Raw genomic sequence first — 57,671 nt, 5'->3', positions numbered from 1 at the left:
GGGCTGGACACCCTGGTGCGCCTGCTGAACGCCACCGGACTCGAAGCACACCTGCTGCGGAGGCTGGTCGGCACGCTCTCCCACTTCGTGCGCGGCTGCGCCGGGACGGTCGCGGAGGCACGGCAGGCAGCGGCGGTGACGGGCGAGTCGGACGAGGAGTGGTGGTTCGCCCGCTCGGCGCTGCTGGGCGAGGTGGCGCCCGACTTCGCGGAGCGCTATCCGAACCTGGTCGCGATGGAGACCGGCTCCGCGCCGCAGCCACCGGCCCCGGCGCCGGACGGCGAGGCGGTGCCCTACCTGGAGCGGGAGGCGAGGGAGACGTTCACCGCCGGGCTCGGGGTACTGCTCGACGGGATCGAGGCGGCGGTCCGGCGCACGGCGAAGCCGTGAACCGCGGGCCGTGGACACGCCGATCGCCGCCGCGGCACCCGGTGGCGGGCAGCGCGGCGGCGACCTGACTCACCGGGTCACGATCACGGCTTGGGCAGGTCACACCCCGCACGGTCGAGGTCGAACTTGTTGCCGGTGCCGATGCACGGCACGATGCCGTACGTCTCCTGGGCGTAGTTGATGCCCTCGCGCACCGTCACATCGCCGTTCTCGTCGACCTCGCACGGATTGTTGTCCGTGCACTCCTGGCCGTCCTCGTTACCGGTGTTGTTGACGGCGACGACCTTGCCGGTCGCGTTGTCGATCACCGGGGAGCCGGACGTACCGCCGATGGTCTGGCAGGCGGAGGTGTAGCGGACCGAGTCCTTCCAGGTCCACTCGCCTTCCTTGAGGCGGTAGACGAAGCCGTCGACGTTGCAGGAGTAGGTGCGCTTCCAGTAGCCGGACACGACGGTGATCGCGGTGCCCTGGACGGGGTGCGCGGTGTTGAGCTCCAGCGCCTTGATGCCGTAGGTGCTCTCGATCTGGGCGTAGGTGCTGGTGAGTTCGTACACCGATATGTCGGTGTCGGTCATCGTCCCGTACGCGATCTTGCTCGCCCGGAGGGTTCCGACGCCGCTGCCCGAGGCGTTCAGCAGGGTGAAGCTGCGGGTGGACGGCTGGTCGAGGACGACCTCGCCGGGGCCCGGGAATCCCGACTCCATGCAGTGCCCGTTGGAGAGCACCAGCGCGGGGTCGTCGGGCTGGGAGTCCGGAGTGCGGACGACGGAGCCGGAACAGTTGCTGAGCGCCACGGTTCCGGCGAAGTTGACCGCCTTGGGCCGGGCCTTCTCCTTGACCGCGGCGGGCGACGCCGCTTCGTGGCCGGTTGCTGCGGTTGCGGGCGCGACGCCTGCCCCGAGGAGCAGAACAGCGAACAGCGCACCGACGAGAGGCTTCTTCATGTGGGGGTCCCCTCAAGTGACCTGGGCAGGGGCCCGATGGCTCCCGCCCACCGAAGTTGCCTTCGGATTTGACATGCGCATGTTGGCGCACTGAAGGGGCTCCCACAAGGGGCGGTTTCAAGCCACTGCTCTCGAACGGTGACCGGCTCCACCGGGATCCGGGGCTCCGCCCCGTCCCGCGCACCGGCCGCGGGAAAACGTACTCCGGCAAGCGGCACACGGGCCGGCGCCCCGTCAGGCTGATGCTCCGCCGGACCGACGGTCCGTCAGGACGACGGCCGCCCGGCGTCCGTGAGGATGTGCTCCCTGCCCCAGGCTCCGAGCGGCCGCAGCGCATCGTTGAGCCCGGCACCCAGCGGGGTCAGCGAGTACTCGACGCGCGGCGGCACCTCCTCGTGCGCCTCGCGGTGCACGATGCCGTCCTCCTCCAGCTCCCGCAGATGGGACGCGAGCACCTTCTCGGTGATCCCGGGCACCATCCTGCGCAGCTCACCGAACCGGCACGTCCGCTCGTTGAGCGCCCAGAGGATCAGCACCTTCCACTTGCCGCCGATGACATCCATCGCCGCGTCGATCCCGCAGACGTACGACCCCGGCCTCCGAACCGCACCCACACTCCACCCCTCCCACCTGGTCACTCACCCGGCGGTAACCACCCACACCGAAGTGCGTACTTGATCACTCCCGGCTCCCCGGCCAGCCTAATCACCATGAATGCCGCCGCACTTGAGAAGACTCCGCTCACCCTCCTCGGCCTGGGCGCCATGGGCACCGCGCTCGCCCGCACCTGGCTCGACGCCGGGCACCCGCTCACCGTCTGGAACCGCAGCCCCCACCGGGCCGAGCCGCTCGCCGCCCTCGGGGCGCGCGTCGCCGGAAGCGTCGCGGAGGCGGTGGCGGCGAGCGGCCTCGTCGTCCTCTGCCTGCTCGACGACGCCTCGGTCGACGAGACCCTGGACGGTGTCGACCTGACCGGCAAGGACCTGGTCAACCTCACCACCTCCACCCCGGCCCTGGCCCGCTCCCGCGCCGCGTGGGCGCACGGGCGGGGGGCCCGTTTCGTGGACGGCGGGATCATGGCGGTGCCGCCGATGATCGGCGTCCCCGCCTCCGGCGGCTACATCTTCTACAGCGGCTCGCGGGCCCTCTTCGACGCCCACCGCGACACGCTGGCCGTGCCCACCGGGACCTCCTACACCGGTACGGACGCCGGCTCCGCCGCGCTGCACGACGTGGCGCTGCTGAGCGCCATGAACGGGATGTTCGGCGGGGTCGCGCACGCGTTCGCCCTGGTCCGCAAGGAGGACATCGAGCCGACGGCGTTCGCCCGGCTGCTCGCCGACTGGCTGGTCGCCATGGTGCCCTCGGTGCACCTGATGGCCTCCCAGCTGGCCGACGGCGACTACACGCGGGGGGTGGTGTCCAACCTCGCCATGCAGGTCGCGGGCAGCCCGACGCTGCTGCGCACCGCCGAGGAGCAGGGCGTCAGCACCGAGTTGCTGACTCCGTACCTGTCCCTGATGGAGCGCCGTCTGGCCCAGGGCCACGGTCACGAGGGCACGACGGGCGTGGTCGACCTGCTCGCCCGCTGAACCGTACGGCTACGCCGCCTCCGTCGCGGCCTCCACCGCCGCCGCCTCCCTCGACAGCTGGGCCGCCTGGCGCAGGCTCAGGCCCGGCTCGGCCTCGCGGAGCGCCTTGACCGCCGCGACCGCGTCGAGCGGGCCCTGGTGGCCGCCCGCCCTGATCCGGCTCCCCGCCCAGCGGCCCCGCAGCTCCGCGTCCGGTGCGCCGGCCGCATCGGCGACCACGGCCAGGGCCCGCTCCAGGCCGGGGCGTTCCTCCGCGCCCGCGGTCTCCAACGCCTGCCGGAGCGCCGCACCGATGGCGTCCGCGTCGCGCACCACGACCACGGCCAGATCCTGCTTCCTGTTTCCGATCATGTCCTCATGGTCACCCGGGAGGGCCCCCTTCACACCCGATTTGAGCCGCATCTGAGGTAGGGGGAGGCGACCGGGACCCCCGGGACCAGGCATTCTCCGTCCCGGGCCGGAGGCGGCCGGCCCCACTGCGTACCGTCGGGGGCATGACTTCCGACCGCGACCGCCTGCCCGACCTGGACGCCTACCTCGCCCGCATCGGCTGGACCGGGGAGCGCCGGCCGACCGCCGGCGTACTGCGCTCCGTGCACCGGGCCCACGCGCTGGGCATCCCCTTCGAGAACCTGGAGCCGGTGCTGGGCCACGCGCCCTCGCTGGCGATCCCGGACCTGGAGGCGAAGCTCGTACGCGGTGGGCGCGGCGGGTACTGCTACGAGCACAACACGCTGCTCGCCGCCGCGCTGACCGCGCTCGGCTTCCGGATCACCCTGCTCTGCGCCCGGGTCGTGGTGGGGGCCGGGCCCGGGGACATCCGGCCACGCACGCACATGCTGATGCTGGCCGGGGTGCCGGGCGAGGCCACGCCGTACCTGGCGGATGTCGGCTTCGGCTCCGCCGGCGCGCTGCTGGAGCCGATCCCGCTGGTCGCCGGCGCCGAGCTGCACGACGCCCCGCGACACCACCGGCTGGTGAACACCCCGCACGACGGGCCGCTCGCACAGTGGGAGCTCCAGGCGCACACCGCCGACGGGGCGTGGGAGTCCCAGTACGCGTTCACGCTGGAACCCTTCGAGGCACCGGACTACGAGGTGATCAACTGGCACATCGCGACCAACCCGCGCTCCCCGTTCTCGCGCCGGGTGTACGCCCAGCGCACGACCCCGGACACCCATCTCTCACTGACCGGCCGCACCCTCACCGTGACCGGGCCGGACGGCGCCCGCGAGGAACGCGAACTCGCGAACGGTGACGAGGTGCTGCGCGTACTGGCGGCCGACTTCGGCGTCCGTCTTCCCCCGGGCACCCGGCTGCCGGAGTAGAGGGTGAGCGGGAGTGGAGGGGGCCGGGGGCACTGCGGGCGCTGCGGGCACTGCGGGCACTGCGGGCACTGCGGGCACTGCGGGCACTGCGGGGGACGCTCGTGGCGCATCTCACCCGTCCGCGTCCGTCACGCCCGGATTCCACCGCATTCGAAGCCCCGCCCCCGTCCCCGCCCGGCGTTCCCACGGTCGCGGACTGTGGGCGCATGGCTATGGAAGACGGGCCGATGCGGCGGGAATACCCGGGTGGGGCAACCGGGAGGGAAAGCCCGGGCAACACGGGCAACGCGGTCGTAAGCTCCCTGACATGCAGGTCATCCAGTCCACGAAGCTCGCCAATGTCTGTTACGAAATCCGGGGCCCCGTTCTGGAGGAGGCGATGCGGCTGGAAGCGGCCGGTCACCGCATCCTCAAGCTGAACACCGGCAATCCTGCCGCGTTCGGGTTCGAGTGCCCGCCCGAGATCCTTGAGGACATACTGCGCAACCTCTCCGGAGCGCACGGCTACGGCGACGCGAAGGGACTGCTGTCCGCGCGGCGGGCGGTGATGCAGCACTACCAGACCAAGGGGATCGACCTCGACGTCGAGGACATCTACCTGGGCAACGGCGTCTCCGAGCTGATCCAGATGTCGATGCAGGCGCTGCTCGACGACGGGGACGAGGTCCTCGTACCGGCTCCGGACTATCCGCTGTGGACCGCCTCGGTGTCGCTGGCCGGCGGCACGGCCGTGCACTACCGGTGCGACGAGCAGTCCGACTGGATGCCGGACCTCGCCGACATCGAGCGGAGGATCACCGACCGCACCAAGGCCCTCGTGATCATCAACCCGAACAATCCGACGGGCGCGGTGTATGACGACGAGATGCTGCGCGGGCTGACGGAGATCGCCCGGCGCCACAACCTGGTCGTCTGCTCCGACGAGATCTACGACCGGATCCTGTACGACGGGGCGACCCACACGCCGACCGCGACGATCGCGCCCGATCTGATGGTGCTCACCTTCAACGGGCTCTCCAAGAACTACCGGGTGGCCGGCTACCGGTCGGGCTGGCTGGCGGTCTGCGGTCCGAAGGCGCACGCCTCCTCGTATATCGAAGGGCTGACGATCCTCGCCAACATGCGGCTCTGCGCCAACATGCCCTCGCAGCACGCCGTGGCCACCGCGCTCGGCGGACGGCAGTCGATCGACGACCTGGTGCTGCCGGGCGGGCGGATCCTGGAGCAGCGGGACACCGCGTACGACCTGCTGACGCAGATCCCCGGCGTGACCTGCGTGAAGCCGAAGGGGGCGCTGTACCTCTTCCCGCGCCTGGACCCCAAGGTCTACAAGATCAAGGACGACCGGCAGATGGTGCTCGACCTGTTGCGGGCCGAGAAGATCATGGTCGTGCACGGTACCGGGTTCAACTGGCCGGAGCCCGATCACTTCCGGGTGGTGACGCTGCCGTCGACCGAGGACCTGACGGACGCGGTGGGCCGGATCGCGCACTTCCTGGACGGCTACGGCCAGCCGTAGCGGCCGGCCGGCGGCCTGTCGCCGGGGATTCCGCGGACACCAGAATCGATAGCAAACAACTTTAGACTGAATCCAAGGTAGGATGGTCCCACTGCAACACCAGGAGGCCATCCATGTACGAACCGATCCGCACCAAATCGGTCCACACACCGGCCGACCACGCCGACGACTTCCCGCACCGCTCCCGCGAGGAAGAGCTGGACATCCAGCTCGCCGGGCACCTGGCCGCGCTCCTCGCGGTCACCGACGAGCTGGGCATCGGCGAGGCGGGCGACCGCATCGCCGAACAGGTCGCCAGGCTGCGCGGCGCGCCGCCCGCCCGGCACGCCGGCCGGACCGACGCACCCGCGTCCGCACTGCACCGCCGCGCCCACGCCCTCGCGGGCCGGGCTCTGGTGGTGGCCGCGTCCCGCGCCGACACGGCCGTCGCGATCCTCGCGGCCGAGCGCATGGACGCCCACACCGCGGCGCTCGCCGCCGTACCCGCCGCCGCCACCTCGCCCCGGCTGGTCGGCGCCCGCTGACGGCCCCGGTCCACGTGCCGTCGAGGCGCGTGGGCCGGGCGCCACGCGCCCCCGCCCGGCGGGCAGTTGCACCCGGGTCCGTTCCGTCGCCGTTGCGTACTGGGATCATCGCTTAACCTCTCGTCCACCCAACTCCGCCTGGAATGTGGGTTTCCGCGAGCAGGCTGCGTGTGTGAGACGCATCGTGGGAATCGTCCTGGCGGTGCTGCTGATCGGCGGAGTGGCAGTGGCCGTCGCAGCAGGCCGCGAAGGCAAGGACAAGAGCACGGCAACGAAGACCGTGCGCGGAGTGATCGGTTCGGAGAAGGCGGAGTTCTTCGCCGACCCCGACGTGGTGAAGGCCCTCGCCGCCAAGGGGCTCACCGTCAAGGCGGAGACGTCCGGGTCCTGGGCCATGGACCGACTCCCCCTCAAGGGCTACGACTTCGCCTTTCCCGGCTCCAAGGCCCCGGCCGACGAGCTGCAGCGCCGGTCCGCCGTCAAGGGCGGGCCGCTCAGGCCCTTCTACTCGCCGCTGGTCGTCGTCGCGCACCGCGCCGCCGCCCGGGTCCTGGCGGACAACGGGCTCGCCGCACTGAGCGGGAAGTCCAGCGGCAGGCTGCTGATGGGGCCCTACCTCCGGGCCGCCCGGTCGGACCGGACCTGGCAGCAGCTCAAGGGGGCGGGACAGCACGCCGAGCTGACCGGGACGGTGTTCATCACCAGCACCGACCCCGTCTCGTCCAACTCCGGTGCCCTCTACCTCGCCGCCGCCTCGTACGTCGCCGACGGCGGCCGGGTCGCCGCGGACGAAGCCGCCGTCGACCGCACCGCACCGCTGCTGAAGAAGCTGATCCAGGTGCAGGGGGCGCAGCAGACCAGCAGCGACGCCCCGTTCCGGGACTTCATCAGCGGGGTCGGCAATCCGCTGGTCCTGGTGTACGAGTCGCAGGTCGCCTCGCTGCTGACACAGCGGCAGGACGCCGGTGACCTGGTCCTCCTCTACCCCGACACCACCGTCTCCAGCGACCACACCCTCGTACCCCTGACCGGGACCGGCCGGCGGCTGGGTGAGCTGCTCTCCACCGACCCGCGGCTGCGCGAACTCGCCGTACGGCACGGCTTCCGGCCCCAGGGCGCCGCGGCCGAGTTCACCGCCGCCACCGCGGACCACACCGACTACATCGACCAGAAGCTGACCGGGGTCCGCCAGGCGCCCGTGCCCACCGCCGAGGTGCTGCGCACGATGGCCCGGCGGACCCGCGGCTGACCGCACCCGCCTTCCTGGAGACCTCAGCCATGACCGAAGAGCCGCAGTCGCTCAGTCTCACCCCGCCGGGCGACTCCGCCCCGCCGCTGGTCCTCACCCCGCCGGAACCGGTCGCCCCGGTCCGGACCGAGCAGGCGGCCGGCCTCGTGCCGGTCGACGAATCGGTGCGCACGGAGATGACGCGCCGCGCCACCGAGTACATCGGCGCCCTCTCCGGGCTCGACGCCCGGTCCCCCGAATTCACCACCCGGATCGGGGAGATCGCCGCGCTCGGGCAGGGCGACATCCGCAGCGCCGCCCAGCAGTCCAACCGGATGCTGGACCGCACCGTCCGCTCGCTGGCCGGCTCCGGGGGCGTGGACGCGCAGTCCAAGGTCGGCTCGTCCCTGGTCGAGCTGCGCCGCACCGTCGAGGACCTCGACCCGCGCGACACACCGGGCCGAGGTGCCCGCCGGCTGCTGTCCAGGCTGCCGGGCGGCAACAGGATCCGCGACCACGTCGCCAAGTACGCCTCCTCACAGGCCACTTTGAACCGGATCGTGGGCTCGCTGCGCGGCGGGCAGGACGAACTGCGCCGCGACAACGCCGCCCTGCACACCGAGCGCACCCGGCTCTGGGAGACCATGGGCAAGCTCCAGGAGTACGTGGTGCTCACCGAGGCGCTGGACGGCGCCGTCGAGCAGCGCATCGCCGAGGCCACCGACCCGGCGCAGGCGGACGCGCTGCGGGCCGATGTGCTCTTCCCCGTACGGCAGAAGCACCAGGACCTGCTGACCCAGCTCGCGGTCTGCGCCCAGGGCTACCTCGCGATGGACGTCGTGCGGCGCAACAACGACGAGCTGATCAGGGGCGTCGACCGGGCCGCGACCACCACCGTCTCCGCGCTGCGGATCGCCGTGATGCTCGCCTCGGCGCTGGAGAACCAGCGCAGGGTGACCGAGCAGGTGCAGGTGCTGCGCTCCACGACCGAGGACCTGATCCGCGGCAACGCGGAGATGCTCGCCGGACAGAGCGGCGAGATCCAGCGCATCGCGGCCGATCCGGCGGTGAGCGCGGAGACGCTGCGCACCGCGTTCCAGCAGATCTACCGGACGCTCGACGCCATCGACACGTACAAGGCGCGGGCCACCGAGTCGATGGCGGCGACCGTGGAGTCGCTGACCTCCGAACTCCAGCAGGCCGGTGCCCACTTGGAGCGCAGCCGGTCGGCGGGGGCGCTGGAGGGCGGTGGTCTCGGATGACGTACCGCCCCCGGAAGCGGCTGAGACGGCTCCGGCGCCGGGTCGCCCGCTCGCTGGTCACACTGCTGGCCGTCGCCGTGCTCGCCCCGCTCGCCGCCTGCTCCGGCTCGGACGACGGGGCGCCGGGCGGTGTGTCCGGCGGGGCCGGAAGGGACGACGGCAGGCCCCGGGCCGGCACGCTGCGGATCCTCGCCTCCAGTGAACTCTCCGACATGAAGCCTCTGTTGGAAGAGGCCCGGAAGGCCACCGGGGTCACCGTGCGGCCCACCTGGACCGGCACGCTGGACGCCGTCGAGCTGCTCGGCTCCGGGAAGGCGGACGGGGCGTACGACGCGGTCTGGCTGTCGTCCGACGACTATCTGCGGCTGCGCCCGGACGCGGCACGGCGCATCACGTCGGAGACCCCGCTGATGGTTTCACCGGTCGCCCTCGGGGTCCGTCCGGCGACCGTGCGGCGGCTGGGCTGGAAGCCCTCGGACGTGACCTGGTCGCAGGTGCACCGGGCGGTCGCCGAGGGCCGGCTGACGTACGGGATGAGCGATCCGGCCCGTTCCAACTCCGGTTTCTCCGCGCTGGTCTCGGTCGCCTCCGGCCTCTCGGGCGCACAGTCCGCGCTGACCGACGCGGACGTCCGGGGCGCGAGCGGGAAGCTGAAGGAGTTCTTCGCGGGGCAGCGGCTGACCTCCGGCTCCTCGGGCTGGCTGGCCACCGCGTACGCCCGGCGCGGCAATGTCGACGCGCTGATCAACTACGAGTCGGTGCTGCTCTCGCTGAACCGCGACAGCCACACCGGGCTGACCGTGATCCGCCCCCGCGACGGGGTGGTGACGGCCGACTACCCGCTCAGCGCGCTGACCACCGCCGCTCCCGGGGCGAAGGACTCGGTCCGCGCGCTGACGGCGTACCTGCGGACCCCGGACGCGCAGCGGAAGCTGACCCGGGACACCTTCCGCCGCCCGGTCGTTCCCTCGGTGCGGCCCGCGGCACCGCTCGCCGCCGACGCGCGCCGCGAACTGCCGTTCCCCGGCTCCCGGTCGGTGGCCGACGGGCTGCTGCACAGCTACGAGAACAAGCTCCGGCGGCCCTCGCGCACCGTGTACGTGCTGGACACCTCCGGCTCGATGGCGGGCGACCGGCTGGCGGCGCTGAAGGCGGCGCTGACCGGGCTGACCGGGGACTTCCGGGAACGGGAGGAGGTCACGCTGCTGCCGTTCGGCTCGTCGGTGAAGCAGGTCCGCACGCACACCGTCGACCCGGCCGATCCGCAGCGGGGCCTGTCGGCGATCAAGGCGGACACGGCGGCGCTGACGGCCGGTGGCGAGACTGCGGTCTATTCGAGCCTGAAGTCGGCCTACGAGCGGATCGGCGCCGGCACCGAGTCCGCGTTCACCTCGATCGTGCTGATGACGGACGGCGAGAACACCACCGGCGACACGGCCGCCGGCTTCAGCTCCTACTACCGCGCGCTGCCGGCCGCGCGCCGGGTCACCCCGGTCTTCCCGATCGTCTTCGGCGACGCGGACCGGGGCGAGCTGGACCGGATCGCCGCGCTGACCGGCGGCCGGCTCTTCGACGCGACAAAGGACCAGGGGCCCGGCTCGCTGGACGGTGCCTTCGAGGAGATCCGTGGATACCAGTAACCCGCCGGGCGGGCCGGGGGGCGGGCCCAACCGGGTGCTGGCGTACCTGGAGTCGCGGAAGAACCTCACCGGGAGCGCCTGCGGGATCGCCGGCCTCGCCCTCACCTTCACCGGCCTCGCCGGGGCGTACTGGCCGGTGGTGGTCCTCGGGCTGTACGGCGCGGGGGCGCTGATCGCGCCGCCCGAGCGGCCCGCGGTCCCGGTCTTCCCCGATCCGTCGACCCGGCTGGACGCGGTGCGGACCGACTACGCGGCCCTGTGCGGGTATCTGGACGAGGTGGAGCTGCCGCCCGCCGCGTCCGGCCGGCTCACCGAACTGACCGCTCTGCTCGACGGGCTGCTCGCCCCCGGGCCGGTGGCCGAGGCGCTGGCCGCCGATCCGGAGGGCGTGCACGTCCTGGCGCGTGCCGTGCGCCAGGACGTCCTGGAGTCGGTCGACGCCTACGTACGGATCCGCCCGTGGACCCGGATGGTGCCGGGCACGGAGCCGCCCGAGCGCCATCTGGAACGGCAGCTGACGCTGCTGCACCGGGAGGTCGAGGAGCTGGCGACGGCGCTGCGGGAGGCGGAGGCCCGCCGGCAGCAGACCCACACCCGCTATCTGGAGGACCGGGGGCGGAACGGGTAGTGCCCGGCGAAAGGGCGGGAAAGGGGGCGGCCCCCGGAATCGTGAGGGGATTCCGGGGGCCGTACCGCGGCGGGCTGTCGACCCCACAGGTCAGGGCGGATGTCCGGGGCCCGGCCGCGGGGGTGTGCGGGGCGCACCCGCGGGGGTGCGCCCGGGGCGTCAGCCCAGGCGCCGGACCAGCGCGTTGTACTCGTCCCACAGCTCCTTCGGCGTGTGGTCGCCGAAGGTGTTGAGGTGGTCGGGGACCAGCGCCGCCTCCTCGCGCCAGATCTCCTTGTCGACGTCGAGCAGGAAGTCCAGGTCGGACTCGGAGAGGTCCAGGCCGTCGGTGTCGAGGGAGCCCTTGGCCGGCAGGATGCCGATCGGGGTCTCGACGCCCTCGGCCCTGCCTTCGAGGCGCTCGACGATCCACTTCAGGACGCGGCTGTTCTCACCGAAGCCGGGCCACACGAACTTGCCCGCGTCGTTCTTGCGGAACCAGTTCACGTAGTAGATCTTCGGCAGCTTGGCCTGGTTCCCTGCCCGCGCGGCGTCGCTGCCGACCTTGACCCAGTGGTTCATGTAGTCGCCCATGTTGTAGCCGCAGAACGGCAGCATGGCGAACGGGTCGCGGCGCAGCTCGCCGACCTTGCCCTCGGCGGCGGCGGTCTTCTCGGAGGCCACGTTGGCCCCGAGGAAGACACCGTGCTGCCAGGTGAAGGACTCGGTGACCAGCGGGACGGCCGAGGCGCGGCGGCCGCCGAAGAGGATCGCCGAGATCGGCACGCCCTTCGGGTCCTCCCACTCGGGGGCGATGATCGGGCACTGTCCGGCCGGGACGGTGAAGCGGGCGTTGGGGTGGGCGGCCGGGGTGTCGGACGCCGGCGTCCAGTCGTTGCCCTTCCAGTCGGTGAGGTGGGCCGGAGCGGTCTCCGTCATGCCCTCCCACCACACGTCGCCGTCGTCGGTGAGCGCGACGTTGGTGAAGACGGAGTTGCCCCACATGGTCTTCATCGCGTTGGCGTTGGTGTGCTCGCCGGTGCCGGGCGCGACGCCGAAGAAGCCCGCCTCCGGGTTGATCGCGTACAGCTGGCCGTCCTCGCCGAAGCGCATCCAGGCGATGTCGTCGCCGATGGTCTCCACGGTCCAGCCGGGGATCGTCGGCTCCAGCATGGCGAGATTGGTCTTGCCGCAGGCCGACGGGAACGCGGCCGCGATGTACTTGGGGGTCTCGGACTCGCCCTGCGGCGGGGTGAGCTTGAGGATCAGCATGTGCTCGGCGAGCCAGCCCTCGTCACGCGCCATGACGGAGGCGATGCGCAGCGCGTAGCACTTCTTGCCGAGCAGGGCGTTGCCGCCGTAGCCGGAGCCGTAGGACCAGATCTCGCGGTCCTCGGGGAAGTGCGAGATGTACTTGGTGGTGTTGCACGGCCACGGAACGTCCTCCTGGCCCTCCGCCAGGGGTGCGCCCAGCGTGTGGACGGCCTTGACGAAGAAGCCGTCGGTGCCCAGCTCGTCCAGGACGGCCTGTCCCATGCGGGTCATGGTGCGCATCGAGACGGCGACGTAGGCGGAGTCGGTGATCTCGACGCCGATCGCGGAGAGCGGGGAGCCGACGGGGCCCATGCAGAACGGGACGACGTACATGGTGCGGCCGCGCATCGAGCCGCGGAAGACACCGTTCTCACCGGTGAAGATCTCCCGCATCTCGGCGGGGGCCTTCCAGTGGTTCGTCGGGCCGGCGTCCTCCTCCTTCTCGGAGCAGATGAACGTACGGTCCTCGACACGGGCGACATCGCTCGGGTCGGACGCGGCGTAGTACGAGTTCGGGCGCTTGGTCTCGTCGAGCTTGGTGAACGTGCCCTTGGCCACGAGCTCCCCGCACAGGCGCTCGTACTCGGCCTCGGAGCCGTCGCACCAGACCACCCGGTCCGGCTCGGTTGTCGCTGCGATCTCGTTCACCCAGGAGACGAGCTCCTGGTGATCAGTGGGGACGGTGAAGGGAGCCGCGATGTCGCGCGCCACGATCGCTCCTTGTTGAGGGTATCTGTCTGGTAGTTGCCCCGTGGGGGCTGCGACCCGGATGCTTCTACCCCTTCGAATCCCGTTGGCGCTCATCCGGTGCCGACCGCACTCATTTGATCATCCGACCGTTTCGCCCATATGTCCAGGGGGGCGCACACGTGAGCATTGCCACTCGTATCGGTAACGACCACGGGGGGAGGCCGTACCTACGGTCGCGTAGGTACGATGCGGGAATGACTGCTGCCGCCACCGCGCCCGGGTCCGCCGGGCTGGAACCAGCCGAGTCCGATCCCGTCCCGCCGAAGCCGCGCATGCGCGGCTGGCTGCATGCCGGGATGTTTCCCGCCGTGATCGTCGCGGGGGTGGTGCTGATCGCGTTCACCGACAGCTCCGTCGGCCGGATCGCCTGCGGCATCTACACCCTGACCGCGTGCCTGCTGTTCGGTGTGAGCGCGCTCTACCACCGGGGCACCTGGGGTCCGCGCGGCGAGGCGGTGCTCCGCCGGCTCGACCACGCCAACATCTTCCTGATCATCGCGGGCACCTACACCCCGCTGACCCTGCTGCTGCTCCCCGAGTCCACCGGGACACCGCTGCTGTGGGCGGTCTGGGCGGCCGCCACGGCGGGGATCGCCTTCCGGGTGTTCTGGGTCGGCGCCCCGCGCTGGCTCTACACACCCTGCTACCTGGCGATGGGCTGGGCCGCGGTCTTCTTCCTGCCGGACTTCATGCGCACCGGCGGGATCGCCGTGCTGGTACTGGTCGTCGTCGGCGGGCTGCTCTACAGCGCCGGCGGCGTCATCTACGGCATCAAGCGGCCCAACCCCTCACCGCGCTGGTTCGGCTTCCACGAGGTGTTCCACTCACTGACCCTGGCGGCCTTCGTGGTGCACTACGTCGGCATCTCCCTGGTGGCCTACAACCACCACTGAGCACCGCCCCGGCCGGTGCCGGAGCCCCGCCGATGCCGGACAATGGCGGTCATGGCCGTCACCTCCCGTACCCCTTCCGTTTCCGCTCCGGGGCCGCAGCCGCAGCCGGGGCTCCGCGAGCGGAAGAAGCTCCGGACCCGGACCGCGATCCGGCAGGCCGCGTACCGGCTGATCGCCGAACAGGGGTACGGGGCGACGACGGTGGAGCAGATCGCGGCGGCGGCCGAGGTGTCGCCCAGCACCGTCTTCCGGTACTTCCCGGCCAAGGAGGACATCGTCCTCACCGACGAGTACGACCGGGTGCTGGCGGCCGCCCTGCGCGGTCGCCCCGCCGGGGAACCGCCGCTGGAGTCGCTCCGGCAGGTCCTGGCCGAGGTGCTCGCGGAGTTCCTGGCGACCGGGGAGCAGGAGCTGCGGCAGCGGACCAGGCTGATGGTGGAGGTGCCGGCCGTCCGGGCCCGGATGACGCGGACCATGCCGGGCACGGCCGGGGCGCTGGCCGAGGCGATCGCCGACCGTACCGGCCGCGAGACCGGCGATCTGGCGGTCCGGGTGTTCGTCGCGGCGGTGCTGGGCACGCTGCGCGAGGTGACGCTGTACTGGGGCGAGCAGGGCCAGGAGGGCGACCTCGTCGCGATGACCGGCCGGGCCCTGGACACCCTGGAGGGCGGTCTGAGGCTCTGACCGGGGGCGGGGCCCGGCCCCCGGTCTGAGGCTCTGACCGGGGGCCGGGCCCCGGGTCTCACCCGGCGGATGTCACCGGCCGCCGAGACTCCGCGCCAGCTCCTGTGCGTCCGTCGTCGGCGCTTCGCACACGAAGTGCCTGCACACGTACGCCGTCGGCGCGTCGCCCACCATCGGCCGGTCCGCGAGCAGCGGGAACTCGGCGCCACCCGTCTCCCCCGCCGCCACCACCGCGCCCGGTGCCCTGCCCAGCAGCGCCGTACGGTGCAGCTCACCGCCGACCGGTCCGGCGACGGCGACCTCGCGCGGCCCGTCCAGCAGCGCCTCCGCGACGGCGAGTCCCCAGCTGGTGAACCGGGGGGCGCGCGGCCCGAGCTCCTTGATCACACCGAGCGCGCCCTCGGCGGCGGTGCGGTGGGCCTCGGAGCCGGTGTGCGCGGCGTACGACAGGAGCGCCCCGGCCGCCGCCGTCCAGCCGGCCGGGGTCGCGTTGTCGGTGGGGTCCTGCGGGCGGCGGATCAGCCGCTCGGCGTCGTCCGCCGTGTCGTACAGCCGGCCGCCCTCGCCGGTGAAGTGCTGGAGCACGATGTCGAGCAGGAAGCCGGCGAACTCCAGCCAGACGCCCTCGCCGGTGACCGCGGCCAGCGCCAGGAAGCCCTCGGCCACGTCGCCGTAGTCCTCCAGGACCCCGGCGTGCCCGCCGGGGCGCCCGTCCTTGGACGTGCGGTCCAGCCGGGCGACGGCGCCCATGTGCACCCGGACCAGCAGATCGGCGGCCTCGGTGGCGCGCTCGACGAGGTCCGGCCGGTCGAAGTACGCCCCGGTCTCGGCGAGCGCGGCGATCGCCAGCCCGTTCCAGGCGGCGACCACCTTGTCGTCCCGGCCCGGGTGCGGGCGCGGTGCACGGGCGGCGAGCAGCGCGGCCCGCACCCGGGCGACCCGGTCCGGGTCCGCCCCGGCGCCCTCCGGCGCGAGCCGGAGCACCGAGGACCCCTCCTCGAAGGTGCCCTCGTCCGTCACCCCGAAGTACTCCGCGGCGAAGGCGGCGTCCCGGTCGCCGAGGGTCTCCCGCAGCTGTGCGGGCGTCCACACGTAGTACGCGCCCTCGACGTGCCGCCCGTCGCCGTCCTCGCTGTCGGCGTCGAGCGCGGAGGCGAAACCGCCCTCGGCGGTGCGCAGTTCACGGACCATGAAGTCGGCGGTCTCCAGGGCGACCCGGCGGGCCTGCTCCGAGCCGGTGGTCCGCCACAGGTGCGCGTAGACCCGGCAGAGCAGCGCGTTGTCGTAGAGCATCTTCTCGAAGTGGGGCACCAGGGTGCCGCCGGGCCGCTGGCGCAGCACGTACCGGTGGAAGCCCCCGCCCAGCTGGTCGAAGAGGCTCGACCGCGCCATGGCCCCGCACAGTCCCTCGGCCATCTCCAGCGCCCCCGCGGACTCCGTCCGGGCGTGGTGCCGCAGCAGGAACTCGATCGTCATGCCCGGCGGGAACCTGGTGTCGCCGGAGCCGAGCCAGCCGCTCCGGGGGTCGTACTCCCGGCTGATGCCCAGCAGCGCCCGCGCCAGCTCCGCCTCGCCCGGGAGTCCGCCGTCCCCTTGCTCCAGCTGCCGTTCCGCCAGATCGCGGGTGATCTTCCCGGCGACCTCCGCGACCTCCGCGCGCCGTTCCGTCCAGGCGCCGTGGACGCCTTCGAGCACCTGCCGGAAGGACGGCATCCCGTGCCGGGGCTCGGGCGGGAAGTACGTACCGAAGTAGAAGGGCTCCCCGGCCGGCGTCATGAAGACGGACATGGGCCAGCCGCCCTGCCCGGTGGCGGCCTGCACGGCCTCCATGTAGACGGCGTCCACGTCGGGCCGCTCCTCGCGGTCCACCTTGACGTTGACGAAGTGTTCGTTCATGTAGGCGGCGACGGCCTCGTCCTCGAAGCTCTCGTGCGCCATGACGTGGCACCAGTGGCATGCGCTGTAGCCGACTGACAGCAGAACGGGTACGTCACGCCGCCGCGCCTCCTCGAAGGCCGCCGGCTCCCAGGGCCACCAGTCGACCGGATTGTCAGCATGCTGAAGCAGATACGGCGAGGTCACGCCAGCCAACCGGTTCATGCGAGCCAGCCTCTCACAGCGCCTGGCACGACCGGCGAAACCCTCGCGGGCCCGCCCCGCCCGGCCGCATTGCACTCATGGGCCATCACGTGGCGGGCGGGGCCTTCCCCTCGGAGCCGGGTTCGGACTTTTCCCGGGGTTCCTCCGGGCCGGGCGGCCCGGCGCCTCGGAGTCAACGGACCGGGCGCAGCTGCGCCGGACCTGCCGGGGCTCCTCGAAGGAGGTACCCCATGACCGCCGAGACGGTGGTCCCCGTGTGGATGCGTACGCGGATCGGCGCGCCCCCTGGTCGCCTCGGGCTCGAAGCGGTCCCGGCCGCGTCCCCGGCCGGCTGCCGGAACACTCGGGGGCCGCTCGGCTTCCGGCGGCGGACGGCCCGGAGGATGCGCGCCCCCGGTACGGCCGCGCCGTGGAACCTGCGGCAGAACCGAACGACTTTGCGAGTATTTCACTTTCACGGCCAGAGCTTGATCGCTAGGGTGAATGAGAAGCACACGGAAGATGAATGTGGGATTAACCCACGGCGTCGGGCACGTCAAGTCACCGCCCGGCATTCGCTGTTACTCCTGGGGGGGGAAGTACTGCGTGGACATCACCCATGTCCTGTGCGGATTCAGCAAGGGGCTGATCTCGGACCTCGACGATCTGCTGCCGGCCCGGTCGGTGCTCGTGGTGGAGGACGAACACGTCGCCGCCGTCCGTGACGTACACCGGAGGGCCGCGCGCCATCCGTGCGTCGCGCAGGTCGTCCACGCACCGGTCCAGAACGAGCGGGATCCCGCCGGGACGGTGCGCGCGGTCCACAGACCCGAGCGGGTCCGCGCCGTCGTTCCGGCGACCGAGTACGGCGTGGTCGCCGCGGCGGCGCTGGCCGAGGCCTGGGGGCTGCCCGGCGCGGGCACCCGGGCCGCGGCGGTCCTGCGCGACAAGACCGCCCTGCGCGCCCACGCGGATTCCGCCGGACTGCCGCAGCCCCGCTGGCGGCCGGCGGAGAGCGCCGAGGACGTCATCGCCTTCCGGTCCGGGCACGGCGGCCGGTGTGTGCTGAAGCCCGCCGATCTGCAGGCCAGCCTGGGAGTCCGGCTGCTCGACGAGGACGACGACGTGTCGTCGGCGTGGAAGGCGACGACGTCGGCCGGCGAGCCGAAGATGCGGTCACCGCACGCCGGGCCGGGCCGATTCCTCGTCGAGGAGAGGCTGTTCGGGCCGGAGGTCAGTGTCGAGTGCCTGGTCGACCGCGGTGAGCTCCTGTTCGTGAACGTCACCGAGAAGCTTCTGCACCCGGGTCCGGCGCCGGTGGAGCTCGGCCATGTCGTGCCCGCGTCGCTCCCACCGGGCGTGGCCGGGGAACTGACCCGGCTCATGGGGCTGTTGGTCGAATCGACCGGATTCGGCTCCGGCGTCCTGCACGCCGAATGGATTCTGGTCGACGGGGTGCGGCCGCACCTCGTGGAGTGCGCGGGCAGGCTGCCGGGCGACAGCATCGATCTGCTGATCGACCTCGCCCACGGCGGTCGCGTCGTGGCCGATCTGCTGGCCGTTCTGGGCGGGACCGGCCTGCCCGGGCGCGGCCCCGCCCTCCGGGGCGCGGCCATCCGGTTCCTGTCCGCGCGACCGGGTGTGGTGCGGGACGTCACGGGGCTGGCAAAGGGCCGGGCCTCGGACGGCGTGCACGAGGTCGAACTCGCCGCGGAACCGGGAACGGCCGTCGGCGAGCTGGCGAGTTCGTGGGACCGGATCGGCCATGTGCTGGCGACCGGCGAGAACGGCGAGCACGCCGCACGGAACGCGGCCACCGCGGCCGGGCTGATCGACGTCCGCACCTCATGATCGCCCGGCTGCTGCGGAGTTACGTCCCGGAGTCCTCGGCCGGCCGGTCGTTCGCCCTCGTCGCGCTGCTCGACTCCGTCGGTACCGGCTTCTACCTGGCCGGGTCCACGATCTTCTTCATCCGCGTGATCGGTCTGAGCGACGCCCAGGTGGGTCTGGGCCTGGCCGCGACCGGCCTGACCGCCTTCCTGGCGACGGTGCCGCTGGGGGTGCTCGCCGACCGGTGGGGCGCCAAGCGGATGCTGATCGCGTATCAGCTCTGGCGTGCGCTGTGGTTCTCGGCGCTCGCCTTCGTCCACGGGCCGGTCGCGTTCTTCGTGGTCTCGGCGCTCCTGGGCGTGGTCGAGCGCGCGGTGTCGCCGGCGAGCCAGGCGGTCGTGTCGGTCGCGGTGCCGAGCAAGGACCGCACGCGCGCCATGGCGACCATGCGCTCGGTGCGCAATGTCGGGTTCTCCCTCGGCGCCCTGCTCACCGCTCCGCTGATGGCCGACGGTTCGGCCCTGGCGTACCGGACGATCATTCTCGTCGACGCCGCGTCGTTCGTGTTCGCCGCGCTGCTGCTCGCGCGGCTGAAGGTGCCGACGGCGCCGCCGCCCGTGCGCCGGGGCGGTCTGAGCTTTCTGCACGGATTCACCGACCGGCGCTATCTCGGGCTCACCGCAGTGAGTTGCGTACTCGCGGTGCACATGCCCGTCCTGGCCGTGGCCCTTCCGCTGTGGACCGTCCGGGAGACGGACGCCCCCACGGCCCTGGTCTCGGCCCTGGTGGTGCTGAACACCGTGCTGGCCGTCCTCTTCCAGGTCCCGCTCGCCAAGGGTGCCGAACGCGAGGGCGGGGGTCTGCGCGCCATGCGCCTGGCCGGGCTCGCGCTGATCGCCTCCTGCGCGATGTTCGCCGTCGCGGCGGCTCCGCTGGGCACGCTGTTCGCCTGCGCCGTGCTCGTGGTCGCGACCGTGCTGCTGACCGCCGGGGAACTGTGGCAGTCGGTCGGCGCCTGGGAACTGTCGTACAAATACGCGCCGGAGCACCGCAAGGCCGAGTACCTCTCGATCTTCGCGCTGGGCAACAGTGCCCAGGACGTGCTCGGCCCGCCCCTGGTCACCGTCGTCGTACTCGGCTGGGGCGTCGCCGGATGGGCCGCGCTCGCCGCGCTGCTGCTCGGGGCGGCCCTCCTGCTGCCCCTGCCCGTCGCCCGACTCGACCAACACCTCGCCACGGCTGAAGGAGCACCGACATCCACATCCTGATCATGCAACGGCCCCACTCGACCGCGGACTACGACCACTGGCTCAGGGAGGCCGGCCCCGAGACCCGGATCACCCTGCTCACCTCGGCCGACAGCGTGCGCCGGGCCGAGGACCTCGCCGCCGGGGTGCGCCGGGTGGCGGTGGCTGCCGACTACGAGGCACGGGCCACGACCGCCGAGCTGTTCCGGCTGTGCGAGGCCGACCGGCCCGACCGGATCTTCGTGAACTCCGAGGACGACGTCCTGCGCGCCGCCGAGGCGCGGACCCTCTTCGGCATTCCCGGTACCGGTTCGGCCCTGGCGCTGCGGTTCCGGGACAAGGTCGCCATGAAGCAGCTGTTCGACGGGGGTCCGGTGCCCGCCGTGCCGTACCGCGAGGTGCGCTGCTACGCGGATCTGCGCGCGGCGCAGGAGGAACTCGGCACCGTCGTGGTCAAGCCGCGTGACGGCGCGGGATCGGCCGGAGTGCGGGTCCTGCCCGACGGGCGGGCGGTGCGGCAGGCCTGCCTGGACGACCCCGCCCTGCTCGCCGCCCTGCACAGCGGCGCCCTGATGGCCGAGCAGTACATCGAGAGCACGGTCCATCACGTGGACGTACTCGTCGACGGCGGCTCGGTGCTCCTGGTATCGCCGTCGCGCTACCTCAGCCCGCCGCACCTGTTCCGCACCCACAATCTGGGCTCGGTGATGCTCGACGCGGACTCGCCCCGCGCGAAGCTGCTCACCGACGCCGCCGAGCGGTTCGTCGCCGCCCTTCCCCGGGACCACGGGGTCCATGTGCTGCACATGGAGTTTCTGGAGGACGGCTCGGGCACGTTCTTCGCGGGCGAGGTGGCCTGCCGGACCGGCGGGGCACTGATCAAGAACGCCGTCCGGCACACCTACGGGATCGATCTGTCCCGGGCCGCCTGCCTGCTGGCCGCGGGGCTGTGGACGGCACCGCGGGAGCGGGCCGGCGGGGCCGCCCGCACCGGCTGGCTGTTGTGGACCGGTGGACCGGAGCCGTGTGCTCCGGCCGGCCGGCCGGACTGGCTGGTCGACTTCTCCGCGGCGAAGGAGGCCGAGCGGCGGCGTGATCCCGTCGACGCGGTGGACGGAAAGGCCCGCCTCCTGGTGGAGGGCGCCGACGAGGAACAGGTCGAGGAGCGGATCCGCGCCCTCTGCCGGCGCGGCTGACCGGCCGGCCCGTCCGCGCCTCACCGACAGAGTCCGATCACCACTACAGGAAAGAGACCACCGTGCTACCCGGCGAATCCGAGATCCATGACGTTGTCGGCATCGGTTTCGGCCCCTCGAACCTGGCCGTCGCCATCGCGCTGGAGGAGTGCGACCAGCCGCTCGACGTGGTCTTCCTCGACCGCAAGCCCGCCTTCGCGTGGCACCCGGGACTCATGTTCCCCGGGGCGGAGATGCAGGTGTCCTTCACGAAGGACCTCATCACGATGCGCAATCCGCGCAGCCGCTACACCTTTTTGAACTACCTCTCGGAGCAGGGCCCCGGCCGGCTGGGGAAGTTCATCAACCTGCGCACCTTCTATCCGACGCGCGTGGAGTTCAACGACTACTACGCGTGGGCGGCCGCGCAGTTCGACAAGCAGGTCCGGTGGAACACCGAGGTCCTCGACGTCACCCCCGTACCCGCCGAGGGCGGCGGCACGGAGCTGCTGCGGGTGGTCTCGCGGGACCGGAGCACCGGGGAGACGTCCGCGACGCTCACCCGCAATCTGCTGATCGCGCCGGGCGGCACCCCGCACGTCCCCGACGGCGCCGAACTCGGTGAGCGGGTGTTCCACGCCTCCGAGACCCGGGAGCGGCTGGCCCGCACCTTCGACGACCGTTCCGCGCCGCACCACTTCAACATCGTCGGCTCCGGCCAGACCTCAGCCGATGTGTTCATGCATGTGCGCCGGACGTATCCCAACGCCCGGATCACCACGAACATCCGTGGTTTCGCCATGCGGCCCGAGGACGACACCCACTTCGTCAACGAACTGTTCCTGCCGGAGTTCCCCGACTGGTTCCACCGTCAGGACAGCGAGTTCCGGCAGAAGATAATCGACGACTACGGCCTGGCCGCCCACACGGGCGTGAGCTACGACGTCATTCCGCAGATCTACCGCGAGTACTACGAGGACCAGTCCGCCGGTATCGATTCGCTCGCCCTGCACAGGTTCACCGAACTGGTCGGGGCCCGCTCGGACGAGGGCCGTGCGGTGGCCAGCTACTTCCACCTCGACAGCGGCGAGACCAGCCAGATCGAGTCCGACGCCGTCGTCCTCGCCACCGGGTACCGCTACCCGATGCCGATCCCCGCGCTCGCCGCCGTCGACGAGCACCTGCGCATGGAGACCCCTCAGCGGTACGCGATCCGGCGTGACTACGCCATCGAGAGCGCCGAGGGCTTCCTGCCGCGGATCTACCTTCAGGGGTACGCGGAGGCCACGCACGGGTTCAGCGAGGTGCTGCTCTCCCTGATGCCGCTGCGGGCCGCCGAGATCGTCCAGTCCATCACCGAGAACGCGTCCGTCGAGTCTCGCTAGGAGCACCGAGATACATGAGCATCCCGACCACCGTGGACCCCGGTCTGCACGGCGCCACCCGGATCGCGTCCGCCGGGGAACGCGCCACCGTCCAGGCCGTGTTCGAGAGGCACGGCATGCCGCTTCCGCAGGATGCGGTGACCGTGGTGTTCGCCTATCCCGGCCACGGGGTCGGCGAACGGCACCGCCGGCTCTCGGGCTGCACCAGCCAGATGCTGCTGCTGTCGAATGCCTCGGCCGGGCTGTCCCGGCTCGGCATCGACGTCGCCGCGGCGAGCACCGAACCGGCCGAGAAGCACGCTCATCTGGGTGAACTCAGCCGCGTCATCGCCCGGTTCACCGAGGACGACGCCGCGGCGCTGCCGCACACCGACCTCGATGAGGGCCGGTTCCTGCTGCGCTGGACCATGGTGCTCGGTGGACCGCGCGACGGACTCCTCGTCACCGACATCGGCGACAGCGTGGCCCACACCCGCGCGGTCATCGACCTCCTCACCACCGACCGCCTCCGTGAGTGGGCGGCGGCCGCCGGGGCCGATCCCGCTTCCGTATCGGCCGGGGTGACGGACGCGTACGCGAACGGCGCGGACTCGCGGGGCATCGTGGCCTTCGAGGCGGGCACCCCGCTGGTGGCCAAGGTCGGCCCGCGCGAGGTGATCGACGCGGAGACCGCGTTCGTCTCCGAGGTCAACGCCCTGCTCACGGACCGGGGGGCCGCCCCGCTGTTCCCCCTGCTGCACGGTGTGCACCGCGAGGGCGGGCAGGCGACGTCCCTGATGGAGCAGGTCGAACCGCTCACCCTCGACAACGTCGTCTTCGGCGACCCGGCGAAGTTCGTCCTCGCCGAGGACACCGTGCCGGCGCTCGAACCCCATCTCCGGCTCCTGGGCGACCTGTACGCGGCGACGACGCGGCGGCAACGGCCCAGCGTCGCCGACTACCTGCTGCGGGAGCGCTTCCACGCCGTGCGGGAGCACGAGGGGTTCGTCAGCACGTTCCTGGCCTTCTTCCCCGGCTGGGATCCGGCCGCGGTGCTCGGCGCGGACGTGACCCTGCCGACCGGTGCCCGGCTGCCGGGCTACACGGAGCTGACGCGGTGGCTGGACGGCGCCGCGCCCTCGCTGCTGCCGGGCTCCGGCTGTCTGGTCCATGGTGATGTGCACCTGAAGAACATGCTGCGGCGCGCGGACGGTTCGCCGGTGTTCGTCGACCCGCGCACCGTCTGGGACGGCCGGGACCGGCCGGACATCGGGTTCGGCGACCCCAGCTACGACTTCGCCACCCTGCTGCACAGCGCGCTGCCGATGAGCGGCCTGCTGCAGGCCATCGCCGACGGCACGACCGGGGCCCTCCTGCCGGAGCTGCCCGCGGAGCCGGACGGCGTGCTCGACCTCTCCGGTCTGACGACACCGTTCACCGTGGACGAGGGCCTGAAGAGGCTGGAGGACCGTCTGGTCGCCGGCCTCGGACCCGAGGACGAGCCGTCGGTTCTGCGCGCCAGGCTGTACATCGGCGCGGCGAACGCCCTGGCCGGCTGGCTGAAGTACGAGCGGGCGCTCGCCACGCCGCGCGCCTGGCTCGCTGTGTACGCCTACGTCCTGTGGTACCTCGACCGTGCGCGGACACAGCTGCGATGAACCGGCACCGGAGGTCAGGACGACCGAACAGAAGGAGTGGGGCATGCCCGCGCACATATTGATGGTCAACTCCGGCAAGGCGGAGGCGGTGGACCGGCTGCGCGCGGTCGCCCCCGACGCCGAGATCGACGTCGTCACCGAGAGCGCGTACGCCCGGATGTACGCACCCGATGTCCGCCTGCACTTCGTCGACGACATCGCCGACCTGACCGCCGTCCGCCGGGTGGCACTGGACCTCATGTCCCGCCGGCCGGTCGACCACGTGGTGGCCCCGTCCGAGCGCAGCCTGCCCGCCGGCGGGTACCTGCGGTCGTTCCTGGGTCTGGGCGGGATCGGCTTCGAGACGGCCAACCGCTTCTCCCACAAGGCGGTGATGAAGTCCGCGCTGGCCGCTGCCGGTCTGCCGGTCGCCCCGTACCGGGTGATCGGAGCACTCGCGCAGGCCCCCGCCGCGGCCGCCGAACTCGGCTGGCCGGTGGTCGTCAAGCCGGCGCTGGGCACCGGCTCGATGAACACCTTCGCCGTGTCCTCGGACCGGGAACTGGCCGAGCTGCTCGCCTCGCCCGCCGCGGACGGTCTGCGTCGCGCGGCGTGCCCGCTGCTGGTCGAGCGGTTCGTCGAGATGGAGGGCGAGTACCACTGCGACGGGGTGGTCTCCGAAGGCAACGTCGAATTCGCCGCCGTACAGCGCTACTTCATGCCTCTTCTGGGCCACACGGACGACTTCACCGGCTCGTACCTGCTCCCCGAGGAGGATCCGGACGTGGCGGTGATCCGCGATCTGCACCGGGCCACGGTGGACGCCCTGGGGCTGGAGAACGGTGTGACGCACATGGAGCTGTTCCGGACCGGGGACGGGTTCGTGATCGGTGAGATCTCCTGCCGGCCGGCCGGCGGCGGAATCGTCGACGCGGTGAGGATGAAGTACGGCATCGACCTGTGGCGGGTCTTCATGGACACCGCGCTCGGCCGTCCGGCCGGTGTGAGCGGACCGGTGGCGCCGCTCCGGGACGGGATCATCGCCAACTGCGACCTTCCGGTGCGCCCCGGCCGGGTCGTGCGCATCTCCACCCCCGACGAGCTGGCGGCCGTGCCGGACGTGATCGAGACCCGGATGTCCACCCGGGTCGGCGATGTCATCGGCCACCGGCTGCACTCGGCATCGACCACCGGTCTGGTGTTCCTCGCCACGGCGGACGCCGCGCTCGTGGCCAAACGCGTCGAGGACCTGGCCCGCGTCTACGTCCTGGACGTCGAACCGGTGTAGAGCGCCGGTGTGCCCGCCGCGGTGGGGGGGGGCCGGCGGGGCCCCCCCCCCCCCCGGGCGGGGGGGGCCGCGCCCCCCCCGGGGGGGGGGGGCCCCCCCCGCCCCCCCCGCCCCCCGCCCCCCCCCCCCCCGCGCGGGCGGCCCCCGCCCGGCGGCCCGCCGCGGGGGGGCCACCCCGCGGCGCGCCCGGGGCCCGCGCCCCCCCCCGGCCCGCCCCCCGGGGGGGGGGGGGGGGGGGCCCCGCGGGGGGGGGGGGGGCGGCCCGCCCCCCCCCCCCGGCCGGGCCGTGGCCGGCCGCTCCCACCGGGCGTGGCCGGTCAGCCACGGCCCAGGACGGCCGCGAGCGCGGCCACCGTCGGCGCGGCGAACAGCTCGCGGACGGACGGCCGCACACCCAGTACCGCGCCGATCCGGCTCACCAGCCGGAGGGCCGACAGCGAATGCCCGCCCAGGGCGAAGAAGTCGTCGTGGACGCCCACCACGTCCAGCTCCAGCACCTGCGCGAACATCCCGGCCAGCAGTTCCTCGACCGGCGTCCGCGGCCCGCGCGCGGCCCTGCCCGGCGGCTTCCCGGGCGGCGGCAGCGCCTTCCGGTCGAGCTTGCCGTTCACGGTGGTGGGCAGCGCGTCGAGCACGACGATCGCGGACGGCACCATGTAGTCCGGCAGCCGCGTGCCCAGCGCCCGGCGCAGCTCCGCGGGCAGCCGGGTACGTTCCACGGCACCCGGGCCGTCTTCTCCCTCCGGCACCACGTAGGCCGTCAGCCGGGCCGCCCCGGGGCGGTCCTCCCGGGCCAGCACCACTGCCTCGGCCACGCCCGGCCGGTCCAGCAGCGCCGACTCCACCTCACCGGCCTCGATGCGGAAGCCGCGCACCTTCAGCTGGCTGTCCGCGCGCCCTTCATGGACGAGCTCGCCGTCCGTGTTCCAGCGCACCAGGTCGCCGGTGCGGTACATGCGCTCCCCCGGGCCGCCGAAGGGATCGGCGACGAAGCGCCCGGCCGTCAGCCCCGGACGTCCCAGATAGCCGCGTGCCAGCTGCGCCCCGGCCAGGTACAACTCGCCCGTCGCGCCCGGCGGTACGACGCGCAGCGCGTCGTCCAGCACGTACACCCGGGTGTTCGCCATCGGCCGCCCGATGGGAGGGGAGCCGTCCCCGGCCGGGGGAAGGCACCGCATGAGGGTGGCGCTGACGGTGGTCTCGGTGGGCCCGTAGGCGTTCCAGAACTGCCGGTCCGCCGTGGCCCATTCGTCGACCAGGCGACCCGCCGGTGCTTCCCCGCCGACGGACATCAGCCGCAGCCCGGGAAGTCCGCCGGGCTTCAGCATCGGCAGCAGGGCCGGTGGGAGGTCGGCGACGGTGACGGACTCCTCGCTCATCAGCCGTTGCAGGAGCCTCGGGTCGGTGCGCTGTTCGTCGTCGGCCAGGACCAGGGTGGCGCCGGAGGTCAGCGCGGCGAAGATTTCGAGGACCGACACGTCGAACGTGACGGCGGCGAAGCCGAGCAGACGGGTCCCCTCGTCGATCCGGTAGGCCGCCGTGTGGGCCGTCACGAGGTTCACGACCGCCCGGTGCTCCACGACGGTGCCCTTGGGGAGCCCCGTGGTGCCGGAGGTGTAGATGACGTACGCGGGGTGCTCGGGCCGCAGCGGGGAGTTGAGGTCGGCCGCGTCGACGGGGGTGCCGGGCAGGTGGCCGAGGTCGGTGTCGGTGAAGTGCACCGGCGTGGTGGTGGCCAGGGACTCCGTGCGGACCGTCCGGTCGGTGAGGACCGCGGCCGGGCGGCCGTCCCGGAGCAGGTGGTCCGTGCGGGCCTGCGGATGGGTGAGGTCGAGCGGCAGATAGGCGGCTCCCGCCTTGAGGACGGCGAGCAGGGCGACGACGAGCCGCTCGGAGCGCGGCAGGGCGACGGCCACCCGGTCCTCCGGTCCGATGCCCCGGGAGATCAGGTGGCGGGCGAGCCGGTTCGACTCCTCGTCGATGTGGGCGTAGGTGTACTCCCGGCCGCCGAAGACCACGGCGGGGTGGCGGGGGGTGCGGGCCGCCTGCCGGGCGAAGAGGTCCGGCAGGACCCCGCCGGGGAGCTGAAGCCGGGTGTCGTTCCGTTCCCGCAGCAGCATCTCCCGGTCCGCGGCCGTCACCACGTCGATGCCGGTCACCGGCGTCGACGGGTCGGCGGTGACCGCCGTCAGCACCTGGAGCAGCCCCTGGACGAGGCGCCGCGCGGTGACCGTGTCGAACAGATCGGTCGCGTAGCACAGTTCGCCCGCCAGCGGTCCGCCCTGCTCACCGGTGCGCTCCGTGAACGAGAACCACAGGTCGAACCCTGTCGCGCCGGTCCGAAGGCTTTCCCGCGTGACGTCCAGCCCCGGCAGGTCCGGGCGGGGCTCGGGGCGCTCCCCCAGTTCGAGCATGACCTGGAAGAGGGGGTGGTGGTTGGTGGAGCGGGGCGGGTCGAGCGCTTCGACGACGGCGTCGAAGGGGATGTGCCGGTTCTCGTGGGCGGCCGCCCCGGATGCCGCGACGCGCGCCAGCACCTGCTGGAAGGTGGGGGCGCCGGACAGGTCGGTGCGCAGCACGAGAAGGTTGCCGAAGAAGCCGACGAGGTCGTCCGGGGTGTCGTCGGCGCGGTCGGTGACCGGGGTGCCCAGCGGGATGTCGTCGCCTGCGCCGAAGCCTTGCAGCGTCACCGCCAGGGCCGCCTGCAGCACCGTGAAGACGGTCACCCGGTGGGCGGCCGCCAGCGCGGTGACGGCCCGGTGGCGCTCCGCGTCGAGGTGGAAGCGGAGCACGGCGCCGGGGCCGACGGCGTGGGCCGGCCGCCGCCGGTCGCGCGGCAGGGCCAGTTCGGCCGGGATGCCCGCGAGTTCGCGGCGCCAGAACCGGGTCTGCGTGCTCAGGACGCTGCCGGGGTCGTCGGCCGGACCCAGGAACTCCCGCTGCCGCTGGGCGTGTTCCCGGTACCGGACCGGCAGTGGCCGCCGGTCGGGGGTCCGCCCGGCGCGACGCGCCGCGTAGGCCCGCGCCAGGTCCCGGGTCAGCGGCACCATCGACCGTTCGTCGGCCGCGACGAGATGCACCACGATCACCAGGACCGATTCGGTGGGCGAGATCGTTCCCAGTACCGCCCGGAAGGGCAGGTCCACCGTGATGTCGAAGCCCCGCCCCACGATGCCGTCGACCCACCCGCCGACATCGGCGGGCGCCGGTTCCTCGGTCAGGGCCGACCGGGCGGCCTGCTCGGCCGGCACCACGTCCGGCACCGGTTCGCCGTCGTGCTCGGTGAGCACCGTCCGCAGTGTGTCGTGCCGTTCCAGGACGTCCTGGAACGCGGCACGCAGAGCCGCTCGGTCCACCGAGCCCGAGAGCCTCAGGGCCAGAGGCACGACGCAGGCCGGCGAAGGTCCCTGCCAGATGTCGAGGAACCACAGTCGTCGCTGTGCGAACGACAGCGGGAGTGACCCGGCCGGGGGCACCGCCGCTGCTCCCCGTTCGTCCGGGTGACGGGCGTGTCCGCGGCCGTCACGGCGAAGAGATTCCACGATCTGCTGATTCCCGTTGATGACGAGGTCCCGCCCGTCCCTGGAGGTACCGGCATCCCGGTCCCCCCGGGGCGCGTGGAGCGAGGGCCGGCCGCCGGGTGCAAGTTGCCTGCGCGGCAGGGGACTTCCCCGGTGATCCACGACTGCCGCTCAGGCAGGAGGCTATCGGCCGTTCACAGGCGGCACCATCGATCGTGACGGCGATCACAGCCCCTGGCCGGCCGGTGGGCGCGGACGGCCGGCCTCCGGGCGTCATGGCACGGCTGTGCCGTGGTCTTCCGGGTCTGCTAGCGTTGCCCTCTTCCTCGCCTGACTTCTTTCGCAAAGCCCTTCAAGGAACTCGCGTTTGATACAGAACGATCGCTGGACGACTGTCGCGCCGTGGTACTTCTCGGCCGAGCCCAGAGCACTGGAACCCATCCGGCAGTCCCTTCCGGACGACGGACCTCACCGCGCCTGGGCGAACTTCTCCTTCGTGGCGGACACTGGTCATCTGCACAGCGTCGATCTGCTGGTGGCCGGTCCCGACGGGCTGCACCTGCTCGAAGTAGACGTGTCCCAGGGCCAGTTGCGCAACGAGGGCGGCATCTGGCTGCGTACCCGCAACGGCACCACGACGGCATCGGACAGCACCCGTGACGTCGCCGCGGTCAAGGCGCGACACCTCACTGCGGTGCTGCGCCGGGCCGCGGCCGGCAGGTTCCTGACCGTACCCCCGGTCCGCGGATCGGCGTTCCTCAGCGATCCGCGCTCGTCCGTCGACCTCACCGGGCCCGACGCGCAAGGGGTGTTCGGCCCCGACGAGCCGGCCGGCCTGTCGCTGCCCGGCGTCACCCGGGACCTCCTGGGACGGCCCGCGAGCGACCGCGCGGAACGGCCCGGCCGGCGGTTCCTGCGGGCTCTGCCCGGACTGCTGGACCGGATCGGCATGCATCCGGTCGAGCACTGGCCCCGGGTCGGCACCTGGCAGCTGACCGCCAAGCCGGTCGCGCTGACCGACCGGTGGCAGGACTTCGTCTCCTGGAGCACGGTCTGGGACAAGGCGCCGTGCCGGGTACGCGTCTACGCCCCCGGCACGTCCCGCACCAGGACCGACGAGGCGGTGCTGCGCGAGTACCTGCTGCTGCGCGAGTTCGACCACCCGGGCATCGTCACGGTGGACACGCTGGAGCACCACCCGCCCGGACCGGTGCTGATGTTCCATGTCGAGAAGAAGCAACTGCTGCGCCTCGACCACATCCTGGCCCTGTACCGCTCGCTCTTCACCCCCGCCGTCCGGGCCGGGATGATCCGGCAGATCGGCGCGGGACTCGCCCACGCGCATGCCCGGCAGATCGCCCACTGCGCGCTGAGCACGCGCGCGGTGATGGGGATTCCCCGGCCGGCCCAGGGCGAGTCGGTGCACGACGGCTGGCGCGATCCGGGCCTCCAGATCACCGACTGGCATCACGCCGCCGTCGCGGCCGCCGCCACCGAAGGCCCCCCGGCGCCCGCCGCGGTGGCCCGGGACCTGCGCGCTCTGGCGGACGTCGCGCGGGAGATCTGCGCCGGTGAGCCGGCGGCCGGGTTCGCCGGGCTGCCCGACCGCCTCGCCACGGAGCCGGACTTCGCCGGGCTTCACCCCGCCGCGCAGGTCCGCCGGCTCACCGACCGGCTGGCCGAGGCCGCCCTGTCCCCGGCCGCCGGCCCGGCGGTGCCGGTCACGACGTGATCGCTCCGTGCACCAGCTCGGCGACCCGCGGATCTCCCAGCAGCTCGTCGTGGACGGTGCCCAGGCGTGACGGGTGGCCCGCGCACCAGCCGGGCAGCGGATGGTCCGCGGAGGCGATGACGGTCGCGTCCTCGACCGGGCCGGTCCGGCGCCCGGCCGCCACCAGATAGCCCAGGTAGTCGGCGAAGCGCGCGCACAGCATCGTCCGCAGGTGCTCGGGCATCCCGGCCCGGGCCGTGGCGTGTTCCACGATGCGCCGCTGCTCGTCGCGCAGCCGCTCGGCGACCGACGCCAGATCGTCCGACTCCGCCAGGGCGTCGCAGACGGCCGTGGCCTCGGCGAGCATCCGCTCGTCCAGGTGGGCCCGGAACGTCTCGGTGGCGGCCACGAACTCCGACCGCAGCAGTGCTCCGGCGACCTCCGTGGGGTCGATGGTGACCAGGGCCGGCGGGCCGTCGGGGCCGGTGCAGGCCCGGCGCAGACCGTCGGCGAACGCGACGCCGGCACAGAACGTCACGATCGCCCGGACCGGGCGCTCCGGTTCCGGCAGTGCGGCGGACCACCGGTCCACGAAGCGGTCCGGATCCGCCTCGCCGCGCAGGTCCGAGCCGATGCCCAGCGGCACGGTCAGGTGGACCCCTTCCCCGCCCGGCAGGTTCGCGGCGAGCCGGGCGAAGCCCTGCTGGTTCGGCCGGGGGCCGAAGTCGACCGCGAGTACGGTGCCCGCGGCACCCTCCGGCCGGCGCAGGGACCGCCACAGTTGTTTGCTCATCAGCACCCTTCCTCGTCGGTGACCGCTTGCCGCAGCGCGTGGTGGTCCACCTTGCCGCTGAGGTTGAGCGGCAGCTGCGGCAGCCAGGTGAAGCTCTCCGGCACGGCGTAGTCCGGGACCAGACGGGCCACTTCGCGACGGACGTCCGCGCCCGGGCCGGGGTCACCGGTGAGCACGGCCCGCAGGTGGACGCCCTCGCCGGCGCGCGGGACGTCGAGCACCACCGCCTCGGTCACGCCCGGGCACCGCCGCAGCGCGGTCTCCACCTCGCCGAGTTCGATGCGTTGGCCGCGCACCTTCACCTGGCGGTCCAGCCGGCCCTGATGGACCAGCACCCCCTGCTCCCGTGTCACCCGGTCGCCGGGGCGGTACCACTGGTCGGCCGGCACCTCCCCCGCCGCCGGCCCCAGGGGCACCCCCTCGGGGCTCATGAACCGGCCGGTGTTGTGCTCGCCGACGAGATAGCCGCCGAACCGCTGTTCCCCGCGCACGCAGAGCTCCCCGTCGTCCGCCGGGCGGCGGTTCTCGTCCAGCAGGACGGCGTCGAGGTGCGGGAACACCGTACCGATCGGCACGGTTGCGTTGCTGGTCTCCGGCCAGTCCGCCGGATCGGCGGGCAGCCGGAAGTCGGCGCAGAGCACGGTGAGTTCGGTGGGTCCGAACGCGTTGGCGATCACGCTGTGCGGTGCGGCCGCCGCCCAGGTCCGTGCCTGGTCCAGGGTGAGTTGCTCGCCCATGAAGACGCTCCACCGCAGATCGGGCAGGCACCCCGGGGGCAGCGCCCGGTACCGCCGGGCGAGCGTGATCACCGAGGGCACCGAGAACCAGTGGGTCAGGGCACGGCGGCGGGCGTACGTGGCGGGGATCAGCAGTTCTCGCTTCTCCGGCACCACCAGCGTGCCGCCGGCCCCCCAGGTGGCGAAGAGATCCAGGACGGAGGGGTCGAAGGTGAATCCGAAGGTCTGCGAGACCCGGCTGCCGGGGCCCAGCTCGTACCGGTCGATCGCACAGCCGAGGAACGCCGACACATTCGCGTGGCTGATCGGCACGCCCTTCGGCTCGCCGGTCGACCCCGAGGTGAACAGGATGTAGGCGGGGCGCTCCGTGAGGTCCGGTGCCGGTGCCGGTGTTTCCGGTCCCTGGAGGAGTTCCTCCAGGGAGTGGACCGGCACGGTCCACGGCTCCTCGCCGTCGGCGGGGCACAGGGCGCCTGCCGACGGGCGGTCGGCCAGGACCAGCCCGGCTCCGGCCTGTTCCAGGACCGAGCGGTTGCGGGCGGCCGGCGAGCGGGGGCTGATGGGCACCACGGTGCGGCCCAGCCGCAGCACGGCCAGGTAGCCGACGTACCCGGCGAGCGTGCCGCCGGTGCACAGGCCCACCACGGCGGTGTCGTGCCGGGCCAGGCCGGCCGCCGTCCGCTCGACCAGGCCGGCCAGCTCCGCGTAGGTGAGCCGGCGCTCGGCGGTGTCGAGCGCGACCGCCTCGGGCGTACGCGCGGCGGTCCCGCCGAACCAGTCGTAGAGGGGCCGGGCACCGGGCATCCGGGTCACGGCCGGTCGACCGAGGCCGGCCAGGCCTGCTCTTCCGCGATGCGGGAGACCAGCGGGATGTCACGGATGTCGTCGTGCCGCAGTGCCCAGAGCAGGAACCGCTCCACACCGAGCCCGAACCCGGAGGTGACCATCGGGGCCTCGTCCTTCATCCGCGCGTACCAGGCGTACTCCTGCTCGGGCACCTTGTGCAGCGCGAGCCCTTCGCGGACCTGCTCCCCCGTGGTGTGCCGGTGCCCGGCCCCGACCACCTCGCCGATGCCGAAGTAGAGGTCCGCGTTCTCCGCCACCCGCTCATTCCCGTTCTCGAACGCCTGGTAGAAGGGGACGCTGAGGTGGTCGAAGTGGGTCACCCAGACGAACTCGCCGACCAGTTCCATGAGCCGGCGCTCGGCCGCCCGGCTCAGCGACCGGGCACCGTCGGCGGAGGTGATGACGCCCTCGCCGTCGAGCAGCCGCACCGCCTCCTCGAAGCGCAGGCGTTCGAAGGGCTGGTCGCCGACCGCCACCCGTTCCAGGTGGCCGACGTCGCCGAGCGCCGCGCGCAGCGTCTCGTCGTGTTCGGTGAGCACGGCGGTGGCCATGGCCCGTACGTAGCCGTTGACGTAGTCGACGAGGTCGTCCAGGTCGCCGGGTATCTCGGCCTCGCTGTGGACGAACTGGCCGAGGTGCGTCGCGTCGGGCTCGTCGCCGCGGAAGCACGGCAGGATGTTGTGGCAGCCCTGCGGGGAGACCCGGCAGCCGTACTCCAGCATGAACTGCATCGAGTCGGCCAGGTACGTCTCGACCCCGTTGACCTGGACCGGCACCGGCACCGAGTCGCTGCCCAGGCCGGTGGGGCAGGTGACGGTACGGGTGGTGATGGGGAAGTGCAGGGCCCGCACGGATCGGCTGTGCGCGTAGTTGTACGTGGCGCGCACGACGGTGTCCTGAAGGCCGGCGACGAGCCGTGCCCAGGGGGATCCCAGTGAGCGGCGGAAGCCTCCGTCGGCGTCCGACCAGAGGCGGGGGGCGTTCAGCGAACCGGCTGCCGCCATTTCAGCAGTCTTCATTGAGGCCGTCCTTCAGGCGCGTGTGGGCGAGGGGCTGATGTTGTGGTTTCCGCGGAACACATTGGTGGGGTCGACCTGCGCCTTGAGACCCGCCAGCCTGGCGTACCGGTCGGCGCCGTAGACGTCGGCCGCGCTGCGGCCGCTGCGCTGCGTGTAGTTGACGTAGCTGCCCTCGGACCGCCATGGCCCGAGGTCCCGGATCAGGCCGCCGGCCCAGCCGCGGCCGTGGTCGTCGTCGGCCGGGTCGTCCCAGGCCGCGGAGGCGGAGCAGATGAACGAGGCGTCCCGGGAGGGGAAGGCGGTGGCGTCGTCGTCGACACGTGCCACCGCGCCCCGGAAGTAGCCCAGGTCGATGGTGGAGTACGTGGTCAGGCCGTCGACCGCGTACCGGACGAGTACGTCGACGGCGTCGGAAGGCAGGTCGGTGAGATAGCCGGAGGTGGTGTAGTACCGCCGGCCGGCCGGCTCGCTGCCGTCGCCCATGGACTGCAGCTCGGCGAAGGGCATGACCCGGTCGAACGTGCCGGCGGGCGGGCAGTCGGCGAACAGCCCGGCGGCGGCCTGCGGGCCGCCCTCCGCGCCGAGCCACACCGTGGTGAACGCCAGCACCGGCTCGCCGTGCAGCCGCTCGGGTATCCAGTCGGCTGCGGGCGCCCGCTTGAAGGCTCCGTTCAGCTGGAGTTCGTCGGGCTGCGCGGGCATGGCGTCCCGGTAGGCCCGCACGGCGTCGGCGGCCTGCTCGATCGGGTACACGGTGGAGCGGACCCAGACGTCGCCCACCGGTCGCAGGCGCAGGGTGAACCTGGTGACGACGCCGAAGTTGCCGCCGCCGCCGCGCAGCCCCCAGAACAGTTCCGGATGGTTCTCGGCGGACGCCTGCACGATGCTGCCGTCGGCCAGGACGACCTCGGCGGCGACCAGATGGTCGCAGGTCAGCCCCCATTTGCGGGCCAGCCAGCCGTATCCGCCGCCGAGCGCCAGTCCACCGAGTCCGGTCTCGGAGACCACCCCGACGGGGCAGGCCAGGCCGTGCGGCAGGGTGGCGCCGTCGAGGTCCGCGAGCAGTGCCCCGCCCCCGGCGACCGCCGTCCGGTGCTCCGGATCGACGTCGACGCGCCGCATCGGGCCGAGATCGATGAGCAGGGCGTCGTCGGCCAGGGCGAGACCGGCGACGTTGTGACCGCCGCCGCGTACCGTCACCGCGAGGCCGTTGGCTGTCGCGTACCGCAACGCGGCGGCCACGTCGCTCGCGTCGGAGCAGGGGACGATGACGGCGGGCCGCCGGTCGATCATGCCGTTCCACACCCGGCGGGCCTCGTCGTAGCCCGGATCGCCGGGCCGCAAGGCCGCTCGCAGTGCCTCTTCGGCCGTCCTGCTCATGTGGTGGTTCCTCCGGTTCCTGCGCTGGGCTCGCCGGGGTTTCCGGCCAGCTGGTGAAGCCATGGGTCGGCAAGCAGGCCGTCGGCCTCGAACAGCCGCGCCACGCGGGCCGCCACGGTGCGCACGAGCTGTCCCGCCGACTCCGCGTCGGCCGCGGTGATCAGCACCTTGACCGCGTGGAACGCGGTGTCGGAGCGGGCGTCCCCGTGCTGTGCGACCTCGTCCACCCGCACCACGCCGGGCAGTTCCCGTATCTGTGGACGGGTGACGGACGAGCGGACCGGGCCGGTCCGTTCCGGGAACGGCACGTACAGGCTGACCAGCACCTCCGGCCGGGTCGGGGCGGCGGTCGCGGGCCGGTGGCCCAGCGCCACCTCGAACGCGGCCCGGACCAGGCCGCCGCCGCCCATCATGCTGATCATTGCGGCCACTTCGCCGCCGAGCCGGCCGTTGACCTCGATGACCTCCACCCCGTCCTGCGACACGCGCAGTTCGGTGTGGCTGACCCGGTCGCGTACGGTCAGCGCGTCCAGTGCCGCGGAGGTGGTGGTGAGCACCGCGTCGAGCACGTGCGGCGGGAGTTGCGCGGGCAGCACGTCGCCGGTCTCGCGCACCGCGTGGCGGCACGGCCCGGTGCCGCCGGCCACCGCGAGCGGGGTCTTGTCGAAGACCGCGACATGCGTGTGCTCGCCGTGGTGGGTCACCGTTTCCACCGACACGTAGTCGGCCAGCCAGTGGCGGCCGGACGGGTGCGCGGCCCGCTCGATCATCTGCTCCAGCACGAGGCCGGACCAGTTCTGGCGCCGGCCGGGCTCGGCCTCCAGATCGGCGGGTCCGGAGAGGAAGCTGAGGTCCGTACTGGCGGTGCCCCGGCGGGGTTTGAGGACCGCGGGCAGCCCGACCTCCGCCGCGGCCCCGATCAGCCCCTCCGGGGAGTCGACCGGTGCCGAACGCACCGTGGAGACGCCTGCCGCGTTGAGCAGTCGCCGTTGCACCAGCTTGTCCCACGGGTGGTCGGCCTCGGTGGCACCGGGCAGACCGAGCTCGCGCACCGCGGCGTCGTACGCCTCCAGCTCGGCGTCGTGGAAGGTCACCAGGCCGTCCAGGCCCAGTGCGGCCAGTTCGCGCGGGACGTCGTCGCCGATCACCGCGACGGTGGCCAGCGACTGTCCGAGGCGGACCATGTCCGGTTCGGCCGCGGCGATCTCGCGACGGACGACGAGCACGACCTCGCACAGGCCACGTCCGGCCAGTACCAGGTCACGCAGGTTCGCGGCCGCGTGCGGCGCGTGCAGCACGCCGAGCCGCGGCGGGGTGCCGCTCACGCGGTCGTCCCCTCGGCGGTCGCCAGTCTTTCCGCGCAGGCGTCGATCAGCGCACCCAGAGTGCCGTCGATGAACGCGACCTCGACCGGGAACAGGATGCCGAGCCGCTGCTCGACCCGGTCGATCATCGTGGCGATGAGCAGCGAGTTCCCGCCCGCCGCGAAGAAGTCGTCGGCCGGTGAGGGGTCTGTCGTGTCGAGCGCCCGGCACCACTCCTCGGTGACGACGGCGGTTGCCCGGTCGACAACATTCCTACCGACCGGTATGTGCTTCTCCTGCATGTTCTCTCCCGTGCTTCGTGCTGGCCGAAACGGATTCAGCTGTCCGCCGGCTCCGCCCCGGTCGCGTCCCGCAGCGCATCGACGAAGCGCTGGTGCAGGGCCGCCACGTCCGATGGGGTGAGCAGGCCGGGGCGGTGGGTCCAGAAGGCCTCCAGGCTGTCTTCCCCGGCCGCTTCCAGCCAGCAGGTCAGATCGAGCCGGGCCTGCTCGGTGTCGGCCTCGCGGCCGGTCAGTTCGAATCCCTCGCCGCGGTACGCGGGCCTGGCCACGTCCTGCGCGCCGAACGCCACCCGGATCTCGGGCGGGGTCCCGCCCTCCTGCCGGAACCAGGCGCGCACGCTCTCGAACGGCACGTCCTGGTGGCGGGCGACGAAGAGGGTGGTGTCCCGGACCCGGGCCAGTACGTCGGCGAAGGGCTCGGGGCCGTTCGTCCGGACCCGGATCGGCAGCACGTTGACGAAGCAGCCGATCGCGTTCTGCGACTCGGGGGTGGTACGCCCGCTGAAGGCGGCGCCGACGGCCAGGTCTTCGGTCCCGGTCCAGCCGGCCAGTGCGACGGCGAAGGCGGCCAGGCCGACCATGTGCAGCGTGGCACCGTGCCGGAGCGCGAGGCGCCGTACGGCACGCGCGAGGCCCTCGTCGACCGGCTCCCGGCGCTGCGCGCCGAACCCCTCCCCGGCGCCGGACGGCACCGACCGGGGGAACGGGACGCCGGCGGGCAGCCCGGTCAGGCTCCCGGCGAGCTCCGCGACCGCTCGCCGGCCCTCGGGCCCGGCCAGCCACGCGTGCTGCCGTGCCCCGAACACACCGGGGCCGGGCACCGGGGCGAGGTCGGCGACCCCGCCTTCGGCACGGGCCGCGCAGCACTCGCCGAGCTCACGGACCAGCAGCTCCAGCGACCGGGCGTCGAAGACGGCGTGGTGCACGGTGAGGAGCAGGGCGGCCGCGCGGTCGCGATCGGCGACCAGCCGGGCCCGGAACAAGGGGGCCTGCCCCAGGTCGACGGCGTGTCCGGCGTCCTCGGCGGCCAGTTCGCGCAGCCGTTCCGGACCCGGCGGAGCCGCTTCGCTCACCCGGGTCACCGGAACGCGCACCGATGCCGCGACCCGTCGTTCCGGCTCCGCGCCCGCCAGCACGAAGGCCGTCCGCAGCGCCTCGTGCCGGGCGATCACGTCGCCCAGTGCGTCCTCCAGCACGTCCGCGGCGAGGTCGCCGCGCACCCGCACCACCACGCTGATCAGGTACGCGGTCGCCTGCGGTGCGAGCTCCGCCGCGAGCCACACGGCCCGCTCCGCGGCGGTGAGCGCTCCGTCGGCGGACTCCGCCGCCGCGTCGGTGCCGCGCGCCCGGCGGGGCAGCAGCCGCAGGTGGGCGACGAGCGCGCCCAGCCGGGTCTGCTGGAAGAGGTCGTCGAGGGTGACGTCGATGCCGAGCTCGTCCTGGATCCGGGCAGCGGTCCAGGTGGCCAGCAGCGAGTCGCCGCCCAGCTCGAAGAAGTCGTCGTCGTCCGTGGCCTCGGCGCCGAGCAGATCACGCCAGATCCCGGCCACGGCTGCCGTCAGCTCCGCCTCCTCGCGCCGGCGGCGCTCGGCGCCACCGGCCCGGCGGCGCACCCCCGAGGTCTTCATCGGCTCAGTCAACGAAGGCCAGCAATCTGCGCAGGTTGGCCGCGACCGCGTGCCGGAAGGCGTCGTGGCGCTCCGGCGCGGGCACGGGCACGACGCAGTCACGCCACGACCAGGCCCGCCAGACGATCGCCGCCTGCTCTCCCAGCGGACGCGCGTCGGTGATCCGGTCCCGTGACACGTACGGCGTCCACTGGTCCAGGTACGCGTCGGTCAGGGCCTGCCGGACCCGCTCGCCGTCGGCGATCTCGTTCTGCTCGAACTCCCGCAGGACCGTGGTCATCCCGCACAGGGGATGGCCGATGCCCGTCTCCGCCCAGTCGAAGAAGATGTCTCCCTTCGGGCGGAACGAGACGTTGCCGTGCCAGAAGTCGATGTTGACCAGTACGTCCGGGAGTCCGACCGCGGCCAGCTCGGTACACCGGCGGTCGAACTCCGGCCGGAAGTCCAGCAGTCGGCGGTGCTCCTCGCCGGTCAGCCCCCACTCCCGCCCGATCCCGAGCCGCTCCGGTTCGGCGAGCATCCGCTCGAACAGGCCCGGGAGTACGCCGGGTCTGCGGTCGGGCACGCCCAACTCGACGAGTTCGGCGATCCGTTCGGTGGTGGACTGCTGCATCTGTGCGTACCGCTGGACGGACGACCGGTAGCGGGGCACGTCCTCGGCGGCGGTCACGTCCTCGATGAAGGTGCAGTCGCCGATGTCCGCGGAGAGCAGCCAGCCGCGTTCCGGCTCCACGGCGATCACCGGGACGATGTTGTCGGGGAACCAGGTGCCGAGCCGCTGTGTCAGGACCGCCTCGTGCGGGAAGCCCGGCGGCGCCGCCTTCAGGAAGACGTGGCCCTCCTCGGTCGGCGCACGCAAGGTGCACGCCCAGGGCGAGACGAGGAACTGTTCGACCGGCCCGGTGAGGCCGGTGCCGCGCTCGCGCAGCCGGGCGGTGAGCCAGCCGGTCGCCCCGGCGTACCAGCCGGGACGCGTCCACGGCACGTCCGGGAGCGCGAACTCACCACCGAACCAGCCCTCGGCCAGCGCCCGGTCCACCGGATCGAGACCGGTCAGCGCCCCGATGCCGGACGCGCTCACCCACCGCGCGGCCCCCGGCACGGCCGACGGCTGCGCGCACCAGTGGTGTGCGTAGACGACGCCGGCCTCCGGGCCGCTCGCGGTGTCGACCAGGGTGCCGAGACGGACGGTGTCCCCGCCCAAGCGCTCCCGCAGGACGGCGCGTACCCGCTCCGGCCCTCCGGCGGGGTGGCGCGGCAGCGACCACTGCCCGCCGTCCCCGTGAACCAGTACCTGTCTCCCCCCGTCGGCCACGACGATCGTGCGCGCCTCGGTCCCGTTCCCCGTCACGATGTGCTCCCCTCACCCGGTGCGGTCATCGCCGCGCTGCTGTCGCTCTCCAGCGGCGCCGGCCCACAAGTGGCGCATTTCGGCACTTGAGTCGAGCAGCTCGGTGAGAGTGCCGACCGACTCCACCTCGCCGTCCTTCAGCACGACGATGCGGTCGGCGCGCTCGAACGCGGGCCGGCGGTGCGATACGGCCAGACAGCTGCGCGGCGTCCCCTGGTCCAGCAGCCGTTGCCACAGCTCCCGTTCGGTACTGACGTCCAGTGCGCTGGAGATGTCGTCGAAGACCAGCAGCTCGGTCTCCCGGACGAGCATCCGGGCGGCGGCGACGCGCTGCACCTGTCCGCCGGAGAGCTTGGTGCCCCGAGGGCCGACCATCGTGTCCAGGCCTTCCTCCAGGGCGGTCAGGTCGTCGTCGAAGACCGCGCCGGCCAGGGCCCGGCGCACTCCGTCCTCGTCCGCCTCGTGTCCGGCGAGGACGTTGGTGCGCACCGAGTCGCTGGTCAGCCGGGGAACCTGGGAGGTGTACGCGGCCATGGGCGGTACCAGCTCGTGGACCTCCTGCCCGTTCCAGCGCACCTCCCCGCTGTCCCGGGGCAGCAGTCCGAGGACCGTGCGCAGCAGTGTGGACTTGCCCGCGCCCACCCGGCCGGTGACGACGACGAACTCGCCGGCGGCGATGTCGAAGCTGACGTCGGTGACCCCGTGGCCGGACTCCGGGTGCCGGTATCCGAGGCCGCGTACCCGCAGGGTGTCCAGCGGGGCGCCCGGCGGGGCCACCGGTGCCGGTACGGGCCCGGGCAGTGCGGTCACCGCGCCCGGTACGGCGTCCTCGATCCGCTGGAGCGAGGCGTCGGACTGCATCACCAGGGCGAGGTTCTGGCTGAACAGCGAGGTGAAGTCCGTCACCCAGCCGACGTAGACGATGAACAGCGCGAGGTCACCGACGTTCATGGTGCCGTCGTGCAGGTGCGTGGCCGCCAGCACGAGCACCAGCCCGGTGCCGATCGCGGTCGTGTTGTTCCAGATCGCGCCGAGGAACACATCGGTGAACAGGCGGCTCTGCACGGTGCGCTTGCGACGGACCTCGTTGAGGCGGGTGAACCGGTCCAGCACGTGCGGCTTCGCACCGGCCAGCTGGATCGCCTGGATGCTGTTGAAGACGTCGCCGAGGAAGGCGCTGACGTCGCCGGCCGCTTCCCGGCCCTGCCGGTGGTAGTGCTTGATCTTCTTGCTGGCCATGTTGATCAGGAAGCCGGCCACGATCAGCGGCACGCAGACCACCGCGGTGATCAGCGGATCGATGGTGACCATGACGGCGATGGCGATCAGTGCCTGGACCGCCGCTCCGATCACCATGAGTGTGTAGACGACGGTGCTGGACACGGTGGCGGTGTCGTCGGTGAGCCGGGACACCACGTCGCCGGTGGGGTGCTTCAGCCGTACCGCGCCCGGCTTGGCCAGGACCCGGGCGAAGCCGTTGCGCATCAGCAGCCCGATGCCGGCGGCCTCGCAGATCCCGTCGTAGGCCACACACACCAGCAGCGAGGCGACCCGGGCCAGGGCGGCGCCCACCAGAATCGCGATCAGTACCCAGAAGCCGGTGGACAGACTCCCGCCGTCGCTCAGCCGGTTCAGGATCTCCCGGATCACGAGGCCGGGCACCAGCGGGAACACACTGCGCAGCAGCTGCATCAGCAGGTCGAGGGCGAAGGCGCCCGGTGCGGACCTGGCGATCTGCCCGAAGACTCGGAACGCGCTCATGCCGCACCTGCCAGAAGAGCCGAGAACCGGGATCCCTCGGTGCCGGCCAGCTCGCCGCGCGGCCCCGACTCGGCGACCTCTCCGGCCTCCAGCACCGCTATGTGGTCCAGTTGCCCGACCGTGTCCAGGTGGTGCGCGATGACGATGGCGGTGCGTCCCTGGAGCAGCTTGCGCACGGCGGCGCCCACGATCCGTTCGGTCGCCGGGTCCAGCCGGGAGGACGCCTCGTCCAGCAGCACCACGTCGGGATCGCGCAGGAAGACCCGGGCGAAGGTGAGCAGTTGGGCCTGGCCCGCGGAGAGCGCGCCGTCGCTGATCACCGTGTCCAGCCCGTCCGGGAGTGCGTCCAGCCACTCCCGCATGCCGAGCACCGACATCGCCTCTGCGATCCGTTCGTCACGGACGCCCGGGTCGAAGAGTGTGATGTTGTCCCGGACGGAGGCGTGCAGTACGTGGACGTCCTGGGTCACCACGCCGACCCGGGACCGCAGTTCGGCGAGCGGAACCGTACGGATGTCCACGCCGCCGAGCCGCACCGAGCCCTGCTGCGGGTCCATGCCGCGGTAGAGCAGACGGCCGATCGTGGTCTTGCCGCTGCCGGTTCGCCCGAGCAGTCCCAGGGACTCGCCGGCGGGCAGCCGGAGGCCGACTCGCCGCAGGGTCGGGCGGCCGTCCACGTAGGCGAAGTCCACGTCGTCGAAGCTGAGCGAGAGCCGGCCTTCCGGCAGTGTGCCGTGGCCGGTGTCCGGTACCGCGGTCCGCCGTTCGGAGAGTTCGGCGATCCGGTCCATGCCGGCGATCGCGGTCTGCAGGCCGTCGATGCGGTTGGAGATCCGGAACAGGGTGAGGCTGAGCAGGCTGGCGTAGAAGTAGCTGACATAGACCGTGCCGAGCGTGATGCCGCCGCCGCGCAGCAGCAGGGCGCTGGCCACCAGGATGGCCGCGGTGGCACCCGCGACGCTGAGTTCCAGGGCGCTGGACGAGGCCCGGAAGGCGACGCTCTCCGCCCGCATGGTGCGCCGCAGACGCTCCAGCAGTGCGTCGAGCCGTCCCCGGGTCCAGGCGTCACTGCCGTTGGCCCTGATGTCCTCGGTCGCCATGATGCGCTCTTCCAGGAAGCCCGCTATGTCGGCGTTGTCCTGCCGCAGCCGGTGGAAGAACGGCGAGGCCACGCGCTGGGTCCGGCGCAGCACCGGGATCACCACGAGGGAGAAGACCAGGAGGATCAGGCCCAGCCGCCAGTCCACGCCGAAGCTGACCGCCAGGATGCCGAGCGAGAGCAGCAGGTTGGCGAAGATCTGGAAGGTGAACGTGGAGAAGAACTGGGCCAGTGTGGCCACGTCCCCGTCCACCCGCTTGATCAGCTCTCCCGGGGTCTTCTCCTTGTGGAACCCGAGGTCGAGATCGAGGCAGTGGTCGGTGAGATCCATCCGCATCCGGTTGGTCGCCCGCCAGCCGAGGTCCTCGGCGAAGTAGCCGGCGACCGACACGACGATCTGGTGGGCGATGGTCAGCGCGATGAAGACCAGGGCGATCCGCACCAGCGTGTCGACGTCGGCGCCGCCCTTCGCTCGGTCGATGAACCGGCCCAGCAACTGCGGGTTCCACAACGACAGTCCGACCTCGGCGAACAGGAGCAGGAGCAGGAAGACCGCCATCCGCCAGTTCGGCGCCAGGTAGGACAGGAGCAGGTGGAGCCGCCGCCTCATTCGCCCACCGGCCGGCCGGGCACACCCGGCACGCGCCGGATGATTCCTCGATCGTTCACCACTGCACTCCCTCGCGAGTGAAACCCTTGCCCGGCTCGACGGAACAGTTCGGCACCAGGGGTCGGCCCGGTCGCCGCACGGGCACGGAGAGCCGCGGTCCGGAGCAACTGGGCGAGCACCCGAAACCGCTCGCCGTGATGGGACCGACGCCATAAAAACAGTCGCGTCATTCGCCTGTCAACCATTCAAATGGCTGTGCCACAGCGGCTGTTAGTGGTTTGGTCATTCCCGTACGCGTCGCGGGGCACTTCGTCCGGAATGGCCACGAGCACCGGGCTTATTTCGGCGCCGCCACCGCGGACCGGGCGGCCATGGCGACGGGCGGCATTCGATTCGGCCGTACGGGATTTACGGGAGGTGTACCGGAAGTCGGTCCCGACCGCGCCACGCCCGGCGTGCTCACATGTGGCGCAGAACACGAAATTGACGTGACGTCACTTCTCTGCCGCCGTCATCTCCCGCTGAAATCGGGGTCGTTGGCGACGTCGGCGGCCGGTCCGTGGACCGTGGGCCCCGTTACGTCGCTGACAATCGCGGGTGAGGTGGTTAGCCTCGGTCACTCCGCGGTCCGTGGGCCATCCCTCGACGGACCGCCCGACGCCTCGCGGCCCGTCGAGCGCCGCGACACGCAAGCCGCCTGGAGGACTCGCCCATGACTAGCGCAGCCGCCCCCGCCACAGCCGCCGAGGCCCTCGAACGCGTCGACGCCCTGCGTGACACGCTGCTGGCCGGCGGCGACGCGGCCGACCGCACGGCGAGCTTCCCGCACAAGGGAATCGATGCCCTGAAGGAGAGCGGGCTGCTCTCCGTCGCCATCCCGACCGAGTACGGCGGGGCCGGGCTGGCGGCGCCCGCGCTGGCGGAGCTCGCCATGCGGATCGGCCGGCACTGCGGCTCGACCGGCATGATCTGGGCGATGCACCAGCTCCAGCTGGCCTGCCTGGTGCCGAGCGCGGCAGCCCGGCCGGTGCTCGCGGACTATCTGCGCCGGGCCGCCGCCGAACAGCACCTGGTCGCCTCCGTCACGTCCGAGGCCGGCATCGGCGGCAACCTCCGGATGAGCAGGGCGGCCCTCGTCCAGGCCGGTGAGGACTACCTGCTGGAGAAGCACGCCACCACCGTCTCCTACGGCGAGCAGGCGGACAGTCTGCTGGTCACGGCCCGGCGGGACGATCGGGCCGCGCCCGACGACCAGGTCCTCGTGCTGGTCCTGGCGGAGCAGGCGCGGCTGCGGCGCACGGGCCCGTGGAACACGCTGGGCATGCGGGGCACCTGCAGTTCGCCGCAGCACCTCCAGGCGGTCGTGCCGCGCGCCCAGGTGCTGGCCGAGCCGTTCGGCGCGATCGCCACAGGTGTCATGGTCCCGCTCTCGCACATCCTCTGGGCGGCCGTCTGGACCGGGATAGCGACCGACGCCTTCCGTCGCGCCGTGGCGTTCTCACAGGCGAAGGCGAAGGCGGGCCGTCGCGGCAGCACGTTCGTGCCGGACTCGCGCCTGGGGCGGATGCACGCCGTGCTGACGATGCTGCGGGCGGAAGTCCGGGGGCTCGCCGCGGAGTTCGCCGACAGCCGGGACGCCGGGGGCCCGCCCCGGGACCTCACCGTGCCGGCCAACGCGCTGAAGGTGTCCGCCTCGGAGGAATCGGTCCGGGTGGCCGCGCTGGCGCTGGAGGTCTGCGGCATGGCGGGGTACTCGGAGGAGGGCGACTTCTCGGTGGCCCGCCACTTGCGCGACCTCTACTCGGGCAGGATCATGATCGCCAACGACAAGCTCAACGCGGTCAACACCGAGCTGCTGCTGACCGGCGAGGACTTCCTCGACTGAGCCGGGCCCCCGGGCGGGAGCCGGCCCGGCTCCCGCCCGGGGCACCGCACGGACCGGTCCGGATCACCCGGTTCCGGAAGAGCCGGCGGCCCTGATCGCGGCGGCCAGCTCCGCCGCACAGGAATTCCCCATAATCTCCGCGTTCCCAATTTTCACGCCGAATCGGCGCTCCACCTTCAGCTGCACGCGAAAGGCAAGGAGCGAGTTTCCTCCGAGAGCGTAGAAATCATCGGAACGATTGATTCCTGTAACGCCCAGCAGCTCCTCCCAGAGCGTGATGACAAATTCTTCCTCGGCGCTTCCGGGTGCCCCGTCCGTCCCCGGACCGGAACCGCCCGCGGCCAATTCGTCGAGGAGCCCGGAAACATTCCGCTTACCGTGCTGGTCGGCCGGAATTCTGTCGACCAGCCTGAGGTCGCCGGGCACCAGGAAGTGCGGCAGGTTCTGTTCGGCCGCGGTCCGCAGTCCCTGCCGGGTCGCGCCGCCACCGGCGACCAGGAAGGCGACCAGACGCCGGTCGACACCGTCCCCGACCGGGACCACCATGGCGTCCTGGACCTCGGGGAGACCGAGGAAGAACCGTTCGATCTCTCCGGGTTCGACCCGGTATCCACGGATCTTCACCTGCCGGTCGGCGCGCCCCAGGAAATCGATGACGCCGTCGTCGCGGACCTTCACGAGATCCCCGGTCCGGTAGAAGCGGGTGGCGTCCTGCGGCCCCTCCGGTTCCGTGAACCGCTCCGCCGTCAGATCGGGCCGGCCGAGATAGCCGCGGGCCACCTGCGGGCCCCCGACGAACAGCTCACCGGAGCCGCCGGGCGGGACCGGCGCCCCCTCGGGGTCGCGCACCTCGGCCACCACCCCGTCCAGCGGCCGGCCGATCGGTACGGCCCGCAGCCGGGTGTCCTCCATGGTGATCCGGTGTGCGACGCAGGCCGTGGTGCACTCGGCCGGCCCGTAGAGGTTGTACAGGCCGCCGCCGAAGCCGGCCTCCAGGACGACCCGGCAGACCGCCGGAGCAATCACGTCGCCCGCCACGTGGAGCAGGCGCAGCGCGGCGAACGCGTCCGGCTGTTCGTCGGTGACATGGCCGGCGACCATGGTCGGGACGAGCATCGCGGTGATGCCCAGTCTGCGTATCTCCGCGTCGAAGCCCGCGGCCAGCAGGTCCGGCACCAGCGGGAGCACGGTCACCTCGGCACCGGCCGCGAAGCTGTTCCACATCTCCCAGTGGAAGAGGTCGAAGGAGAGGCTGGAGACCTGCCCGATCCGGTCCTGTTCGGTCAGCCGCGGCAGCGCCGGATTGCGGGCGAACGCCACCACGTTGCCGTGCTCCAGCACGATGCCCTTGGGGGTGCCGGTGGAGCCGGAGCTGAACAGCACGCTCGCGGCGTCCCCCGCCCGCGGCGCCGGCAGCGGGCCGGCGGCCGGTGACGCGCCGGTCAGCGGCAGGGGCAGCACCCGGACCGAGTCGCCGTCCAGCCGGTCCGCCCAGTCCGGTTCAGTGATCACCACGCGGACGCCGCTCAGCCGCAGCATCAGGTCGCGCCGCGTGTCCGGGTAGCGGCTGTCGATCGCTACGTACGCGGCGCCGGCCCGCAGCACCGCGAGCAGGACGGCGAAGATGTCGGCCGACCGGTGGAGGTAGACGCCCACCAGGTCGCCGCGGCCGATGCCGAGTCCGTGGATCCGCCGGGCCAACTCCTGGGAACGTGCGTCCAGTTCCCGGTAGGTCAGGGCGTCCTTCCCGTCGCGCACCGCGATCCGCTCCGGATGCCGCGCCACGGTCTCCTCGAAGAGTTCGGTCAGAGTCCCCGCGCTCATGTCGCCGCCCCTCCTGTGGACGTGCCGAGAACCAGCTCCCGGCCGTCGTCGACGAGTTCCAGCCGTGCGACCACCCGGCCCAGCTCCCCGGTGGTCGCGACATGGGTGCCGCCGCACAGCGCCACGACCGGGCCCTGCCGTACCTCGCAGGTGAAGCGGCGCACGTCCGCGAGGCTCGGTCCGTCGGTACGCACCACCACCGGGACGTCCGCGGCGACCCACTCCGCCAGCAACCCGTTGACCTGGGCCTCCAGGTCACCGAGCACATCCGCCAGGCCGTCGGCCGTGAAGCCCTTGCGCCGCAGCGACTTGCCCATCCGGTAGCGGTCGACGCTGTTGTGCGGGCCGATCCGCGAGCTCACGATGGCGATCTTGTCGAAGTCGGGGGCGCCCAGGGAGTCGAGGCCGGCGTCCTTGCGCCACCGGTCCCGCAGGGCGGCGTTGAGCGCGGGCCCGACCAGCTCGCAGCCGGTGTGTCCGGCGGACAGACCGGCCCGCCGCTCCGGATCGACCGACAGCCGCACCCGCTCCCCGAGCAGGGCCCGCGGATCGTCGGCGACGACGTGCACGACGTGCCAGGACCAGTCCGGATCGCCGCGCCGGACCGGGATGTCCCCGGCCACCCACAGCTCGCCGGTGCCCCGGTGGGCGGCGGCGATCACACTGTCCAGCACCTGGAACTCGTGGCCGCCGGCCGCCACGACGCCCTGGTCGCCCGGCTGGTCCGGCCAGGTGTGGTCCTCCGGATGGAACGGGGTGGCGTCGCAGATCAGCCCGTACCGGCCGGCCACCGTCAGTACGTGCCGCACGGTCGCTTCGGCGTCCAGTGCCCCGGAGGGGAAGGACACCGCGGTGGAGTCGCTGGGAAAAGGCTTGCTGGGCTCGGTCATTCCACTTCCAGGGCGAGCAGGTCGTCGTATGTCTCACGGCGCAGCCACAGCCGTGCGCCGCCGTCCCGGACGGCGACCACCGGCGGCCGCGGTGTGTGGTTGAAGTTGTTCGCCAGGCTCCGGCAGTAGGCGCCGGTGTTCGGCACGGCGAGCAGGTCGCCCACCCGGGTGTCGGCGGGCAGGTGGTCGTCGCGCACCACGACGTCACCGGCATCGCAGTGCAGGCCGACCACGCGCGAGAGCATCGGTCCGGCATCGGAGCGCCGGCCGGCGAGAATGCCCGTGTAGAGCCCGTCGTAGAGGGCGGGCCGTATGTTGTCGCTCATCCCGCCGTCGACCGAGACGAAGGTGCGCAGGCCGGCGACGGTCTTGACGGTGCCGACGCGGTACACGGTGATCCCCGAGCGGCCTACGAGGGTCCGGCCCGGTTCGATCGCCAGCCGGGGCGGTTCCAGCCCCAGCTCCGCGCAACTGCGCCGGGTGAACTCGCGCAGTCCCTCGGCGATTTCGGCGGGGGTGCTGGGCCGGTGGTGGTCCAGGTAGGCGATGGCGAAACCACCGCCGAGGCTGACCTCCGGCAGGGAGACCCCGTGCTCGCGGAGGAACTGCGCACGGACCTCCATGACCCGGCGCACCCCCACCTCGAAGGACTCCAGGCCGAATATCTGCGAGCCCAGGTGCATGTGCAGCCCGGCCAGCTCCAGTTCGGCCGCCCGGTGGGCCGCCTCGACCGCGGTGGAGGCGTCACCCGTGCGCAGCGAGAATCCGAACTTCTGGTCGTCGTGGGCGGTGGCGATGTTGGCGTGGGTGTCCGCGTGCACACCGACGTTGACCCGGATCAGGACCTTCGGCCGTACCCCGGCCTCGGCCGCCAGCTCACGCAGCAGCGCCAGTTCGTCGAAGGAGTCCACCACGATCCGGCCGACGCCGTGGCGCAGTCCGGTGGCGAGCTCCTCGGCGGACTTGTTGTTGCCGTGCATCACCAGGCGCTCCGCCGGGAAACCGGCGGAGATCGCGATCCGCAGCTCACCGAGGGAGCAGACGTCCATGTGCAGACCGAGCTCGGCGCAGATCCGGGCGACCGGCCGGCACAGGAAGGCCTTCCCGGCGTAGTAGACGTCGAAGTCGTGGAAGACGGTGCGGAATTCGGTGCACCGGGCCCGGAAGTCGTCCTCGTCGAAGACGTACATCGGGGTGCCGAACTCGGCGGCGAGGTCGTCGACCCGCAGTCCGCCCACGGCGAGTACGCCGTCGGCGGCGCGGTGCGCGGAGGCCGGCCACAGTCCGTCCGGAAGTGCGTTCAGGTCGGCGGGCTCGGTGAGCCACTCGGGCTGCGTGGAGGTCAGCACCCGTCACGCTCCATTCGGGGCGAAGAAGTCGGAGATCTCGGTGGCAGTGCCCGCCGCGACGGCGCGGTCGAGCACGAACCGGCCCACGGCGAGGTCGAGGATACCCATGCCGAAGGGGGAGAAGATCACTGGACGGTCGGCGCGCGGGGTGACGTCCCCGCGCAGCACATCGGCGAGCGTCCCGGTCACGAACGACCGGTCGCCGAGCAGTTGTTCGGCCAGATGCGGCGAGGTGTTCTGCTTCAGGCAGTGGTCCACGTCGTCGACGATGTTGTCGGCGTGCAGCAGGGTCTGGGGCTCCAGGTCGCGCAGCGACACGTGCAGGACCAGCTGGCCGGGCCGGAAGCGGAGGTCGGCCGGCAGGTGGGGGCGCAGCGCCGTGGTGGCGAGGACGACGACGTCGGCGTCGCACGCGGTGGCCAGGTCCGCGGCCCGGCCGCCGGGGAGTTCGGCCGCGAAGCGCTCGGCCGCCCCGGGGTTCAGGTCGTGGCAGTGCACCACCGGCGGTGCGGTCGTGGCGGCGGCCAGGTAGCGGCAGATCTCCCGGGCGATCACTCCGGCGCCGATGACGCCCCAGCTGCGCGGCGGGGTGTCCCGCAGGACCCGGGCCGCCAGTGCGGCGGATGCCGCGGTGCGGGCGGCGCTGATCGTCGCCGACTCCAGCAGCGCCTTGGGGTACCCGGTCCGGTAGTCGTTGAGCACCAGCACCGCGGAGGCCCGGGGCAGTCCCCGGTCATGGTTGCCGGGGAAGCTGGAGATCCATTTGATCCCGGCGGTCTCGGCCTCGCCGCCCAGGAAGGCGGGCAGCGCGATGATCCGGCTGTCCGGCTTCTGGGGGAACCGCAGGAAGTAGCTGTCCGGGTTGACCGTCCGCCCCGCGTCGTGCAGCAGGTACGCCTCGCGCACCCGGTCGATCACGTCCTGCTCGGCACCGGCCAGAGCCGCGCGTACGGCGGGTCCGCCGACCACCGAGAAAGTCGTCGTAGTCATGTTCTCGCTTTCCATAGGGGCTGTCCGTGGTCCGGGACGCCGCGGCTTCCGCCGTGCGCCCACCGGTGGTCACGGGACAGGCCTCAGCTCTCCGTGGACCGGTCCGCGCGCCGGTCTCGCGATGTCCCGCAGCAGTTCGTCACCGAAGTGGGCGGCGACCCACCCGTCGTCGTAGATGGTGTCCAGATAGGCGTTGCCGAGGTCCGGCGAGATCGCCAGCACCCGGCTGCCCCGTGGCACCCGATGCCCGTGGGCCATGGCCGCCGCGACCACGGTGCCGGTCGAGCCGCCGACGAGCAGGCCGTAGCGGGCCGCGATCCGGCGGCAGGCGACGATGGTGTCCCGTTCGGAGACCAGCACCCGGCGGTAGGCCCCCGGGCCGAAGATCTCCGGAATCCGGCTCGCCCCCATGCCGGGGATCAGCCGGCGGGCCGGCGCGCCGCCGAAGGTGACCGAGCCCAGCACGTCGACCGCGACCACGGCCGGCCGGGGATCGTGGTCCCGGAAGTGCTCCAGGCAGCCCATCAGTGTGCCCGAGGTGCCGACGCCGACGAACAGCCGGTCGGGTACGCCGAACCGCTCGCAGATCTCGGCCGCGGTGCCGTCGCGGTGGGCCGCCACGTTTGCCGGGTTCGCGTACTGGTTCAGCCAGATGAGGCCGGGCTCGGTGGCCAGCCGGAGGCTGATGTAGGAGATCCGGGAGCCGAGGTAGCCGCCGTTGTCGTCCCGTCGTTCGATGACCACCACCTCGGCGCCGAGCGCCCGCATCTGCTGCACGCTGCGGTAGTTGCTGTTGGGGTCGGTCACCAGGGTGAGGCGGTAGCCGCGGGCCGCGCAGATCGCGGCCATCGCGACGCCGAGGTTGCCCGATGTGGACTCGATCAGTTCGGCGCCGGGCCGGAGCAGCCCGGCCCGCTCGGCCGCCTCGATCATGGCGGTCGCGGTCTTCATCTTGATCGACCCGGCCGGGTTGCGGGACTCCAGCTTGAGCCACAGCCCGGCGTGCGGCAGCAGTCCGGTCAGCGGGACGAAGTCCTCGCCCGGGTCAGGCACGGTCGGGTTGCTCATGTGGCGTCTCCGTGGCGGGCGTGAGCAGGGAGGCAAGCAGTCGGGGCCGGGTCCGGTTGAGGTAGTGGCCACCGTCGGGCAGGGTCACCACGCGCGGATCCGCCGCGAGCAGCGCCCAGTTCGGCACGGTGCCCGGCAGATCGGGTGTCACCGGGTCGTCCTCTGCCGCGAGGACCGTGAACGGCCGCGCCAGTGGCCTGCCGTCGCGCAGCAGACCGGCCAGGAGGACGTTGCCGAGCGCGGTGTCGCGGCGCAGGGCGGCCACCTCGTCCGGTGTCGGCGCGGGCCGGTCGCCCGCCTCCGTGCCGGGCACCACCCACTGCCGGACCGTCTCGTCCGGCGCCTGAAGCACCTCGCGCACGGGATGGTCCGCGGGGTCGGCCGATTTGATCGTCTTGCCCACGACGACGACCGACGCCACGCGCTCGGCCGGCAGCCGGTGGGCGAGGGCCAGCGCGGGCCCGGCGCCCGCGCAGTGGCCCAGCAGGGTGAGCGGGCCCGGCACCCGGTCCAGCTCCGTGACCAGGGTGTCGATCATCCGGTGCGGGTCCGGGTCGGTCCCCGGCGGCAGGTCCAGCACCAGGAACCGGACGGGCAGCCGCTCCCGCACGGCCTCGGCGAGCGGCAGGTAGCCGACCGGGGAGCCGCCCGCGTACGGGAAGCACACCACGGTCAGCTCCGGCCGGTCATCCGTCGCGAGCTCGGCGAGGAGGCCGTCGCCGGCCGGTGCGGAGGCCCGTGCCAGTGCCTCGGCCGTGCGGTGCCGCAGCAGGTCGCGTACGCCGAACCGGCCGCCGGAGCGGGCCGCCACGGCCATCGCGCTCAGCGAGTGGCCGCCCAGGTCGAAGAAGTCCCCGTCGGCGCCGACGGCTTCGGCCGGCAGGCCGAGGGCGGTCGCGAACAGTGCGACCGCCTCCCGCTCGGCCGCCGTCGCGGGCGGTCTGGGGCGGTGCCGTTCCGTCTCCGGCAGCGGCAGCGCGGCGATGGCCGGCCGGTCCGCCTTGCCGTTCGCGTTCAGCGGCACCACCGGGAGCCGTCCGATGACGTCGGGCAGCATGTAGCCGGGGAGTTCGCGGGCCAGCTCGGCCCGTGTCCCGGCCGCGTCGAGCCCGGTCCCGCCGCTGTACCGGGCGACCAGCAGGCGCCGCTCCCCCTGGCGGTGGACGAAGACGAAGGCGGCCGTGACGCCGGGCACCCGGGTCAGTGCCTGTTCGATCTCCGGCAGTTCGATCCGGTAGCCGCGCACCTTGACCTGCTGGTCCCGCCGGCCGACGCAGTCGAGCAGCCCGTCCGGCAGCCAGCGGCCGAGGTCGCCGGTGCGGTAGAGGCGGGGGGAGGTGTCGTCGAGGGTGTTGGGCGGGAAGGCGGCGGCCGTCCGCTCCGGGTCGTTGACGTATCCGGCGCCGACCGCCGGGCCGCTGACCAGGATCTCGCCGATCGTGCCGATGGGGACCGCCGCCCCGTTCTCCCCCACCACATGGAGCGTGGTGTTCAGGACCGGGCGCCCCACCGGCACCCGCTCGGCGTCCACCGGCTCCGTGACGATGTGGTGGGTGATGTCGTCGGAGGCCTCGGTCGGCCCGTACGCGTTCACCATGGGCACCCGGTACGCGGCGAACCAGCGCCGGGCCAGGTCCGGCCGGAAGGCCTCGCCGGTGACCATCAGGTGGCGCAGCGGGCCGAGTCCGGCGGGCCGTCCCGGGTCGTCGAGCAGGGCGTCGAGCAGCGACGGCACGACCTCCAGGACGGTCACCCCGGCGTCGCGGACCGTCCGCCACAGGTCAGCCGGCTCGACCACGTCGTCGACGACGACCGACCGGCCACCGGTGAGCCAGGCCGCGAGCAGCTGCCAGACCGAGATGTCGAAGCACTGCGAGGCGGTCTGGGCCACCACGTCGGAGCCGTCGAGCGCGAGGTCCACGATCTTGGCCTGGAGGTGGTTGAGCATGCCGCGGTGGGTCACCGTGGCGCCCTTCGGCTCACCGGTGGAGCCGGAGGTGAAGATGACGTAGGCGGGGTCGTCGCCGGACACGGCCGGGGCCGTGGCGTCCGGCGTCCGGGCACTTCCTTCCTTGAGCACCAGCTCGTACTCCGCCGGCGTGAGCACCGTCCGGCAGTCGGCCCGGTGGACCATGCGGCGGACCCGTTCGTCCGGATCGCCCGGCGCCAGGGGCAGGTAGACGGCGCCGGCCCGGAGGATGCCCAGCACGGCCACCGCCCACGGCAGGCCCCGCGTCATCCGGACGCCCACCGGCTCGCCCGGCCGTACGCCCCGGGCTTCGAGTCCGGCGGCCAGCCGGCGGGACTCCCGGTCCAGCTCGCGGTAGCTGAGCGCGGCCGCCCCGTGGTCGACCGCGACGGCGTCGGGCCGGGCGGCGACCGTGCCGGCGAACCGGTCGAGCACCGTCCCGCCCGGCACCTCGTGGGCCGGCCCGGTCCGCAGGGCGGCCAGCTCCCGTGCCTCGGCGTCGTCCATCAGTGAACGCGCCGCCGGGGACTGCCGGGGGTCGTCGGCCAGCAGTCGCAGGGCGGTCCGGTAGTAGCCGGCGATCCGGTCGATCTGCGGTGCGCCGAAGGCCGAACCGTCGTAGTGCAGGCTCAGGCCGACCGTGCCGTCCAGGGCGTCCCGGAAGAACTCCGCCCGCAGCGGGAACTCGGTCTGGCTGTGCACCGCGACCCGGCGGAGCCGGAACCCGTGCCGGCGGTCGAGGTCGTCCAGCACATGGAAGTGGGTGTAGTTGAAGACCACCTCGAACAGGTCGCGGCCCGCCTCCCGGACCAGCTCGCCCATCGGGAAGCGCCGGTGCGGCAGCAGCTCCACCTCCGACTCGTGGACCCGGCGGATCAGTTCGGTCCAGCTGTCCACGTCGGTCCGCGCCCGCAGCGGCAGGGTGTTGAGGAAGAGCCCGAGGGTGGTGTCCCCGTGCCGTTTCTCCGGGCGGCCGCTGAGTTCGTACCCGGTGGTGACGTCGAGGCGGCCGGACACGAAGGCCAGTACCGCCAGGTGCGCCGCCATCAGCACCGACTTCAGCGGTACGCCGGTCCGGCCGGCGACGGCCATGAGCTCGGCGCCGAGCCCGGCGTCCAGCGCAACGTCGAAGGTGCGCAGTGTCTGTGCCGGGTCCAGGCCGGGGTCCAGCAGCCGGGGCACCCCGGTCAGCTCGGCGCCGTCGAGCACACCGCGCCAGTACGCGCGGTGCTCGTCGGACTCCACGGCGCTGCGCTCCAGCGCGACGAAGCACTCGAAGCCGACCGGCTCGTCGGACCCGGCGGGAGCGCCGGTGCCGGTCAGCTCCCCGTACCGGACGAAGAGGTCGTGCAGCAGCCGGTTCACGCTCCATCCGTCGAGCGCCGCGGCGTGATAGCTCAGCAGCAGGTGCCGGCGGTCACCGCCCAGGTCGCAGACCCGCATACGGACCAGCCCGGGGGTGCAGTCGGGGAAGCCTGCCCGCAGCTCCTCCTCGACCGCCCCTTCGAGGTGGGCGCGCTGCTCCGGTCCGGTCAAGCCGGACAGATCGACGAACCGGCACCAGTCCGGGGCCGCCCGGTGCACCACCTGTACCGGGACCGGCTGCCGCCCGGGGTGGAAGGAGGCGCGCAGCACCGGGTGCCGCCCGGCCACGTCATGTGCCGCGCGCAGGAACAGCGGCCGGTCCAGCGGTCCGTCGTACCGGTACCCGGACACGTCGTGGTAGACCGCCGCGTCCCGGGTGGCGACCTCGTAGAGCAGCCCGCGCTGAAGGTGGGTCAGCGGGTAGGCGTCCACCGCGTCGGCGGGCAGCCCGGCCTGCGCGTCGTCGCCGGTGAGCAGGGCGAAGGGCACCGCCGGCGGGTCCTCGTCCACCTCGGAGACCCGGCGCACCACCCGGGCCAGCGCGGCCACGGTCGGATGGGCGAACAGTTCCTGGAGCGTGAAGTCCAGGCCGGCGGGGCGCGCCGCGGCCAGAGCGCCGATGAACTTGATGGAGTCGATGCCGAGATCGAAGAAGTTGTCCTCGGCGCCGACCGGCCGGCCGCCGAGGACGCCCGAGAAGATTCCGGCGAGGGCGGTCTCCACCTCGCCGCGAGGCGCGCCGCCCCCCGTCCGCCTGCGCAGCCCGGCCAGGGCCTTCAGGTCCCGCTTGCCGTTCGGGGTGCACGGGATCTCGTCGATCCGCAGGATCGTCGCGGGCACCGCGTACGCCGGCAGCCGCTCGGTGAGAGCGGTCCGCACGGTGGCCTCGCTGTCCGGCCCGTCGGCGACCACGAACCCTCGCAGCGTCCCGTCGACGGCGATGGCCGCGCAGTCCCGCACGCCCGCCACCCCGCGCATGACGTGTTCGATCTCGCCGAGTTCGATCCGGTGCCCGCGGATCTTCACCTGGGTGTCCAGCCGGCCCAGGTACTCCACCGAGCCGTCCTCCAGCCACCGGGCGGCGTCGCCGGTCCGGTAGGCGCGCTCGCCGGGTTCCTGGAGGTCCGGCACGAAGCGCTCCGCGGTACGCGCGGGGGCGCGCAGGTAGCCGCGGGCCAGTCCGGTGCCGGCCAGGTACAGCTCGCCCGGTACGCCGATCGGGGCCGGCCGGCCGTCCCGGGTCAGGATCCGCAGGCGCAGGTTGTCGATCGGGACGCCGAGCGGGACCGGCCGGCGCGCGTCGTGGCCGGTGCAGTCGTAGTGGGTGACGTCGACGGCCGCCTCGGTGGGTCCGTACAGGTTGATCAGGGCGGGGCCGCCGTCCGGGTACAGCTCCCGCAGCAGCAGGACGGTCCCGGTGCTGAGCGCCTCCCCGCTGGTGAAGATGCGCCGCAGTCCCTCGGGGCGCCTGCCCCGGAGTCTCGGCAGCATCGCCTGGAGCATCGACGGGACGAAGTGCAGCGTGGTGACGGAGTGTTCCCGGACGCGTTCCAGGATGGCCAGCGGTTCGCGCTCGGCGCCGACCGGCAGGGTGCTCACCGAGCAGCCGGCCATCGACCACCAGAAGATCTCCCAGAGCGAGACGTCGAACGAGACCGGCGTCTTGTGGAGGACGACGTCGTCCTCGACGAGCGGATGGGCCCGCTGCATCCAGGTCAGTCTGTTGACGATGGCCCGGTGCTCGATCATCACGCCCTTGGGCGTGCCGGTCGACCCGGAGGTGTAGATGACGTAGGCGAGGGCGTCCTCGCCCGTGAGGTCCGGCAGGTCCCCGCCGTCCAGCGCCGCGAGCCCGGGGTCGGCCGGATCGACCAGCACCTCGGCGCCCGGGCACTGCGTGCCCACGACGATCCGCGCCCGGCTCTCCTCGATCATGTGCCGGATCCGGGCCGGCGGGAGCGCCACGTCGACCGGCAGGTAGGCGGCGCCCGCCTTGACGATGGCGTAGAGCGCCACCAGTTCGTCCGTGGACCGGGGCACCGCCATCCCGACGATGTCACCGGGTTCCGTGCCCAGTTCGCGCAGCCGCCTGGCCAGCCGGTTCGCCCGCCGGTTGAGTTCGGCGTAGGTGGTGCCGTCGTCGCGTACCGCCACCCGGTCGGGGAACCGCGCGGCCCCGTCCTGCAGGCCGTGGTGCAGGAGGACGCCCTCGGTCCGGGGCCGGCCGGTCCGGTTGACCGCGGCGAGCAGTTCGGCCTCGGCGGGGTCCATGGAGGTGAGCAGGGGGCCCACCGTGCCCGGTCCGACCGGGTCGAGCAGCCCGGTGAGGATCGCGGTGAACGCGCGTGCCAGCCGGTCGGCCGTCGACGCCAGGAACAGATCGGTGCGGTAGCGCAGCGACAGCCGGCCGGCCGTCACCGAGAGGCCCAGGGTGCTCCCGGCGGGCAGTCGCTCCGTGTCCGCGGCCACGACGGCGAAGTCGGTGGGGACGACGCCCGCGCGCCGGAGCAGCGCCTCGGGTGACGCATCGAGGTTGCGTGCCCCGGTGAGGTACGTCCTGCGCACGTCGGACAGCAGTTGCCGACAGGTCTGCCCGGGGTCGACGACGATCCGCACCGGGAGGACCCGTCCGCCGGAGTCGGCCAGCACGCAGACGTCCCTGGTGTCCGTCCGCACGGCAGCGAGCAGCGCGGTCACCGCCGTCGTCAGCACCTGGAGCAGGGTGGGGTCGTCACGTGTCAGCGCGGTCGTCCGCGCGACCACGGAGGGGTCGAGCGCGGCCGTCGCGGTCGCTGTCGGCCGGTCGTCCCGTTCCGTCCGGAGCAGGTCCCGGCAGAGCAGAGTGGCTTCGGGCAGCGCGTCGATCCAGCGGAGCCAGTACGACGTCTCCTCGGGGAACTCGTGCAACGCCCGCCCGGCGATCACATTGGTCACTGCATCGCTCCGAAATCGAAATCTGCCTCGTCGGCGTGGT

Annotated in this window: 42 protein-coding genes (2 of these 42 cut by a window edge); 19 read left to right on the top strand and 23 right to left on the bottom strand. The window is 72.6% G+C overall.

Going from position 1 to position 57,671, the window contains the following annotated elements:
• Positions 1-390: the 3' portion of a TetR/AcrR family transcriptional regulator gene (locus ACGF8B_RS04210; protein ID WP_392734652.1), read on the top strand. 432 nt of this gene lie to the left of the window's left edge; the window shows 390 of its 822 coding nt (coding positions 433-822); its start codon lies beyond the left edge, outside the window; the stop codon is at positions 388-390.
• 83 nt (positions 391-473) lie between these two features.
• Here the strand turns inward: ACGF8B_RS04210 and ACGF8B_RS04205 are convergent, their stop codons facing one another.
• Positions 474-1,334 (bottom strand): serine protease, encoded by an 861-nt coding sequence (locus ACGF8B_RS04205; RefSeq protein WP_392734650.1) that lies wholly within the window; start codon positions 1,332-1,334, stop codon positions 474-476.
• Between the two features lie 266 nt (positions 1,335-1,600).
• The gene (locus ACGF8B_RS04200) at positions 1,601-1,948 is read right to left on the bottom strand and encodes a winged helix-turn-helix transcriptional regulator (protein WP_392734648.1); all 348 of its coding nucleotides are present in this window, start codon (positions 1,946-1,948) and stop codon (positions 1,601-1,603) included.
• A 96-nt stretch (positions 1,949-2,044) separates the two neighbouring features.
• On the opposite strand from ACGF8B_RS04200, the gene ACGF8B_RS04195 reads away from it, so the two are divergent.
• Positions 2,045-2,926 carry an NAD(P)-dependent oxidoreductase gene (locus ACGF8B_RS04195; RefSeq protein ID WP_392734645.1) on the top strand — a complete coding sequence of 294 codons (882 nt, stop codon included), beginning with the start codon at positions 2,045-2,047 and terminating at the stop codon, positions 2,924-2,926.
• Positions 2,927-2,935: 9 nt separating this feature from the next.
• Here ACGF8B_RS04195 and ACGF8B_RS04190 read toward each other — a convergent pair whose 3' ends face one another.
• The gene (locus tag ACGF8B_RS04190) at positions 2,936-3,277 is read right to left on the bottom strand and encodes a hypothetical protein (protein WP_392734643.1); all 342 of its coding nucleotides are present in this window, start codon (positions 3,275-3,277) and stop codon (positions 2,936-2,938) included.
• A 143-nt stretch (positions 3,278-3,420) separates the two neighbouring features.
• Between ACGF8B_RS04190 and ACGF8B_RS04185 the strand changes: the two genes are divergently transcribed.
• The 7 genes from ACGF8B_RS04185 (at position 3,421) to ACGF8B_RS04155 (ending at position 11,055) form a co-directional block, all read left to right on the top strand.
• Positions 3,421-4,254, top strand: coding sequence for an arylamine N-acetyltransferase (locus tag ACGF8B_RS04185; protein ID WP_392734641.1), 834 nt, complete (start codon positions 3,421-3,423; stop codon positions 4,252-4,254).
• A 307-nt stretch (positions 4,255-4,561) separates the two neighbouring features.
• On the top strand, positions 4,562-5,773 hold the full coding sequence (locus ACGF8B_RS04180) for a pyridoxal phosphate-dependent aminotransferase (RefSeq protein WP_392734639.1): 1,212 nt from the start codon (positions 4,562-4,564) through the stop codon (positions 5,771-5,773).
• A 113-nt stretch (positions 5,774-5,886) separates the two neighbouring features.
• A complete protein-coding gene (locus ACGF8B_RS04175; protein ID WP_392734637.1) occupies positions 5,887-6,297 on the top strand; it encodes a hypothetical protein in 411 nt (136 codons plus the stop codon).
• 145 nt (positions 6,298-6,442) lie between these two features.
• Positions 6,443-7,546 (top strand): hypothetical protein, encoded by a 1,104-nt coding sequence (locus ACGF8B_RS04170; RefSeq protein ID WP_392734635.1) that lies wholly within the window; start codon positions 6,443-6,445, stop codon positions 7,544-7,546.
• 29 nt (positions 7,547-7,575) lie between these two features.
• Positions 7,576-8,787, top strand: coding sequence for a toxic anion resistance protein (locus ACGF8B_RS04165; protein ID WP_392734634.1), 1,212 nt, complete (start codon positions 7,576-7,578; stop codon positions 8,785-8,787).
• The gene (locus ACGF8B_RS04160; RefSeq protein ID WP_392734632.1) at positions 8,784-10,427 is read left to right on the top strand and encodes a substrate-binding domain-containing protein; all 1,644 of its coding nucleotides are present in this window, start codon (positions 8,784-8,786) and stop codon (positions 10,425-10,427) included. Before ACGF8B_RS04165 ends, ACGF8B_RS04160 begins: the two co-directional genes overlap by 4 nt.
• The gene (locus ACGF8B_RS04155; protein ID WP_392734630.1) at positions 10,414-11,055 is read left to right on the top strand and encodes a hypothetical protein; all 642 of its coding nucleotides are present in this window, start codon (positions 10,414-10,416) and stop codon (positions 11,053-11,055) included. The genes ACGF8B_RS04160 and ACGF8B_RS04155 overlap by 14 nt, the downstream gene beginning before the upstream one ends.
• A gap of 159 nt (positions 11,056-11,214) precedes the next feature.
• Here ACGF8B_RS04155 and ACGF8B_RS04150 read toward each other — a convergent pair whose 3' ends face one another.
• Complete coding sequence (locus ACGF8B_RS04150; RefSeq protein WP_392734628.1) at positions 11,215-13,059, bottom strand: phosphoenolpyruvate carboxykinase (GTP); 1,845 nt, start codon at positions 13,057-13,059, stop codon at positions 11,215-11,217.
• A 233-nt stretch (positions 13,060-13,292) separates the two neighbouring features.
• On the opposite strand from ACGF8B_RS04150, the gene ACGF8B_RS04145 reads away from it, so the two are divergent.
• Together ACGF8B_RS04145 and ACGF8B_RS04140 are read left to right on the top strand one after the other, a co-directional pair.
• On the top strand, positions 13,293-13,991 hold the full coding sequence (locus tag ACGF8B_RS04145) for a hemolysin III family protein (protein ID WP_392734626.1): 699 nt from the start codon (positions 13,293-13,295) through the stop codon (positions 13,989-13,991).
• Positions 13,992-14,042: 51 nt separating this feature from the next.
• Positions 14,043-14,675: a TetR/AcrR family transcriptional regulator gene (locus ACGF8B_RS04140; RefSeq protein WP_392734624.1), complete on the top strand. Its 633-nt coding sequence runs from the start codon at positions 14,043-14,045 to the stop codon at positions 14,673-14,675.
• 72 nt (positions 14,676-14,747) lie between these two features.
• On the opposite strand, the gene ACGF8B_RS04135 is transcribed toward ACGF8B_RS04140, so the two are convergent.
• Complete coding sequence (locus ACGF8B_RS04135; protein WP_392734622.1) at positions 14,748-16,775, bottom strand: thioredoxin domain-containing protein; 2,028 nt, start codon at positions 16,773-16,775, stop codon at positions 14,748-14,750.
• Between the two features lie 585 nt (positions 16,776-17,360).
• Here ACGF8B_RS04135 and ACGF8B_RS04130 point away from each other — a divergent pair.
• From ACGF8B_RS04130 to ACGF8B_RS04105, 6 genes are all read left to right on the top strand, one after another.
• The gene (locus ACGF8B_RS04130) at positions 17,361-18,605 is read left to right on the top strand and encodes an ATP-grasp domain-containing protein (protein ID WP_392734620.1); all 1,245 of its coding nucleotides are present in this window, start codon (positions 17,361-17,363) and stop codon (positions 18,603-18,605) included.
• Positions 18,602-19,852 (top strand): MFS transporter, encoded by a 1,251-nt coding sequence (locus ACGF8B_RS04125; protein WP_392734618.1) that lies wholly within the window; start codon positions 18,602-18,604, stop codon positions 19,850-19,852. Before ACGF8B_RS04130 ends, ACGF8B_RS04125 begins: the two co-directional genes overlap by 4 nt.
• 2 nt (positions 19,853-19,854) lie before the next feature.
• On the top strand, positions 19,855-21,027 hold the full coding sequence (locus tag ACGF8B_RS04120) for an acetyl-CoA carboxylase biotin carboxylase subunit family protein (RefSeq protein WP_392734616.1): 1,173 nt from the start codon (positions 19,855-19,857) through the stop codon (positions 21,025-21,027).
• Between the two features lie 62 nt (positions 21,028-21,089).
• The gene (locus ACGF8B_RS04115; protein ID WP_392734614.1) at positions 21,090-22,391 is read left to right on the top strand and encodes a lysine N(6)-hydroxylase/L-ornithine N(5)-oxygenase family protein; all 1,302 of its coding nucleotides are present in this window, start codon (positions 21,090-21,092) and stop codon (positions 22,389-22,391) included.
• Positions 22,392-22,405: 14 nt separating this feature from the next.
• Entirely contained in the window at positions 22,406-24,028 is a 1,623-nt protein-coding gene (locus ACGF8B_RS04110; protein ID WP_392734612.1) for a phosphotransferase family protein, read from the top strand.
• A gap of 43 nt (positions 24,029-24,071) precedes the next feature.
• A complete protein-coding gene (locus tag ACGF8B_RS04105) occupies positions 24,072-25,295 on the top strand; it encodes an ATP-grasp domain-containing protein (protein WP_392734610.1) in 1,224 nt (407 codons plus the stop codon).
• 317 nt (positions 25,296-25,612) lie between these two features.
• Here the strand turns inward: ACGF8B_RS04105 and ACGF8B_RS04100 are convergent, their stop codons facing one another.
• On the bottom strand, positions 25,613-28,771 hold the full coding sequence (locus ACGF8B_RS04100; RefSeq protein ID WP_392734608.1) for an amino acid adenylation domain-containing protein: 3,159 nt from the start codon (positions 28,769-28,771) through the stop codon (positions 25,613-25,615).
• Positions 28,772-29,183: 412 nt separating this feature from the next.
• Between ACGF8B_RS04100 and ACGF8B_RS04095 the strand changes: the two genes are divergently transcribed.
• The gene (locus ACGF8B_RS04095; RefSeq protein WP_392734605.1) at positions 29,184-30,548 is read left to right on the top strand and encodes a hypothetical protein; all 1,365 of its coding nucleotides are present in this window, start codon (positions 29,184-29,186) and stop codon (positions 30,546-30,548) included.
• Here the strand turns inward: ACGF8B_RS04095 and ACGF8B_RS04090 are convergent.
• The 10 genes from ACGF8B_RS04090 to ACGF8B_RS04045 are packed head-to-tail and all read right to left on the bottom strand — an operon-like array spanning position 30,538 to position 43,357.
• Positions 30,538-31,320, bottom strand: coding sequence for a hypothetical protein (locus tag ACGF8B_RS04090; RefSeq protein WP_392734603.1), 783 nt, complete (start codon positions 31,318-31,320; stop codon positions 30,538-30,540). The genes ACGF8B_RS04095 and ACGF8B_RS04090 overlap by 11 nt on opposite strands.
• Positions 31,320-32,861, bottom strand: coding sequence for an AMP-binding protein (locus tag ACGF8B_RS04085; RefSeq protein ID WP_392734601.1), 1,542 nt, complete (start codon positions 32,859-32,861; stop codon positions 31,320-31,322). Before ACGF8B_RS04085 ends, ACGF8B_RS04090 begins: the two co-directional genes overlap by 1 nt.
• Before the next feature lie 5 nt (positions 32,862-32,866).
• Positions 32,867-33,922: an amino acid--tRNA ligase-related protein gene (locus ACGF8B_RS04080; RefSeq protein ID WP_392734598.1), complete on the bottom strand. Its 1,056-nt coding sequence runs from the start codon at positions 33,920-33,922 to the stop codon at positions 32,867-32,869.
• Between the two features lie 12 nt (positions 33,923-33,934).
• Positions 33,935-35,302, bottom strand: a complete 1,368-nt coding sequence (locus ACGF8B_RS04075) for an FAD-binding oxidoreductase (protein WP_392734596.1) — start codon at positions 35,300-35,302, stop codon at positions 33,935-33,937.
• Positions 35,299-36,627 (bottom strand): acetyl-CoA carboxylase biotin carboxylase subunit family protein, encoded by a 1,329-nt coding sequence (locus ACGF8B_RS04070; protein ID WP_392734593.1) that lies wholly within the window; start codon positions 36,625-36,627, stop codon positions 35,299-35,301. Before ACGF8B_RS04070 ends, ACGF8B_RS04075 begins: the two co-directional genes overlap by 4 nt.
• Positions 36,624-36,908, bottom strand: coding sequence for an acyl carrier protein (locus ACGF8B_RS04065; RefSeq protein ID WP_392734591.1), 285 nt, complete (start codon positions 36,906-36,908; stop codon positions 36,624-36,626). Before ACGF8B_RS04065 ends, ACGF8B_RS04070 begins: the two co-directional genes overlap by 4 nt.
• 35 nt (positions 36,909-36,943) lie before the next feature.
• The gene (locus tag ACGF8B_RS04060; protein WP_392734590.1) at positions 36,944-38,536 is read right to left on the bottom strand and encodes a condensation domain-containing protein; all 1,593 of its coding nucleotides are present in this window, start codon (positions 38,534-38,536) and stop codon (positions 36,944-36,946) included.
• Between the two features lie 4 nt (positions 38,537-38,540).
• Positions 38,541-39,887, bottom strand: a complete 1,347-nt coding sequence (locus ACGF8B_RS04055; RefSeq protein ID WP_392734589.1) for a hypothetical protein — start codon at positions 39,885-39,887, stop codon at positions 38,541-38,543.
• 12 nt (positions 39,888-39,899) lie between these two features.
• Positions 39,900-41,648, bottom strand: a complete 1,749-nt coding sequence (locus tag ACGF8B_RS04050; protein WP_392734587.1) for an ABC transporter ATP-binding protein — start codon at positions 41,646-41,648, stop codon at positions 39,900-39,902.
• On the bottom strand, positions 41,645-43,357 hold the full coding sequence (locus ACGF8B_RS04045) for an ABC transporter ATP-binding protein (protein ID WP_392734585.1): 1,713 nt from the start codon (positions 43,355-43,357) through the stop codon (positions 41,645-41,647). The genes ACGF8B_RS04050 and ACGF8B_RS04045 overlap by 4 nt, the downstream gene beginning before the upstream one ends.
• A 712-nt stretch (positions 43,358-44,069) precedes the next feature.
• Here ACGF8B_RS04045 and ACGF8B_RS04040 point away from each other — a divergent pair.
• Positions 44,070-45,242 carry an acyl-CoA dehydrogenase family protein gene (locus ACGF8B_RS04040; protein WP_392734583.1) on the top strand — a complete coding sequence of 391 codons (1,173 nt, stop codon included), beginning with the start codon at positions 44,070-44,072 and terminating at the stop codon, positions 45,240-45,242.
• A 63-nt stretch (positions 45,243-45,305) separates the two neighbouring features.
• Here ACGF8B_RS04040 and ACGF8B_RS04035 read toward each other — a convergent pair whose 3' ends face one another.
• The 7 genes from ACGF8B_RS04035 to ACGF8B_RS04005 form a co-directional block, all read right to left on the bottom strand.
• Positions 45,306-47,066 (bottom strand): non-ribosomal peptide synthetase, encoded by a 1,761-nt coding sequence (locus ACGF8B_RS04035; protein WP_392734581.1) that lies wholly within the window; start codon positions 47,064-47,066, stop codon positions 45,306-45,308.
• Complete coding sequence (locus tag ACGF8B_RS04030) at positions 47,063-47,956, bottom strand: metal-dependent hydrolase (RefSeq protein WP_392734579.1); 894 nt, start codon at positions 47,954-47,956, stop codon at positions 47,063-47,065. The genes ACGF8B_RS04035 and ACGF8B_RS04030 overlap by 4 nt, the downstream gene beginning before the upstream one ends.
• Positions 47,953-49,305, bottom strand: coding sequence for a diaminopimelate decarboxylase (lysA, locus tag ACGF8B_RS04025; RefSeq protein ID WP_342283751.1), 1,353 nt, complete (start codon positions 49,303-49,305; stop codon positions 47,953-47,955). Before lysA ends, ACGF8B_RS04030 begins: the two co-directional genes overlap by 4 nt.
• Positions 49,306-49,308: 3 nt before the next feature.
• Positions 49,309-50,295, bottom strand: coding sequence for a 2,3-diaminopropionate biosynthesis protein SbnB (sbnB, locus tag ACGF8B_RS04020; protein ID WP_392734577.1), 987 nt, complete (start codon positions 50,293-50,295; stop codon positions 49,309-49,311).
• Positions 50,296-50,364: 69 nt separating this feature from the next.
• Positions 50,365-51,363 carry a 2,3-diaminopropionate biosynthesis protein SbnA gene (sbnA, locus tag ACGF8B_RS04015; protein WP_392734575.1) on the bottom strand — a complete coding sequence of 333 codons (999 nt, stop codon included), beginning with the start codon at positions 51,361-51,363 and terminating at the stop codon, positions 50,365-50,367.
• A complete protein-coding gene (locus tag ACGF8B_RS04010) occupies positions 51,341-57,631 on the bottom strand; it encodes an amino acid adenylation domain-containing protein (RefSeq protein ID WP_392734573.1) in 6,291 nt (2,096 codons plus the stop codon). The genes sbnA and ACGF8B_RS04010 overlap by 23 nt, the downstream gene beginning before the upstream one ends.
• Positions 57,628-57,671, bottom strand: partial view of an amino acid adenylation domain-containing protein gene (locus tag ACGF8B_RS04005; RefSeq protein ID WP_392734571.1) — the 3' portion only. 2,968 nt of this gene lie beyond the right edge of the window; only the last 44 of its 3,012 coding nucleotides appear in the window; its start codon lies beyond the right edge, outside the window — the gene reads right to left on this strand; its stop codon occupies positions 57,628-57,630. Before ACGF8B_RS04005 ends, ACGF8B_RS04010 begins: the two co-directional genes overlap by 4 nt.

Source organism: Streptomyces sp. NPDC047917 (genome assembly GCF_043204345.1).
Classification (GTDB): Bacteria; Actinomycetota; Actinomycetes; order Streptomycetales; family Streptomycetaceae; genus Streptomyces; species Streptomyces sanglieri.
The sequence above is the reverse complement of the archived record's forward strand: the minus strand, read 5'-3'. Positions and strand labels throughout refer to the sequence as shown.

Coding starts and splice junctions, on each gene's coding strand:
- ACGF8B_RS04085 (WP_392734601.1), bottom strand. CDS start 32,861: ATGCCCGGTGCCCGGCCCCTCTACGACTGGTTCGGCGGGACCGCCGCG.
- ACGF8B_RS04090 (WP_392734603.1), bottom strand. CDS start 31,320: ATGAGCAAACAACTGTGGCGGTCCCTGCGCCGGCCGGAGGGTGCCGCG.
- ACGF8B_RS04180 (WP_392734639.1), top strand. CDS start 4,562: ATGCAGGTCATCCAGTCCACGAAGCTCGCCAATGTCTGTTACGAAATC.
- ACGF8B_RS04050 (WP_392734587.1), bottom strand. CDS start 41,648: ATGAGCGCGTTCCGAGTCTTCGGGCAGATCGCCAGGTCCGCACCGGGC.
- ACGF8B_RS04205 (WP_392734650.1), bottom strand. CDS start 1,334: ATGAAGAAGCCTCTCGTCGGTGCGCTGTTCGCTGTTCTGCTCCTCGGG.
- ACGF8B_RS04030 (WP_392734579.1), bottom strand. CDS start 47,956: ATGACCGAGCCCAGCAAGCCTTTTCCCAGCGACTCCACCGCGGTGTCC.
- ACGF8B_RS04135 (WP_392734622.1), bottom strand. CDS start 16,775: ATGAACCGGTTGGCTGGCGTGACCTCGCCGTATCTGCTTCAGCATGCT.
- sbnB (WP_392734577.1), bottom strand. CDS start 50,295: ATGACTACGACGACTTTCTCGGTGGTCGGCGGACCCGCCGTACGCGCG.
- ACGF8B_RS04125 (WP_392734618.1), top strand. CDS start 18,602: ATGATCGCCCGGCTGCTGCGGAGTTACGTCCCGGAGTCCTCGGCCGGC.
- ACGF8B_RS04035 (WP_392734581.1), bottom strand. CDS start 47,066: ATGAGCGCGGGGACTCTGACCGAACTCTTCGAGGAGACCGTGGCGCGG.
- ACGF8B_RS04195 (WP_392734645.1), top strand. CDS start 2,045: ATGAATGCCGCCGCACTTGAGAAGACTCCGCTCACCCTCCTCGGCCTG.
- ACGF8B_RS04160 (WP_392734632.1), top strand. CDS start 8,784: ATGACGTACCGCCCCCGGAAGCGGCTGAGACGGCTCCGGCGCCGGGTC.
- ACGF8B_RS04145 (WP_392734626.1), top strand. CDS start 13,293: ATGACTGCTGCCGCCACCGCGCCCGGGTCCGCCGGGCTGGAACCAGCC.
- ACGF8B_RS04120 (WP_392734616.1), top strand. CDS start 19,855: ATGCAACGGCCCCACTCGACCGCGGACTACGACCACTGGCTCAGGGAG.
- ACGF8B_RS04110 (WP_392734612.1), top strand. CDS start 22,406: ATGAGCATCCCGACCACCGTGGACCCCGGTCTGCACGGCGCCACCCGG.
- sbnA (WP_392734575.1), bottom strand. CDS start 51,363: ATGAGCAACCCGACCGTGCCTGACCCGGGCGAGGACTTCGTCCCGCTG.
- ACGF8B_RS04080 (WP_392734598.1), bottom strand. CDS start 33,922: ATGAAGACTGCTGAAATGGCGGCAGCCGGTTCGCTGAACGCCCCCCGC.
- ACGF8B_RS04190 (WP_392734643.1), bottom strand. CDS start 3,277: ATGATCGGAAACAGGAAGCAGGATCTGGCCGTGGTCGTGGTGCGCGAC.
- ACGF8B_RS04175 (WP_392734637.1), top strand. CDS start 5,887: ATGTACGAACCGATCCGCACCAAATCGGTCCACACACCGGCCGACCAC.
- ACGF8B_RS04140 (WP_392734624.1), top strand. CDS start 14,043: ATGGCCGTCACCTCCCGTACCCCTTCCGTTTCCGCTCCGGGGCCGCAG.
- ACGF8B_RS04045 (WP_392734585.1), bottom strand. CDS start 43,357: ATGAGGCGGCGGCTCCACCTGCTCCTGTCCTACCTGGCGCCGAACTGG.
- ACGF8B_RS04105 (WP_392734610.1), top strand. CDS start 24,072: ATGCCCGCGCACATATTGATGGTCAACTCCGGCAAGGCGGAGGCGGTG.
- ACGF8B_RS04040 (WP_392734583.1), top strand. CDS start 44,070: ATGACTAGCGCAGCCGCCCCCGCCACAGCCGCCGAGGCCCTCGAACGC.
- ACGF8B_RS04065 (WP_392734591.1), bottom strand. CDS start 36,908: ATGCAGGAGAAGCACATACCGGTCGGTAGGAATGTTGTCGACCGGGCA.
- ACGF8B_RS04165 (WP_392734634.1), top strand. CDS start 7,576: ATGACCGAAGAGCCGCAGTCGCTCAGTCTCACCCCGCCGGGCGACTCC.
- ACGF8B_RS04185 (WP_392734641.1), top strand. CDS start 3,421: ATGACTTCCGACCGCGACCGCCTGCCCGACCTGGACGCCTACCTCGCC.
- ACGF8B_RS04075 (WP_392734596.1), bottom strand. CDS start 35,302: ATGAGCAGGACGGCCGAAGAGGCACTGCGAGCGGCCTTGCGGCCCGGC.
- ACGF8B_RS04060 (WP_392734590.1), bottom strand. CDS start 38,536: ATGAAGACCTCGGGGGTGCGCCGCCGGGCCGGTGGCGCCGAGCGCCGC.